Consider the following 56597-nt stretch of genomic DNA (forward strand, 5'->3'; position numbering starts at 1 on the left):
GATAGCTGATAGCTGATAGCTGATAGCTGATAGCTGATAGCTGATAGCTGATAGCTGATAGCTGATAGCTGATAGCTGATAGCTGATAGCTGATAGCTGATAGCTGATAGCTGATAGCTGATAGCTTATGGCTTGTTCTTTAACTTTTTCTGGGTGCGTTTTTTCTCTGCTTTTTTAACGTGTTTACTGATCCACTTGGTCATTTTTGCCATTAATGCAGGTGGGAAATTATGACCCATGCCTGTGACTATTTTTAGTTTCGCTTTACGTATTTGCATCGCGGTTAATTTACCCGCGGCAACGGGCATAACTGGGTCTACATTGCCGTGAATGACTAAAGTAGGCGCTTTTATTTTCGGCATTAAATGTTGCCTGCAATCACTTGCGGCAATGGCTGCTAATTGGCGATTGAAACCCCGAGGGTTATACGCACGATCTACCCCTGAAATGGCTTGTTTGCGTAATACTTGCTCATCTTGGGGATAAGCGGGACTGCCGATTCGTTGATTAAGTTTAATATTATACTGAATGGCGCTATTGCGGTTAGGGGACCTAGGGCGATGTTTTACTAGTTGTAGAAATAATTTTAGCCCAGATAATGATAGTTTCAGTTTGCCAGAGCTAGACATGATTGAGGTTAGGCTCAGGACCTTTTTTTTATATTTTGCGGCAATAATTTGTGCAATCATGCCCCCCATAGATGCGCCAACTAGATGGGCTTTTTTTATGTTCAGTGCATCCATTAACTCAATCACATCAGTTGCCATATCATCAAGAGTATACATATTGCTGGATGTCAGTGGCAGACGTTTACTTAACCAAATTTTTAGTAAGCTCGGATCGCCATACTGTTCTAATTGGCTCGAAAGGCCAGTATCGCGATTATCAAACCTGATCACTCTAAAGCCACTATTAACCAAGCCAAAATAGAGTTCTTCAGGCCACACGATGAGCTGCGCCCCTAAGCCCATAATAAGTATAATCGCGGGGGCTGATTTATCTCCTTGGTCTTGGTAGCTAATAGTAATACCACTTTTAATTTTAATCGTGCGCATATTACGTTATGTTGATAGCTTATTTATGGGCTTATATAGACAAGTATAGGCAAAGCCCAGTGATCCTTGATAAATACAAGTATGAATTTTTTATATCTAACAGCTCAAGCCTTTAAATAATTAGCCCTCAGTGTGTTTTCGCATTTCTTCTAGTAAGCTCTCATTGCCCATCATATCGTTTAATACTGACTTCACAGTACTATCAGATGTATTTTGATAGAGTGATAGGATGTGTTGGGCAATCTGTTTACTATATTCATTTTGCGAATCTTGGGCTTGGTAATACTGTGCCAGCAGCCCCTGACCAGCTAAGCGGCGTATATAGTCATTAGAGTCTTGTTTTAATAACGAGGTAAAACGCTCTGCGAGGCGATAGTCAAGTACAGGTGATTGAGTGGTCACTTCTATCGCTTGAATTTTAAACTTATCATCAGTACTATTTTCAGCCAAATCTAAAATGTTATCGACTACTTCAAAATCATATTCAGGCATTTTTGATTTATTCAAAATATACATATTCATTTGTAGTTGGCTTAATGCTGCCAGCCTATCAATATCGGCAAGATTAGGGTTAAGAATTTGTTCCCGCAATTGCGCAGTAACCTTTTTGGCATATTCAGGCTCTGATTTGATACGCAGCTCATAATCTTGTGGCAAGTCTGCATAAAAACCGTATAACGGGTTTTCTTCGCGCATTTTTTCTACTTCTTCTTGCTCTTTCTCTACTAACACGGCTAATACTAACTCTTTAAATTCATCCGTATTTTGTACTTTGTTAGCTGTAGGGTTTTGTAAATTCAAGTTTGCTACTTGTCGCTGTAAAGCGCTTATCTTGTTGTGAAGTTCTGTAATAGAAGGCGGACTATCGTGGCTATTTTTTGGTAAGTCTTTTACTGATTTTTGTAAAATTTCGGTATCAAACTGGTGAGCAACAAGGGGGGCTGATTTGAAAAATGCACCATAACATGAGATTGCAACAGCAATTGAAGCAAGGGCAATAGCAAAAGATCCTTTACTAATTGGCATGTAGGAGACTCCATATTAAAAAGCAATAATCTACCGCTTTTGGGTATTAAAGTCTGTTAAAAGATGTAGAGAAAAAGCCCTGAAAGAGAGTTGCAAATAGTTTTAAATAGATGATTAGCGTAAAGGTACGCCCATAAACTATGGGCGTACCTTTATTAAATTAACGCTTAATGTTTTGCTGCATAGGCTTCGGCTTGTTGCCAAACTCGTAGCGTGTTGCCACTAAGTATTTTTTTAATATCAGTATCGCTGTAACCTCTATTCATTAAACCTTGCACAAGGTTTGGATAGGTTGATACATCCTTTAAACCAATAGGTAATGAGTCACCCACACCGTCATAATCAGAGCCAATACCAACATAATCGATACCAATTAGCTCAACAACGTGATCAATATGATCAAGTACTTGCTCTAAGCTTGCAAATGGGAATGGGTTTTTAGCACGATAAGCGGCATCAAAATCTTTGCTTAATTTAGTGCCTTGTTTTTTCGCTGAATCTTTGGTGTTATTGAGTTGATCGTACCAATTACGTGAGCTTGAAGTGACAAAACTTGAGCCAAAGTTGATTTGAATAACACCACCATTCTTTTTAAGCGCTAATAGCATTTTATCATCCATATTACGCTCAAAACCTGGTGTATATTTACGCAATGATGAGTGTGAAGCAATAACCGGTGTTTTAGATAATGCCATTACTTGATAAAACGCATCATCTGAAATGTGTGATACATCGATTAGCATGCCAATGTTATTCATCTCTTTTACTAACTCTTTACCAAATGGGCTTAAGCCTTTCCATTTACGGCGAATATCATACGACGAGTCAGAAATATGATTGCTTTGTGAATGAGCTAGCGTTATATAGCGCACGCCGCGGTCAAAAAAGTGTTGTAGGTTTTTTAGCTCACCTTCAATCGGAGAGCCATTTTCCATGCCCATCGCCAGCGATATTTTACCTTGCTTAAAGTGTTCTTTAATATCTGTGGTCGAATCTGCAATTGCAAATCTATCAGGTGCACGCTGTGCAATTGCTTCCATACCATCAATTAACTGGTTTGCCAGTTGGTAGCTTTTACCTTTGCCTTCAAACTCTAAATGAGCAGGAATATATATCGACATAAAAGGGGCATTTAAACCGCCTTTAACTGCACGTGGGTAATCAAAATCACCGCCGTCAGTCGCTTGTGTTACATCGGCCCAATTTCGGTGTATACGATACGGTACGTCAATATGGGTATCGATCAATATTGTATCTGTAGCGAGTTTAATTGCCTTGTCGGATGCGGTAATACTTGTAGCTTGTAGGGTATGGCAGGACAAAGCAAGTGAAACGGCAATAACTACTGAGCTTAGTTTTATCATTTTTAATGGCTCTTTGAGTGAAAAAGCCATTGTCTATTTTTGTAACTCTGGTTACAAGTTTACTCGCTAAATTGCACTTCACTTTGAAGGGCTTTAAATTCGCCTTTAGAAATAATGGTCACCGACTCATGTAACTCTGAAAAGAACACCATAGCCTCGCCATTGTGTAGCTGTTTTTTTACCTGACTAACTTTTGCCTCAATACTGTATTCAACATCACCGTAATCGGTGCCTTCGCGCAGCACATAGCTCTCGATTAAATTGTATAGGGTGTCTTTATCTAACTGCTCATGGGGGATGATCATAACGGCTCTTTTTTAACGATCTGGGTAAAGTAGTGTGGCACGACCTGTTCTAACCAATAAATGGGCCTGAATGGGTTTTTACCACTTATAAAGCCAACATGGCCGCCTTTTTCTGAGATGCGCAGCGTAACATGCTCACTCACATCTTGCCTACTGGGCACGGCTTTTATTGACAACATTGGGTCGTCTTTGGCGTGTACAAGTAAGGTAGGCGTTGTTATATGTTTTAAAAAAGGCATGGCGCTAGCTTGCTGGTAGTAATCTTCAGCACCCACAAAACCGTGTAATGGTGCGGTAAGCTTATCGTCAAATTGCCATAAATCGTTAATACCCATAAGTTGTTCAGGCGTTAAGTTAATTTGTTGCTTGATTTGAGGGAGCTTTCGCTTCATTGATTTTTTCATGCGATCAAGTAAGTACTTTTGATAAATTTTAGCCAAGCTTTTACGAATTACTTGGCATGAAGGCGATAAATCATAAGGGGCCGAAATAACCGCCGCTCCATCGAGTAAGCATTGCTCACCTTGTTCGCCTAAATATTTAGCCAGTACATTGCCACCGAGCGAAAAACCCACAGCAACCATTAAACGCTGAGGAAACTGTTGTTTAAGTTGTTTGATAAAAAAGTCGAGATCACCTGTTTCACCACTGTGATAAGCACGTGGCAAACGGTTAACTTGCGTAGAGCAGTTACGAAAATGCATTAAGACAACACTAAAACCCTGCTTTTTTAGTGCTTTCATCATACCTTTAGCATAAAAGCTATTGATATTGCCTTCGAGGCCGTGCAGCACAATAGCAAGTGGTGCGTTATCGTCTTTAGGAAGTGACCAAGCAAGCTCTAAAAAATCACCGTCGGGAGTATCAAGCTGCTCTAATTGGTAGCGCGTGGTATGAAATGGGCGAAAAAACCGCGGCATAATTGTTTGCACATGGCGGTTGGTCATCCACCAAGCAGGCTTGAATTCTGTAGACATAATTTAAAACTGTTTAGCTAATTGAATCGCTAGTGTAACAAATTTTTAGCAATAAAAAGCCCCTAATCAAATAACTTGATAGGGGCTTTGTGCGTCGTGCTTAATGCTGTTCTGGAATATCTGCATCGTGTATTTTTTTCATAAAGAAATACACAAAGAAAAGGCATAAGCTAATAACTATTCCTAAAAAACCAAATGATAAAAATAGTACTGGGTCGCTAAAAAAATCTCTAAAGAATACGTCCATAACCTGCCTCCTGATGTCTATGGGTTAATCATAGGCCGACTTAGCGGGGGTTGATATGATCCAGATCAAGCTATTTTCCTGATTATAAAAACAGCGGTAAATAAGTTGATATGGATCATGTTTTGAAGGCTGTTAACGCATTAAAAAAGTAGCTAAGGGCCTTTACACTGCTGGTTTTTAAAATAACAAAAAGTTAGATCAATCTAAGTGTGCTTATAAAAATTGTCGGGATAAATCCGCGACCTACATTAACTTTTAAGCTCAGGTATTCATCGTGTGGGTCGTCATTTATGTTTAACTTAGTCTGTAAGCTTTTTAACAACCAGCATGTGTAAATCTGTTTTAGCTAAGAAGTGAATACCTTGGCTTGAGATTAAGTCACCCTCGTTTAGGGATGTAGTTTCTGCATCCGTACCGATTGTTAAGTTATCAGCAACAGCAGCGCCTGAAATAATATAAGCAAAGTTTTCTTGTGCGATTTGCATTGATTCACTTGCTTGTAAATGCACTATTTCCATAACCGTATGACTGTTAAAAGTAGTATGTTGGTTGTTATCACCGCCATAAATACGGGTGACGCCTGATTTGCTGGGGGTGTATGCTTTGTAGTCGGCTGGTTGGCCGTTTTGCTCCGGTAAGGCCCATACCTGTAGCATGCGGTTTTGTTTGTTGTCAGGGTTGATTTCGTTGTGGTTAAAGCCTTCACCACCGGCTCTTTGTACTTGCACATCACCTGCTATTAAATCTTTACCGTGTTCCATCGATCCTTCATGGCTCACTCTGCCTTCAATAATAATTGAAATAACATCGATTTCACTATGTGGGTGCATACCAGAGCTGCCTAATGGATTGTATCGAGCATCAGCAAGGTACACCATGTTACCAAAGCCTTCGAAAGTTTCTGGTTTTTTACGCGCCCCAAAAACCCTGCTATCGGTCACTAAGCGATGCTCTGTAATGCCTGCAAAGCCGCCTAACTTTAATGAATCTCTAGATAATACTTTCATACTTAATACCTTACTGGTGCGTTGAGTTGATGTAATCATTTTAGAGAGATATGATTGTTTGATAAATATGTAGAAATGCAAATTGCTTTTTCAAATTCAACAACAATAGGTGTTTAAGTGTCTGACATTGATTTAAACGACATGATGCTATTTATAGCTGTAATAGATGCTGGTAGCTTTACGTTAGCCGCCGAGCGAGTCAATATTCCTAAAGCCAACTTGAGCCGTAAAATAGCAAGGCTAGAAAGTAATTTAGGGGTTACCTTATTAGAGCGTACAACACGCACACAGCACATTACAGAAGTGGGTATGCGTTATTTAGAACATTGCCGACGTATTCAGCAGGAGCTTGAGCTTGCTAAAGTGTCAGTGGCAAAATCACTTGATACAGTCAGTGGTAAGTTAAAAGTGGGGGCATCTGTAGGAATAGGGCATGAAGTACTAAAAGAGAGCTTAGCGCAGTTTATACAACTGTATCCTAACGTAAATTTACAGCTGGAATTAATAAACCGTCGCGTAGATTTAATTGAAGAAGGGTTTGATCTCGTGATCAGAATCGGGGATTTAGATGACTCCCGCTTGGTTGCAAAACGTTTGGGTAAAATCAGTCGTAAACTATATTCAAGCCCGCAGTATTTACAATCGCAGGGTGATATTAAGTCAGTACAGCAGTTAAGTGAATGTGATTTCCTATTGATGAACAGCGCGCAAAATAGTACTAAGTTGACGTTGTCTGCTGATAAGCAGCATTATGAATGTAAATTAGAGCCTAAAGCCATCGTTGATGATTTCACATTATTAAAGCAACTCGTTATTGATGGTTTAGGTGTGGCTGTACTACCTGATTATATGTGCCAAGAAGCGTTAATAAAGTCTGAGTTGGTTTCAGTACTCCCTAATTGGGGGATGGAGACTGTTGATATATTTGCCCTCTACCCAAAGCATCGTTTAGATATCCCTAAAGTACGCGCATTTTTAGAGTTTATTCAAACATTATTTGCGCAAAGGTTAAGTGTATAAATTAATTAAGGCGGCACGTCGCTAAATCAAAAATTAATGCAGAGACATTTATACCCAAGCCACCTCAAGATGCAGAATTCAGCGTTTCACAGGGGCTTAATATCAAGGCGTTACTTAGCAAGAATGGCAATCCCTTTTAAGAAGTAACAACGATGAGAGTAAGTGCCTGTGAAACGCCCAACGGGTTGGTTTAAAAGCGATTTATACTGCGTTATTGATTTTAACAATAGAACCACTATTACTTGCAATCAATGCCTTGCCTAAATCGCTTTTAATTCCAACTGAAACTCGCATCTTGAGGTGGCTTGGGTATACTTGCCATTGAGTTGTGACGATACGGGCACTACAACAACCACTGCTCACTCGGGTTTTGGTAAGCGCTCTGCTTGCTAATTTCGCCTAAGTTAAAGTATTTCTTATGATACTTTTACTGCTCCATATAAAACTGCTTAAATGCATCGTAAACAGCAAGGTGTAAAGTCTCGTTATAATCAAGTTGTTCAAAGTAGGTGAAGTTAACTTGCGAAGACGTAGGAAGCTCTTTTTTTAATTTGTTGTAAACTTGTTTGGCACCTTCTTCCATAACCTTACCTTCTTTACCTACCGCCACATAAACAGCTTTGGGTGAATGAGTAGGGCTTACGGGGTTATTTAATAATTTTGCGTCGTTAAACCACATGCTTGGACTGATAATTATATAGCGCGAAAAAAGTTGAGGGTGCTTTAGTAGTATTTCAGTCGCGAGTAGCCCGCCTAAAGATTGGCCAATTAACGTGTTTTCTTGGTTGCTACGATAGGTTTTATTCACTAATGGCTGTAATTCTTTTCCTATGAATTGAATAAATTTTGCAGAGCCACCATGAGTTGGTAGATCGCGTATGTCTAAAGGGTGTGTGCTTTGTGGAGTGTAATCATGCTTTCTATCAATATTGGCTATGCCTACAACAATACTTTTTGGCAACATTTTTAGCGAAGAAAATGAGCCAAATTGAACCAAACCAGCAATATGTATAAAGTCTTCTTCTTTTGAGCCATCTAACAAGTAAATGACAGGGTAAGTTTGTTCGCCATTATGTTTATAGCCTTCTGGTAGATAAACATTTATCTCTCTTTTTTGGCCTAAAATGGAAGATTGAAATGATAGTGTGTCACCAAGTATAAAAGGAGTTTTAGTGATCTCGTTGCAAAAAGCATTAAAGTTGATGATAAGTGCTAGCAGTATGAAGGGAATTGTTTTTTTATACTTCATAAGTAATCCTTTTAGTTTTTAATATACGGTTTTTAAGCTGTTCAATATACACACTAAAAACATTCATCGTACAGTTAATTAACTCATGAGAGAGTGATAAAAAAATCATAGAACGTTTTATACCAATCTGGATAGATATGGGGTCTATTTAATTCGTTAAATTGTTCAAATATTTATGCAGATTGGTATTAATTACCGTTTTGGGTTTTAGGCTGCAAAAGGCAAAGCCTACCGCAATTGAGAGTAGTCATGAGCTGGGTCGTGTTTAGCCTGTTGCTTATCAATTTTTAAAGTTTCCTGAATACAACCAAGCAAGGTGATGATTCTACTTGGCTGTGGAATTAACGTTTAAAGCTCAAGTGTTTGCCAAATACATCTCAATATTATGCGGCGCTGCCTGTTTTGCTAAATCCATGCAATTAACCGCATCAATCAATATTTGCTGCTGTTGTTTTTCAAGCTTTAGTTCGGCGCTGAGTAGTTCTTTGCGAATACAAGCGTAGCCGCTGATGGTGGCTTGATTCGCTTTTAGGTGGGCGCGGGCGGTGCGCAGCGGGTACATTACGTTTTGATCAAAATCGCTAATGGTGGCCACTAAAATATCGAGTTGGTTGCTATTAATTTTTAATCCTAGCGAATCTAAATAATACAGCAATAAACACAGGTTGACGTTTTTACCTTGCTGGTTTTGTAGTGCCAGCAAAGTTTGTTGGTTGTCACCTTTGCTATAAAGGCCACATGCAAATTGCCAAAAGTCATCGCTGTTAAGCAAGTTCATCGGCAAACGCTTGTTCTTTTTCTTCCATTTCTTCGAGCGCCATTAATAGCGCTTCTTCAACGTCGTTTAACTTAGGTGTAAGGGTGGCTTGTTTAGCTAGTAGCTCTTTTAGCTTCGCCTTATTGTCATCACTGTAAAGTTCGTTATCGCCGAGTGCTTCTTCAACTTCAGCGAGTTCTGCGGTGTATTTGTCGAGTTGCTTTTCGAGCTTTTCGATCTGCTTTTTAAGTGGCTGCGTGGCTTTTCTAAACTCCGCTTCTAAGCGCTTTTGCTCTTTACGGTTAACACCTGAGTTGGCTTTTGGCTCATCGTCAGGTTGTGTTGCTTTAGCTGCTTCTTTATTGGCATTGAGTAACCATTGGTAATAGTCATCGAGTTCGTAACCAAATTGCGTTACTTCGCCGTTATCTACTAGGTAAAACTCGTCAGCGGTATTTTTAAGCATATGACGGTCATGCGATACCGTCACCATAGCGCCTTCAAATCCTTGCAATGCCATGACCAATGCATGACGCATTTCTAAATCAAGGTGGTTGGTTGGCTCATCCAGTAATAATAGATTAGGTTTTTGATACACCAACATAGCGAGTACTAAACGGGCTTTTTCGCCACCAGAAAACGGTGCTACAGGCTCAAGCGCTTTATCACCAATAAAAGCAAAACCGCCTAAAAAGTCACGCAGTGATTGCTCGGTGGCTTTAGGGTTTAAGCGCTGTAAATGGGTAATTGCGCTGGCTTTTAGATCTAACGATTCCAACTGATGCTGGGCAAAGTAGCCAATATTTAAACCCTGATGCTGAAACACTTCACCAGCTTGTGGCTGTAAATCGCCAGAGAGTAATTTGATCAGTGTAGATTTACCCGCGCCATTACGGCCAAGTAGGGCAATGCGACTGCCCGGTACTAAGTTAAGCTTAATACTATTTAAAATGGTGACATCGCCATAACCTGCTTGGGCTTTATCAAGCGTCATTAATGGGTTTGGTAGCGCGGTTGGTTCAGCAAACTCAAAATCAAAAGGCGAGTCAGCATGTGCTGGGGCGAGCTTTTCCATACGCTCAAGGGCTTTAACACGGCTCTGCGCTTGCTTGGCTTTACTGGCCTTTGCTTTAAAGCGGGTAATAAATTGTTCAAGGTGAGCTATTTGATCTTGTTGCTTTTCGAACATTGCTTGCTGTTGTAATAGGCGTTCAGCTTTTTGACGCTCAAACTGCGAGTAGTTGCCTTTGTATACATTGATTTTTTGTTTGTCGATATGCCAAATCTGATCAACGACAGCATCTAAAAATTCGCGGTCATGTGATATCAATACCAGCGTGCCGGTATACGCGCGTAAAAAGCGCTCCAGCCAATACACTGCATCTAAATCTAAGTGGTTTGTTGGTTCATCTAGTAGTAATAAGTCGGCATCACGAATAAGCGCCTGTGCAAGGTTTAAGCGCATACGCCAACCACCAGAGAAGTCACTAACAGGGTTTTCAATCTGGTTATTGGCAAAGCCTAAGCCATGCAGTAGTTCGCCTGCTTTGGCTTCGATGCTATAGCCTTTAATATGTTCAAGTTGGATATGAACTTTGGCTTGGGTATCACCATCATCATTTTGTTCTGCTTCACGCAGGGCAATGCGCAAGGTGTAATACTCTGGGTGGCCTTGTAATACATAGTCAATTGCGCTGATATCAAGCGCAGGTGTTTCTTGTTTTACTGATGCGATAGACCAATCTTTTGGAATACTGCAATTACCGGCGTCAAGCTGCAGCTCAGATTTTAATAAACTAAATAGCGTTGATTTACCGCAACCATTTGCGCCAACTAGGCCAACTTTATGTTCTGGAAATAACGTCGCTGATGCGTCTTTGAGCAGTGCTTTACCGCCACGTAATAGTTCTATTTCTGAAATTTGGATCATGAATACGTTACTTTACTGTGCCCTGATTGAATTGCTTATATCATAGCACGGATCGACTTATGGTTATCAATCGTATCACCTCGGTAGATATTAGGATAAAATGATGGCAGTTAAAACTGTGGAGAAGTGCTGTGAAACAGAAAAAACGATTTATTGCTGGTGCAACATGTCCTGAATGTAAAACCATGGATATGATGATGCTTTATAAAGAGCATGATGTAGAAAAAGTTGAGTGTGTGCAGTGTGGTCACAAGATGACTCAGCCAGAGCAGGCAGTTCAGGCATCAACACGCCAATTTGAACAAGTTATTGGCGTGTTTAAGCCAGGTGATTGATCACCTCAGCGCTTTTAATAGTGCGGTGGTGGTGGCTCTGGGGTATCAGACATCATCATTGACGATGATTGTGATTCTTTGATTTTTTCAGCCAGTAGCTCTGTTTGGCGTTTCATTTTTGCCAATAGCTGCTGGTGAACTTTTATTTCATCATTTAAAATTTCAATCGTTTCATCTTGAAAGGCGACTTTAGCCTCAAGTTCCATTAAGCGATGTTCAATTGTGTTCATTTTGTTCTCGTATAGTAAAACGCTCAGCGATTCCGCTTGAACTCTCGGTTAACAACGCCGTGCCGTTGTCAGTAAAAGCAACATCCAAAACCACCGCCGACTTAGGTTTACTGCCTTCGCGTGGGGTTACATGCCAACTCTGAATTTTTTCACCGTCTGATAATTGCCATAAATCAACCAAGCGATTTGGCGAGCCTGTTACCAGCAGTGTGCCTTGTTCATTAAAGCGAGCTGTAGTGAAAATTTTCTGTCGAGCAATATACGCCAGTTTACTAACAAGATCACCTGTTGTCAGCTGCCATACACGTGCTTGTGCCATACTGTCGGCGGTAAATGCATAGCGCCCTTGCGGATCGAGTGTGACATGGGTAACACGGTTGGGGTGATTAAAACGATGAATAACTTGCCCGGTACGGGTATCCCAAAAATAGGCAACGTAATCATTCGAGCCACTCAACGCAAAACGGCCATTAGGAGCAAGATCAACCACATTAATTTTTTCTTGGTGACCAAGGAACTCAATGCGCCTGCCGGTCTCTAAGTTGAGGTAAACAACAACATTGTCGCTGCGGCCATATAAAACACTGCGCCCTTGGTTGCTGATAGCAATATCGCGAATGGTGGCCGTTTTGATTTTGTAATAACCGGTATTGGCGCCAGTGGCGATATCCCACACTGCGAAGGTGGTTTTTTCTGCGGTAACAGCGTGGCTATTATCGTATGAAATAGCCACTGTATGCACTAGGCTATCTTGGTCCTGCTGTTGAAACCACTGGTATTTGAGTACCTGCTGTTGATTATCCCATAGGGCGACCCCATGGTGTATAGATGAAATCAGGCTATATGTACCATCGTGAGAAATGGCAGAGGCAAACGCACCTTTAGCGGCATGCTCGTAGCTGGCCGTTGCTTGGTTTTTTTGCTCTGAGCAAGCGATTAATAAAATACAACTCAGAAGATACAAAAAAGTACGAAATATCGACATATTACAGGTATTTCCCCTTAACTCTTAGTGATTGAGAGGTTAGACTAGGTACGTTAAAAGCCTAGGCAGTTTATCTAATCACCAATATGATGACAGGTGGTCTGCGTATGGTAATTAGATAAGCAGCCTATCATGTAGGCCGTTAATCTTTAACTAGTAATAATACAATAAATGACATCTGCAAAGTTTGTCGGAGATTTAAAATGAAAAAGACGATTAAATTGTCATTGATTGCAGCGTCAGTTTTAGCGCTTACTGCTTGTAATCAAGAAGCAAAACAAGAACAAGCACCAGTAACGCTTGATACAGAAGCACAACAACAAGCATACGGTATTGGTGCGTCAGTTGGTAACTTTTTAAATAAAGATCTTGCTGATAAAACTGAGTTAGGCATTGAGCTTGATCAAGCACTATTAATTCGCGGCTTTAAAGACGCGCTTGCTGGTGAAGCAAAAATTGACGAAGAAAAAATTCGTGAAGTATTAACTGCGCTAGATACATCAGTACGTACTAAGCAAGAAGCTCATGCGAAAGTAGAAGCTGAAAAGAGCCAAGCGGCAGGCATTAAATTCTTAGCTGACAATGCAGCGAAAGCTGGTGTGACAGTTACTGAGTCTGGTTTACAGTACGAAGTACTAACAGCCGGCGAAGGCGAAAAGCCAGTTGCAACAGATGTTGTTAAAGTGCATTACAAAGGTACTTTATTAGACGGTACTGAGTTTGATAGTTCTTATTCACGTAATGAACCAACTACGTTCCCTCTAAATCGCGTAATTCCAGGTTGGACTGAAGGTTTGCAACTTATGCCAGTAGGCGCTAAGTACAAATTTACTATCCCAGCTGACCTTGCATATGGCGATCGTGACCTAGGTAAAATCCCAGCTAACTCAACACTTGTTTTTGAAGTAGAACTACTTGAAATTCAAGATGAAGAGCAAGCTGCCGCTGCTGAGTAATTTTTAGCACGCAATAAAAAAGGGACCAATTGGTCCCTTTTTTATTGCGATTAAACTGGGTATGTTAATCAGTATGATTAGAATATAAGTTATCGATTAGTTCATCTTCTAACTCAAAGCGTAGCTCTAACGCTTCGCCTAATTTTGACAAGTCTTTATCAAAATCATTTAGTAGATCATTTTTATTCACTTCAGCATATTTATCGTTAAAGTCTAGCGCCGTATCTGTTGTTTCTGAAATACGCGGGTAAAGTTCACTCGCTAGCTGTTGGCTTTTTGGGCCTTTTTGTTCACATGCTTTGGCGATGTTATCGTAAATTTCAAAATGACCAGCAGACAAGTAGTCCATCAGAATTTGGCAAAAGCTTTGAATTTGTAATTGATCTGGCAAAGCCTGATCTTTTTTATCGTAAGGTGAAAAGCCAGCAATTCGACAATACAGAACCAGTAGCTCTTGGCGTTCAGCTAGCCATTTATCGATAACAGTGTGACTACCACCCCATTTTTTTTGAGCTTTCTCTAAACGCGTCAGCATTATCATTCTCCTTAGCTGGGTTGGTTTTCTTTATTCTTTACATAACAATGAAATATGAAGCAAAAATCAACACATTTTTTATTTATTCAGTAACTAAATCTAAACAGAATTGTATATAAGCAGTTTTTCATACTAGATTGCAAGCTATTTGGCTTATTTCAGGCAAGAAAAAACCACCATAAATGGTGGTTTAATTCTTTTTTCCATGACTTGTTTAAACAAGCTTTCTTTTTATTATGGGAAGATTTTTATTATTGTTTTTATGTAATTTTTATTGTTGTTATTGTTAACGCGGAACAAGTTATACCAAGCTTTTATTGATGTTGCAAACTTATTAATAAAAATAATTAAATGTTATTGTTTGTTGCGTGTTTTTTGCGCGCCGAATAAAAGTGTTGATCTGTATCTATCTGAGTGCGTTTTACTATCATTGCGATAGAGAGCCGCTCAATATGGTGATACAATCTGCGCAATATCTACAAGCTTTAGGATCCTTAACGCTATGAGCGAATTAAAAAACGACCGTTATTTACGTGCACTACAAAAGCAACCAGTTGATGTAACTCCGGTATGGATGATGCGCCAAGCAGGGCGTTATTTACCAGAATACCGCGCTACACGTGCACAAGCGGGCGATTTTATGAGCCTGTGTAGAAATGCAGAACTTGCTTGCGAAGTAACGTTACAGCCACTGCGTCGTTATCCGTTAGATGCGGCTATATTATTCAGCGATATCTTAACGATCCCTGATGCGATGGGGTTAGGTTTGTACTTTGAAACTGGCGAAGGTCCTAAATTTGAGCGCCCAATTTCATCATTAGCAGACGTTAAAAAAATTCCAAAGCTAGACCCGACCGACGAGCTAGGCTACGTAATGAATGCCGTTAGCACTATTCGTCGTGAATTAAAGGGTGAAGTTCCACTTATTGGTTTCTCTGGCTCGCCATGGACACTTGCAACCTACATGGTTGAAGGCGGTAGCAGTAAAGTATTTGGTAAAATTAAAAAAATGGCGTTTGCTGAGCCACAAACATTGCACTTATTGCTTGATAAGCTTGCTGATTCTGTAATTGATTACCTAAACGCGCAAGTTAAAGCGGGTGCACAATCATTAATGGTATTTGATTCATGGGGTGGTGTATTAAGCCCGCGTGATTACAACGAGTTCTCATTGCAATATATGCACAAAATTGTTGATGGTTTAATTCGTGAATACGATGGCCGTAAAGTGCCTGTAACGCTGTTTACTAAAAACGGTGGTCAATGGATTGAAGCAATCGCTGCAACAGGCTGTGACGCTATCGGCCTTGATTGGACGATTAATATCAGTGATGCAAAGCGTCGTGTTGGCGATAAAGTGGCACTACAGGGCAACATGGACCCATCTATGCTGCATGGTACACCAGAGCGTATCCGCCAAGAAGTGGGCACCATATTAGAAGATTTTGGTACAGGTAATGGCCACGTATTTAACTTAGGCCACGGTATTACACCGGATGTAGATCCTGAGAACGCAGGTGTATTTATTAATGCAGTACATGAGCTAAGTGCGCAATATCATAAGTAATAGCAAACGTAACAGCAGCTGTTATTGATAATCAAAAAAGCCCGCTTAGTAATAAGCGGGCTTTTTGTTGCTTAGCTGTTTAAGCAATTATTTAAACTGTTTACTTAAACTATTTATTTAAACAAGCGATTTAAGCCATTTAATGCCGCAACACGGTAGGCTTCAGCCATCGTTGGGTAATTAAACGTGGTATTTACGAAGTAGTCGATGGTGTTGCCACCGTTTTTTTGTTCCATAATTGCTTGGCCGATATGAACAATCTCAGAGGCACGCTCACCAAAGCAATGCACACCGAGTACTTCTTTCGTTTCGGTATGGAATAAAATCTTTAAACTACCCACTTCAGTACCCGCAATTTGCGCCCGTGCCAAATGTTTGAATTGCGCACGGCCTACTTCATACGGAATTTTAGCTGCGGTTAGCTCTTGCTCTGTTTTACCTACAGAGCTCATTTCAGGAATGGTATAAATACCCGCTGGAATATCAATAATCAGTTTTTCATCACAGTTACCACAGGCAATTGCATCAGCAGCAATGCGGCCTTGATCAAACGCAGCACTAGCAAGGCTTGGGTAACCAATAACATCGCCAACTGCATAAATATTGTCAATGTCAGTTTGATAGGTCTCGTTTACTTTTAATTGACCGCGGCTATCAGCTTTTAAGCCAACCGCTTCGAGGTTTAATGTATCAGTGTTACCAGTACGACCATTGGCAAATAAAATACAGTCAGCTTTAACACGCTTACCTGATTTTAAATGCATGATCACGCAATCATCACGGGTTTCAATACGATCAAATTCTTCGTTATGGCGAATAACAATACCACTGTTCCAAAAGTGGTAGCTTAGTGCATCTGAAATTTCAGCATCCATAAAAGCAAGCAAGCGATCACGGGTATTTACTAAATCAACCTTTGCGCCGAGGCCTTTAAAGATAGAGGCATACTCACAGCCAATCACACCGGCGCCATAAATAAGAACACGATGAGGGTCATGCTCAAGCCCTAAAATCGTATCACTTTCGTAAATACGAGAATGGGTAAAGTCGACTTCTGGTGGGCGATAAGGACGTGAACCTGTCGCAATAACAATTGTTTTGGCTGTTAGTCGCTCAGTGGAACCATCAAGGCGTTTAATTTCAATGGTGTGCTTGTCAACAAAGCTCGCATCACCTTGAAACATATGAATACGGTTACGATCGTAAAAGCTACTGCGTAAATTAGACTGCTTAGAAATAACCGAACTGGCATGGCGCAAAATATCGGGGAATGTTAAACGAGTAGGGCGCTCTCCTACATTAAATAACGGGTTTGCTTTGTACTCAATATAGCGGCTCACAGAGTGGCGCAGGGCTTTTGATGGAATGGTCCCCCAATGCACACAACCGCCACCAACGGCTTCTTGGCGTTCAATAACGGCCACTTTTTTGTTACTTTTAGACAGGTTCATGGCGGTACCTTCACCGCCAGGACCTGTGCCTATAATGATCGCATCATATTGAAATGATGGTTGTTCTTGCTTTACTTGTTGTTTGGCCACAGCCACTCCTACATTAACTAAAAGAGGCTTTTAATAACCTCGCATTCAGTGCTAGCCAAGCCTGCTTTTGGGTTTCCCAAGCGGCTTCAAGCTCATGGTATTGTGTAATTAAAGCTGATTTTTCGCATTGTTGCAGCATGTTATTCTTTTTAACTTCTAATACCTGTTTTTTCAGGGCACAAAAGTGTTGTAGCTTTTTCAGCAATAAATCATATTCTTGCTGCAATAATGTAAGCTTATCTTGCGCTAAAGGCAATTTTGCCAAGCGATTTTGAGTTTTATTCATTAATGTTTCGGCTTTTGCTTTCTCAATACGCTCAATTGGTGTCCGTTTTAGCTTTTTAGCCAAGCCAATAGCTGCAAATGAGCGGATCATCCATTTTGTTGGATCATAATGAAACCATCTAATACCGTTGCGGTAATCGCTCGCAAAAATATGATGGAAGTTATGGTAGCCTTCACCATACGTAAATAATGCTAAAAAGCCATTATCACGTGCGGTGTTTTTTTCAGTATAAGGGCGAGAGCCCCAAATGTGCGCGACCGAGTTGATAAAAAAAGTAAAATGTTGGCTTAACACCAAGCGTAGCAAGCCAGCCAAGAGCAGCATACCTATTACATCGCCAACCAATAAACCCAGCACCAGTGGAATACCAATATTAGTGGCTAATACGAGTTTTAAATAATGACGGTGTTGCCACATTACAATTTTGTTGCGCTGCAAGTCTCGACAGTTACTGTAATCACCATAGCTATCGCCTTGGTAATCGCGCAGCATCCAACCAATATGGCTATACCAAAAACCGTTGGTTGCAGCGTAAGGATCTTTAACTGGGTCATCAACTTGACCATGATGTACACGATGGTCGCTACTCCAGTGCAGGGCGCTATTTTGCAATGCAAATGCACCACCGATAGCAAAAATCATCTCAACAGCAGGGTGAGCATCGTAAGCTTTATGTGCCCAAAGGCGGTGATAGCCCGCGGTGATCGACATCCCGGCGTAAAACATACACGCCACAAATGCGATCCAGTGCGCACTGGTAAATCCATAGCTTATACCATACCAAGGAACAAGCGTTGCGGCAGCCAAAAAAGTAAGGCTAAAGAACAGGACGTTAGTCCAAATAATCGGTGGTTTATTCATCTTTATAAATCTGAGCGTACACTTGTAAGCTAAAATAATATTTCATTCTCTCGCCGTCAAGTATTAGACTGGGGAATTGAGATAAAAATCACCATAATTTGATTTAAAATAAATCAGGAGTAGTGTATGTCGGGTGTTCGTGCGCAACAGAAGCAAAAAACACGACAAGCTTTAATTCAGGCGGCATTTAACCAATTAAGTGCCGAACATAGCTTTTCGAATTTAAGTTTACGCGAAGTTGCCCGCGAAGCTGGTATAGCCCCCACCTCATTTTATCGCCATTTTAAAGATATGAATGAACTTGGCTTAACCATGGTTGACGAAGCCGGTTTAACATTGCGCCAACTTATGCGTCAAGCACGCCGACGTATTGCCAGCGGCAATAATAGTATTATCAGCACCTCAGTCATTACCTTTATGGAGTTTATCGACAACTCCAGTAACCAGTTTAGACTACTATTGCGAGAACGCTCAGGAACATCCAAAGCATTTAGGGCCGCAGTTGCTCGCGAAATTAAACATTTTATTCTAGAGCTTGCGCATTATCTTGAAAGCGAAACCCCCTGCGATGCAACTCAAGCTTATATTCAAGCAGAGGCCATGGTAACACTGGTATTTAATGCCGGCGCTGAAGCACTAGACATAGACGCACAGCAGCGCGAAGAGCTTGTAGAGCGAGTCATCTGGCAGTTACGCTATATTACCCGAGGCGCGAGTAACTATGTGCGCGAAAACACAAAACCAAATGAATAATCAGTCTAAATGATTGTAGATTTTTTGTTCCGATTTCTTTATTATTGCAAGCAAAGTTTACACTTAGAAAATTAAAGCTCAACAATAGAGAAAGCGAGGATGCATATGCTCACCAAGGACACGGTGAACTTTAAACATAACCCTATTTATGATCAGCTTAATGAATTTAAAGACGAGCCTGCTAGCTCGCCTGTGATATTTGGTTATGTTGGTCGTTCTCAGTTTGTTTTATTGACCAAAAAGCTACAGCGACTCATTCAAGACAATCAATATGGGGTAGTTGATAAATACCAAGCTGCCTTATTGCGTGACGATCCGCGTAGCCAATTTTGGGTAAACGACAAAGGCTGGAAAAAAGTAAGCTACAACGCCTATAAAAACGCCTCACACTCTCTCGCTATTTATCCAAAAGAACAACCACAAACCAGTAAATTTTCTGCATCGGGTGTGGCAAGTACACCGCCAAATTCGTCAGTACAAACAGGTTGGAGTAATAACCCCCAACAAGCCGACTTTTTAGTAAATAGCGCAGTGATTAATAACCAGTACGGTGAAGGGCAAGCAAGGTATATAGCGCAATCAATGCAGCAAAATACTCGCAGCGTAAATACGCCGAGTACCAACACCCACTTGCCAGCAGTATGTATATACAAGCCAATTTTACAAAGCACCGTATTGTTAAAAGCATCTCACCAAGTTAGGCAAAATTTTTCAAACCATCTTTTACAAGCAAGTGAAACAGTAGAACAACTCGCCGAGCAATATACCGGCTATAAAAATGCCAATTTGATTTACGACTACAACTTAGGCTTTAGTAATCGCAAACCAGCCAAACCCGGCACCAGTTTACGCGTACCAAACGGTTGGAAGCTCAATATTGAAGGTTCATGCAGTAACAGTCGCAGCGTGGTTATTCAATGGCAAGGACCAACCAACGGGCAAGTAACCCTGCAACTAGCAAAAAAACGCCCAGACGAAGTATCCTTTTGGCAGCACTATTTTGAGGTTAAACCAGGGGCTTATAATGTCACTGCAACTGCCAATGGCGCGGTAGATAGCACCACATTCACCGTTGAGCAGCCTACGTTAGGTTACGAAATTGAGCTACTAGATGAGACAGGCGAGCCGCAAGCGAATATGGGCTACAAAATTCGCTTACGTAACGGCCATGTTATCACCGGCCAGCTCGATCAAAATGGCTACGCCAATGTCTCAGGCCCTGATTTTGAAAACGCCAAAGTCAGCTTTTTTGAACTCGCCGATCACGATTGGGCAGTAGGCAACATTACCTAAACGTAGACTTGCTCTGGCGATATTTATATTTAGGGATAAGGATATTTCAATGACACAGCAACATACCGTCGCACAAGGCGAAACACTGCTACGTATAGCACGCCAATATGGTTATAAAACCTCAACCGCGCTTTATAACCATTCAAGCAATGCTGAGTTTAGAGCGCTGCGCCCTGATCCAAACTTAATTTACCCGGGCGATAAAATTACCATACCGTCTAAAAAAGAAAAGTTTATGCCGTTGCGCACCAGTAGCGTAAACACTTTTGTAGTACAAAACGAAAAAGAATATTTTCGACTGCAAATAATACATGAAGATGGCGATGATATTACCGGCAAACGTATTGTACTCAACATCGGCAGCCAAACCATTGACACTGTTTTACCTAGCGATGGTTTAATAGAAGTTGAGCTAAACGAAAACGACACCCTCACCGCTCAAGTCGATTTATACCTCAAGGAAGATCAAAGCTCACCAAGTGAAAGTTTTACTGCACAAGTGGGTCATTTAGACCCCATCGATACCCTTTCAGGCGTACAAGCGCGTTGTAATTCATTAGGGTTTGACTGCGGCAAAGTAGATGGCATTAATGGCCCAAAAACCAAAGCCGGGGTGAAGGAATTTCAACAAGCGCAACAACTACAGGTAGACGGCATTGCAGGGCCAGTTACTAAAAGCCGTCTTGTTTATGTTTATGGAGCCTAAGTTATGAGCCAAGCAATGCCCATGGCAGTCAATAAAGTTAACACACTGGTTATAAAAACAAATGTTGGTGCGTTACAAAAAAATATTATAGTTAAAGTGGTTGGTGATGTAGATATAAGAGCGCAGTTGTTTAGCCAAGGTAGTGCGGTTAACTTGGAGCAACAGGGTAATCAACAATACCACTTTAAAAACCTGTCACAACAAGCGCTTTATACCTTAAAAGTAATTATAGCGGGCGAAGCAGAGTTAACCCTTATTAACGAACAAAGCTTTGCAGATTATTTTGACCTGTTAAAGGTTCAGTCATTCAATATTGGTGAAAAAGGCGGGCCGCAATTACTCGAACATAAAATATTACCAAAAGGCCATATTGAAATAACTTTACTTGCAGAGCCCCCTAGCTTTGGGGTGTTCTTTGATGGCACAGGGAATAACCGCCTTAATGACATACAAGATTCAACCGATGCGAATGAACCAACTAATGTGGTTAAGTTGTTTGAGTTATATCCAAGAGGAGATGAGTTTGTTGATGCGTATTATGTAGAAGGTATTGGCACGAAAGCCCACGAAAGCGATTCAACCTTAGACATGGGTTTAGCGTTTAGTTTTGATGAGCGAATTAAAAGGTCTTTACTCGAAATGGAAGCATATTTGATTCGTAATTTATTTAAAACTATTAAAGTTTGCTTTATTGATGTATTTGGTTTTAGCCGCGGTGCAGCGCAAGCGCGAGCATTTGTTAATCAAGTGAATGCGATATATAAAAATGATCCACAGTATTGGGGCGGTATTAAGCCGGTTATTCGCTTTGTTGGTTTATTCGACAGCGTTGCATCTATTGGTGGTGATGGTGATAGCAACCACAGTGAGTTTTATGCCAATGATGAGCTTGATTACCCCGTTAATTTAAACCTAGCCAGTAGTAGTGCAGGTTTTGTAATGCATTTGGCGGCGTTTGATGAAAAGCGTGATAAATTTCCACTTAGTTCATTACGTACTCGTAATAAGCAGCTCCTTAAAAACCAGCAGGAAATTGAATTACCCGGTGTACATTCAGATATTGGCGGCGGTTATGGCCCCGTCGAAACAACTATATTATACCCGTGGCGATATATTGCAGGGCAAGCCGGAGAGCCAGAGCACGATAAAGAATTGGCGCAGCTTAAAAAGTCACTTGAGCAAAAATATTATTGGCCAACAATTAATATTGAGTTTAAAGCAAACAGGCCAAGAGTAAACAGGCAACCAAAACGCATTCGCAATAAACCAGAAGATACAATTTACACCGGTTATAAACCGTATTGGCGGCGTAATTTAAATAATACCTTACCTCACTATAGCCTATCGCTAATGCATGAAATGGCAGTTAACCAAGGGGTGCCACTTCAAAGCTTAACGGAACTTGCAAACCGCAAACAAGCTGACGGCCAAGCTATACCTTATATTTTACCTAACGAGCTTAAAACACTGGTTGATAGTGCCCGCAGCTTTGGCCCACAAAGTGATGCCTGGCAGGCTTTATATAAAGATTACATCCACCACAGTGTTAAATATTCAGCAACGATTGATGCGATTGCTCATGGCCCAGAAGAAGACGCTGAATTTACCACTAAAAACCAACAGCGTGAGCTTTTTTATAACCAGCCAGAGCAAGCTGAAGCAAGTGTACAATGGCAATCACAATTAATAAATGGATATAGATTATGGACAACCTCATAAAATCACTCATCACACTCGCTTTAACATTATTCGCCGTAGGGTGCTCGTCAACAGGTAAAATTGATTACATGGTCGCAGGTGTCGGCACCGAAAATGGCAATGCAATTTGGGGGCGCTCTGTGGTATTTGATGATGAATGGGGAATACCGTCAGGGGCGATTGGGTGCTGCTATGGTGAAACAAGGGCGACAGTAAGTGTATACGATAAAAAATTCCCAGAAAAAGTCGCGGTTGAATGGTTAGATAAGTCAGAAAATAGAATTTACTTTGGTGAAGTGGTAATAGACAAAAAAGGTTATAAATTAGCTAAAAATTTACCTTCATACACAGCGCATACAGGTAAGGTTTTTAAAGATGTAAAACCATATTTAATAGTCGGTATGGGTGAATCAGGTGAGATAAAGGTTTGGGTTTCGAATACGCCATCCGCTGGATTTACAGGTCGTGTATTACACGAACTTGGTTCAGGACAAGCCCAGTGGCGTGAGAATAAGTAACTAAGCCATTCCTCAAGGGCAGCTTGAACTTAAATGGAAATATATTATGAGTAACCTCATAAAATTACTCACCACACTCACTTTTACATTATTTGTAATGGGTTGCTCGTCAACAGGTAAAATTGATTACATGGTCGCAGGTGTAGGCACCGAAAATGGCAATGCAATTTGGGGGCGCTCTGTGGTATTTGATGGTGAATGGGGAATACCGTCAGGGGCGATTGGGTGCTGCTATGGTGAAACAAGAGCGACAGTAAGTGTATACGATAAAAAATTCCCAGAAAAAGTCGCTGTTGAATGGTTAGATAAGTCAGAAAATAGAATTTACTTTGGTGAAGTAGTAATAGACAAAAAAGGTTATAAATTAGCTAAAAATTTACCTTCATACACAGCGCATACAGGTAAGGTTTTTAAAGATGTAAAACCATATTTAATAGTAGGAATGGGTGAATCTGGTGAGATAAAGGTTTGGATTTCAAATACACCATCCGCTGGATTTACAGGTCGTGTATTACACGAGCTTGGCTCTGGGCAAGCCCAGTGGCGTGAGAATAAGTAGTAAAGTCACTACCCTAAACTTATGTTCTATAAAGTATTCGCAGAGAAAGCCCGTAGCTCTGACCCAGAAGAAGACGCTGAATTCACCACTAAAAACCAACAGCGCGAGCTTTTTTACAATCAGCCAGAACAAGCTGAAGAAAGTGAGCAATGGCAATTACAATTAATAAATGGATATAGATTATGGACAACCTCATAAAATCACTCATCGCACTCGCTTTAACATTATTTGCAGTAGGGTGTTCGTCGACAGGAACAATTGATTACATGGTTGCAGGCGGTGCGACACAAAAGGGTAATGAAATCTGGGTGCAATCAATCACTTTTGATAATAGTTGGGGTATTCCTATGGGGAGTCTTGGTTGTTGCTGGCAAAGTGCCGGTAAAACAAGTGGCGTTTACGATCAAAAATTCCCAGAAAAAGTCGCGGTTGAATGGTTAGATAAGTCAGAAAATAGAATTTACTTTGGTGAAGTGGCAATAGACAAAAAAGGTTATCAATTAGCTAAAAAATTACCTTCATACACAGCGCATACAGGTAAGGTTTTTAAAGATGTAAAACCATATTTAATTATTGGTATGGGTGAGACAGGTGAAATCAAAGTTTGGTTATCTAATACCCGTTCAGCGGGATTTACAGGTCGTGTATTACACGAGCTTGGCTCAGGGCAAGCACAGTGGCGTGAGAATAAGTAACTAAGCGACTCCCCAAGGAACACTTGAACTTAAATGGAAATATATTATGAGTAACCTCATAAAATTACTCACCACACTCACTTTTACATTATTTGTAATGGGTTGCTCGTCAACAGGAACAATTGATTACATGGTTGCAGGCGGTGCGACACAAAAGGGTAATGAAATCTGGGTGCAATCAATCACTTTTGATAATAGTTGGGGTATTCCTATGGGGAGTCTAGGTTGTTGCTGGCAAAGTGCCGGTAAAACAAGTGGCGTTTACGATCAAAAATTCCCAGAAATAGTCGCGGTTGAATGGTTAGATAAGTCAGAAAATAGAATTTACTTTGGTGAAGTGGCAATAGATAAAAATGGCTATAAATTAGCTAAAAATTTACCTGCTTATACATGGGTAAGTACAGGAGAAGTAGAAGAAAATATCAGGCCTTATTTAATTGTTGGCATGGGCGAAACTGGCGAAATAAAAGTGTGGCTGTCAAATACAAGCTCAGGAATGAATAGAACAGGCCGTGTATTACACGAACTTGGCTCTGGGCAAGCGCAGTGGCGTGAGAATAACTAGTAAAGCGATTTCCATCTGTAGATTTGGCTCATAAAGTGATGCCTGGCAGGCTTTATACAAAGATTACATCCACCACAGTGTTAAATATTCAGCAACGATTGATGCGATTGCTCATGGCCCAGAAGAAGACGCTGAATTCACCACTAAAAACCAACAGCTCGCGCTTTTTTACAATCAGCCAGAACAAGCTGAAAAGAGTGAGCAATGGCAGTCACAATTAATTAATGGATACCCATTATGGACAAAATCTTAAAATTACTTCTTATTAGTCTGTTTTCTGTATTACTAGGCGGCTGTGCAACAACAGGTGAAATAGATTATATGGTTGTATCGGGTTCAACGGATGAAGGTAATGATATATTCGTGACTTTAATTAAGTTTGATGACCAGTGGGATGTACCCGCAGGAACTATGTCTTGTTGTCGAGCCACAGCGGGGGCTATGGTTGGAGTATATGATAGGGTATTCCCAGAAAAAGTCGCGGTTGAATGGTTAGATAAGTCAGAAAATAGAATTTACTTTGGTGAAGTGGCAATAGACAAAAAAGGTTATCAATTAGCTAAAAAATTACCTTCATACACAGCGCATACAGGTAAGGTTTTTAAAGATGTAAAACCATATTTAATTATTGGTATGGGTGAGACAGGTGAAATCAAAGTTTGGTTATCTAATACCCGTTCAGCGGGATTTACAGGTCGTGTATTACACGAGCTTGGCTCAGGGCAAGCACAGTGGCGTGAGAATAAGTAACTAAGCGACTCCCCAAGGAACACTTGAACTTAAATGGAAATATATTATGAGTAACCTCATAAAATTACTCACCACACTCACTTTTACATTATTTGTAATGGGTTGCTCGTCAACAGGAACAATTGATTACATGGTTGCAGGTGTAGGCACCGAAAATGGCAATGCAATTTGGGGGCGCTCTGTAGTATTTGATGATGAGTGGGGAATACCGTCAGGGGCAATTGGGTGCTGCTATGGTGAAACAAGAGCGACGGTAAGTGTTTACGATCAAAAATTCCCAGAAAAAGTAGCCGTTGAATGGTTAGATAAGTCAGAAAATAGAATTTACTTTGGTGAAGTGGCAATAGATAAAAATGGTTATAAATTAGCTAAAAATTTACCTGCTTATACATGGATAAGTACAGGGGAAGTAGAAGAAAATATCAGGCCTTATTTAATTGTCGGCATGGGTAAAACTGGCGAAATAAAAGTGTGGCTGTCAAATACAAGCTCAGGAATGAATAGAACAGGCCGCGTATTACACGAGCTAGGCTCAGGGCAAGCACAGTGGCGAGAGAATAAATGACAGGTTTTAAACTGGATTATAAAACCCCCAAAGGCAATACCGTAAAAGGTATTCGCCCTTTTGGTAACGTCGATATAAACGCTGATGGCTCTGTTGATGAATCACCTAAACTATGTTTTAAAGAATTTAGAACGGCTGGTAATTCAGGAATAAGCGTTGCCGACTTTAGCACTGTTGATGGTTTGTTATTAGACGATACATACAGTCACGGCTTTGGCTTAGAGGTGGAGTTACCTAAATCGGTAACCAGTAACGCGCCATGGTCTAAAGCAATGAATAGTAAACGCTATAACAAACTCGAACCGCACTTAAACGATCACCAAAAAGGTTTTTATCATTCAAATGAGATGACGACTGATGAGGTTAAGGAATGGTTTGAATTACATTCGAAAAGCTTAGATGAAGTCAGTGTCGAGGCTATTAATGCTCGAAAATTAAGTGATTAAAAAATCGCGTAATAAAAATGCTCATTTATATGGGCATTTTATTTAGGTTTTTATAAAAGGATTTTTAAGGGGCTACCGACGATCAAGCTAGTTTAGTCGTTAACTGATAGTTGATTACATTATCAGCGAACAGGTTTAAATTAAAATAGAAAACTTATCTAAGCAGGATCGCCCATAAAGCAAAGCATATTATGGGCGCTTTAAGTTAGCTTTGAATTTTATATCTGGTAATTGTGTTTAATTTGGATTTTATTTTCTTTAATAGTGGTTTTCCATTCGTTTTAAAGGTGATGTTATGCTTGCGTGACGTGTTGGGAAGTGTTAAAAATATAGCTAATTAAACACACATTTAGTAAAAGTAGATGCAAAATACACACTTAATTACACTAAAACTAAACCTCTTACTGCTAACGTATGTGAGCGGGGATTAGTGTATTTGCATTGAATAATACATTAAAAAAACCCCGCATCATGCGGGGTTTTTTTATCTCGCAACGTGGGTCGTTGAACACTGAGGGCAGATTATGCAAGATCAAGATAAAGTATGGATTTTTGACACCACCTTACGCGATGGTGAGCAGGCGCTTAAGGCAAGTCTTACTGAAGAAGACAAAATTCAACTGGCGCACACCATTAGCCGCTTAAATGTAGATGTGATGGAAGTGGGTTTTCCGGTTTCAAGCCCTGCGGACTTTCGTTCAGTGCAACGCATTGCAACAGAAATAAAAGGCCCGATTATTTGTGGTTTAGCCCGCTCTGTTGCCAAAGACATTGAAGCCTGTGGCGAAGCACTTCGCACAGCACAACAAAGTCGCATTCATACTTTTATTGCTACCAGCCCTTTGCATTTAGAGCACAAATTACGCATGAGTTTAGATGATGCGACGGCTATGGCGGTTAAATCAATCAAGCTTGCCCGTAATTATACGGATGATGTGGAATTTTCCTGTGAAGACGCAGGCCGTACACCGCATTGGGATTTATGCCGCATTGTAGAGCAAGCAATTAATGCTGGTGCATCAACCATCAACTTGCCTGATACCGTAGGGTATGTAACGCCAGATGAATATGCTGCCATGATCCGCCACTTGTTAAATAACGTGCCTAATATTGATAAAGCCCGTTTAAGTGTGCACTGTCATAATGACCTAGGTTTAGCGGTTGCTAACTCAATTGCCGCAGTGCAAGCCGGTGCGCGCCAAATCGAATGTACGATTAATGGCATTGGTGAACGTGCGGGTAACTGCTCGCTTGAAGAAGTGGCGATGATTATGCAGATGCGTAAAGATCACCTAAAAGTGCATACAGATATTCGCAGTGAAGAAATTTACCGCGCATCACGTCAGGTGGCAAAAATTTGTAATATGCCAGTACAGCCTAATAAAGCGATTGTGGGCGAAAATGCTTTTGCGCATAGCTCTGGCATCCACCAAGACGGTGTATTAAAAGCGCAAAATACCTATGAGATTATGTCGCCAGAAAGCGTAGGTGTACCAAACAACCAATTAAATATGACTTCACGCTCAGGTCGCCACGTTATAGAGCATCGCTTAGAAGAGTTGGGTTATCAAAAAACCGATTACGACATGAACAGTCTATATGACAGCTTTGTGGCACTTGCCGATCAAAAAGGCACCGTGTACGACTATGATCTTGAAGCGATGATTTACTTTAATCAAATCAGCGATAAAGACGAAAAGTACCAATTGGAATTTGTTAACTCTACCTCTAACTCACAATCAGTGGCGAGCTCAACTATTGGCATGACAATCGCAGGCGAATCTAAGCAAGAAGCAGCTACGGGTAATGGCCCTGTTGAGGCCTCATTTTTAGCGATTGAGCGCTTAACGGGCATGGCAGTGGAAATGATTGAATACAATTTAGAAGCAACCGGCGAAGGTGCAAGCTCACTAGGGCAAGTAAATATTATCGCAAAATACGATGGTCGTCCTTACCACGGCGCCGGTATAGCAGCGGATGTAGTTGAAGCGTCTGTACGCGCTATGATCCGCGTTTATAACTTAATTTATCGTGCACAAAAAGTGTCTGATTTAAAACAACAAAGGAAAGCAGGATGAGTCAAACGAATTATAGCATCGCAGTATTAGCTGGCGACGGTATCGGCCCAGAAGTGATGGCAGCAGCAGAGCAAGTGCTTGATGCCGTAAGCAGTAAGTTTGGCTTTACCTTAACTCGTCATCCTCATGCTATTGGCGGTGCTGCTATTGATGAATTTGGTAAAGCATTACCAGAGACAACGCTCGCTGCCTGCGAAAATGCAGACGCTATTTTATTTGGTTCAGTCGGTGGCCCTAAATGGGAGCATTTACCGGCGGATGAGCAGCCAGAGCGCGCATCGCTTTTACCACTGCGTAAACATTTTGGCTTGTTTTGTAATTTACGCCCCGCGCAGTTATTACCTGCGTTGAGTGCAGCGTCACCACTACGAGCCGATATTAGCGAGCAAGGTTTTGATATTTTATGTGTGCGTGAGCTTACAGGGGGTATTTATTTTGGCGAAAAAGGCCGCAGTGGCGAAGGCGAAAATGAAGCCGCATTTGATACGCAAACCTATTCACGCAAAGAAATTGAACGAATTGCGCGTTTTGCGTTTGAAGCAGCAAAATTGCGTAACAATCATGTCACGTCGGTAGATAAAGCCAACGTACTTGCATCAAGCGTGTTATGGCGTGAAGTTGTCACCGAAGTCAGTAAAGACTATCCAGAAGTAAACCTTGATTACATTTACGTTGATAATGCTGCTATGCAGTTAGTTAAGCAGCCAAGTCAGTTTGACGTATTGCTATGCGACAATTTATTTGGTGATATTTTGTCAGACGAATGCGCAATGATCACAGGTTCTATGGGGCTATTACCTTCAGCGAGCTTGAATCAATCGGGTTTTGGTATGTATGAACCGGCTGGTGGCTCAGCACCAGATATTGCAGGTAAAGGGATTGCTAATCCAATAGCGCAAATTTTAAGTGCCGCTTTAATGCTACGTTACTCGCTAGGCCAAGATGAAGCTGCGCGCAGTATTGAAAAAGCAGTTGCCGAAGCTGTAGAAGCCGGTGTCGGCACGCCCGATATCTACCCGAACGCAGGTTATACAACGCAAGACGTTGCCGCTGCGATTGTGGCTCGAATTTAAATTAATTATGCTCGTGGCAACCGTCACGTCGCGAGCTAAACCGAATTAGGGAATGAGCAAGTGGCCCAAACGTTATACGATAAAATCTGGCAAGCACATGTTGTTGCTAGTATTAATGAGCAAACCGACTTACTTTATATTGACCGCCATTTAGTGCACGAAGTCACGTCGCCGCAAGCATTTGCAGGCCTACGTGAAAAAAATCGTAAAGTACGTTGCCCTGAAAAAACCATCGCGACGATGGATCATAATGTATCGACCAAAAGTCGCTCATTAGATGCCGCAAGCGAAGTATCAAAAAATCAATTAATGGCGCTCGATGCCAACTGTAAAGAATTTGGCATTACGCTTTATGATTTAAACTCAATTAACCAAGGCATAGTACATGTCATGGGGCCTGAGCAAGGGATCACCTTACCAGGCACAACCATAGTCTGTGGCGATAGCCATACTTCAACGCACGGTGCATTTGGTGCACTTGCTCACGGTATTGGCACCTCTGAGGTTGAGCATGTACTCGCGACACAAACCCTCCAACAGAAAAAAGCCAAATCGCTGAGAATCCAAATTAACGGCGTGTTGCGCCCAACTGTGACGGCAAAAGACTTGATCATGGCGGTTATTGGTAAATTAGGCACTGCCGGTGGTACGGGTTATGTAGCAGAGTTTTGTGGCGAAGGCATTGAAGCACTGTCAATGGAAGCGCGTATGACGTTGTGTAATATGAGCATTGAAATGGGTGCTAAAGCGGGTTTAATCGCGTCAGACCAAATTACTTATGATTACTTAAAAGGTCGCCCATTTGCACCAAAAGAAGCTGAGTTTGATGCAGCCGTTGCGTACTGGGAAACCTTAAAAACAGATGAAGGCGCACAGTTTGATTTAGACGTTGAGCTAGAGGCAAGTACTATTCAACCGCAAATTACTTGGGGCACAAGCCCTGAACAAGTAATTGGTGTTGATGAGTGCATTCCTGATCCAGATAAAGAGCCTGATTTAATCAAAGCCGATGCCATCCGCAGCGCCCTTAAATACATGGATTTAAAAGCAGGCGATAAATTGTCATCAGCCACGGTAGACACTGTATTTATTGGTTCATGTACCAATAGCCGCATTGAAGATTTACGCGCCGCCGCGCAGATTGTTGAAGGTAAACAAGTGGCCGCTGGTGTTGAAGCGTTAATTGTACCGGGCTCTGGCCTTGTTAAAAAGCAAGCTGAAGATGAAGGCCTAGCTGATATTTTTAAAGCCGCGGGTTTTGAGTGGCGCGAGCCAGGTTGTTCAATGTGTTTAGCGATGAACGATGACCGTTTAGGTGCAGGCAAACGCTGTGCATCTACCTCAAACCGTAACTTCGAAGGCCGTCAAGGCCGTGGTGGTCGTACGCACTTAGTGAGTCCTGCAATGGCCGCAGCGGCAGCGATTCATGGTCGCTTTGTTGATATTAGAGGAGAAGCCTAATGAGCATTTATTTTAGTGGCTTAATGGCCCCGCTTGATAAAAACAACGTCGATACTGACCAAATTATTCCAAAGCAGTTTTTAACGTCAACCAGTCGTGATGGCTTTGATGCTGCCTTGTTTTATGATTGGCGTTATTTAGATAATGACGAGCCAAACCCTGAGTTTATTTTAAATCGTGCGTGTTATCAAGGCGCACAAATATTGCTCACCCGGGATAACTTTGGCTGTGGTTCATCACGCGAACACGCGCCATGGGCACTTAAGCAATATGGTTTTGAAGTGATTTTGGCCGAAAGCTTTGCCGATATATTCTTTAATAATTGCGGCAATAACCAAATGCTCGCCATTGCATTGCCAGCGCAAACATTGGAAGACTTATTTGTACTGAGTGAGCAACATGACGATATTCATATCGACATCGACCTTGAAAATCAAACGCTGACGAGCAATAAGTTTGCTCCAATCAGTTTTGATATTCGCAAAGACGTAAAAGAACGTTTATTAAGCGGTTTAGACTTTATCGGCGTAACAGAAACCCTAAACCCACAAATAGACGTCTTTGAAGCGAAGCTTAACGCCGAGCGGCCTTGGCAGTAACTAGTTTAAAATTAATACGATTGTAAAACGCGGCTAAGGCCGCGTTTTGTCTTATCACTTGCTAACTAGTATCTAGCCCCCACTCACCGTGATTACTTCCTTTGTTTTTAGTAACACGCTAAGCTGCTCTTTTATACTTTTAGGAACTTGCTATGAAATTATTAACTGTGGCTACTTTATTGCTGGCTTCTACGGCAGCTTTTGCACGCCCAGCGCCGTTGGTGTCTATTCCAAGTCATGATGGCTTTTTTGATAATATTGCTGCCCATTGTGGCAAAGCGTATGAAGGAACGGTAACGGTTGATAATGCCGCGGGCCCTAGTTCGTTTGCGGGCAAGAAGTTAGTAATGCATGTGCGTCGTTGTGACGAGCGTGAGCTGCAAGTTCCGTTTCATGTAGGTGATGATGCGTCACGTACGTGGATCATTACAAAAACAGGTAGTGGCTTGAGCTTAAAACATGATCACCGCCATAAAGATGGCACTGATGATATATCAACTATGTATGGTGGTCATACGGTTGATGCGGGTTTTGAGAGCGTGCAGTCTTTCCCAGCTGATCAATACTCAAAAGAGCTGTTTGTAAATCAAGGCATTCCACAGTCGATTGGTAATACGTGGCAGATGTATATCTACCCTGAAAAGTTTACTTACCGTTTAATTCGCCAAGGCCGCGAGTTCCGTGTTGATTTTGATTTAACCAAACCAATCACACCACCGGCTGCGCCTTGGGGTTATAAAGACTAAAGATTAATCTTTATTTGGCTCAGTTTCACACTGTAGTAATACCGTTAAAGGTGGCTGATAGGCACGTGGTTTTGTGGGCATTTGTTCATACTCTTGCACGCCGCCAGTCACTTTTAACATAAAGGTGTTGTCACGACATAGGCGGTTAGCATGTCGAAGCAAAAATACGCTTTGGTTTTTAAAATGCGGGTAATCGTCTGACTGGATAGTGAGTTGGTAGTTATTGTCGTCTAACTTAGTCTGGTGATAATGGACTTTTTCATCAAAGTCGTAGAGTTTTTCGGTATTGTTCTTTTTTGCGTTTGCGGGATTGCTCCCCAGCAAAAGTGTAAGCGTGGCTGTTATTGCTAAAGCAGTGACTGTTTTTCCTCTCATAAATCTTTACTCCATTATTGTATTGCACCTATGATTTAAGTCTAACACCCATAATAGGAAAATGTGATGTTCAAGCAAATTAAGCAGCTTTTTTCGACATTTAACGATCAGCCCGCTCAGATACAAGAGCACGATCTTAAAACTGCGGTAGCGGCATTATTGATTGAGGTAATGCGCGCAGATAGCGAGCAGCAAGATGATGAGTTACAAACTTTAAGTGCAACTTTAAAAAAGTATTTTAATTTGAATGATGCAGAAGTTAATGAGCTCATGCAAAGTGCTGGTAAGAGCTTAGATGAAGCGATTGATTATTTTCAGTTTTCTAAACAAATAAATAGTCAATGTAGTGCCGGGCAGCGAATTGACATTATCGAGTTACTATGGCGTTTAGCGTACGCTGATGGGCAATTAGATCCACAAGAAGAGTACGTTATACGCCGTGTTGCAAACTTACTATATGTAAATCATACCGACTTTATCGCCGCCAAACTGGCAGCGACAAAGCAGTAAGTAACCTGAGTTCATGATAATCTATATCTTAAAATTCAGATTAAGCTAGGCTGTTTATACGTTGTAGATGAGCAGTAATAAATTGGCTTAACACAAGTGAGCATGCGGCTAATGCTGCACCAAAGTAAAAAACGAGTGCTTGGTCGTATAGCCAAACTAGGCCAAAAGCGGCGGGAATGATCACTGCGGCAATATGGTTAATAGTAAAGCTAACAGAGGCTGTGGCGGCAATGTCTTCAGGTTGTGCGATTTTTTGAAAGTATGTTTTTAAAGCGATCGCCATGGCAAAAAATAGATGATCAATCACATAAAGGCCAGCTGCGAATAACGGTGATTCAACCAGTGCATAGCCAATAAAGACTAAAATTAAACCGCTGTACTCAATAGTTAAGGTTTTCTGCTCGCCTATTTTACTGATCATTTGCCCTATTTTTGGGGCAATAAAAATATTAATAACATGATTTAGCATATATAAGGCGGTGATTTGGGCAACATCGAAACCAAATTTTTCGACCATTAAAAAGCCTGCAAATACCATAAATATTTGCCTGCGTGCACCAGAGAAAAACAGCAATAAATAGTACAGGCTGTACTTCTTTCGCAAAATAATTTTTTTATGTTGAACGGAATGAATTTTAAAGCTCGGGAACGCTAAAACTAATGCCACTGTTAGCACAAAGCCTACACCACCGAGTACAAAATAAAGCCATTTATAGTCGGCCGCAAAATATGTAACACTCAACCAGATTGTGCCATAAGTCAGCAGTGACGCCATTGACTTGATTGACAGTAACTTGCCTAATTTGAGTGGTGCTTCTTCTTTATTAAACCATTGCAAGCTTAAAGATTGATTAATGGTTTCAAAGTAGTGAAAGCCTATCGACATCAACACTGTCGTGATATACAAGCCATAAATAGTAGGGAAGAACCCTGTGATAGCGACCCCAATTGAGAGTAAGCATAGGCTTATAAGTGCAAATGTTTGTTCTTTTAGCACAAGCAATACAAACACCGCTGTAAACGCTAAAAATCCAGGTATTTCACGTAAAGATTGCAGCATCCCCATATTCGCGCCAGTAAAATTAGCCGCCTCGATAGCAAAGTTATTAAGTAGTGCCATCCAGCCTGCAAAAGTTACTGCCATTATTACAGTCGCTAATGCTAAAAAGTTAAATGGCGATTGCCAGGTTTTATCTCCAGTGTGGTCTTTCATTTTTTTCCTTAAGCAGATTTGTTGATATCGCAGCGCTAGTGTAAGGTGTTTTTAAGATGACCAAAATTGCATAATATGACACAAAGTTTATCTGATCAGACAAATTGCTGGGTGAGTATTAAATCACGCTTTAAACGTACTAAGCTTGATAGGCCTATTTTCCCAAGGCCAGGTCCAATGCCACCTTGGCAGCATGTGCAAACTCATCAGCATACGTGGGGACAGCTAGCGTATGCCAGTAGAGGTGTAATGACGGTGGCAACGTCGCAAGGGCGCTTTGTGGTGCCGCCTAATCAGGCTGTATGGTTACCACCGCATTTGCCTCACGAGACTTTTTGCCGTTACGGTGGTCAATTTAGTAGTGTTTATATTGATGTACCTTACGTCGCACGTTTAGGTTTGAGCGCTAAAGTGTTACATATTGACGACTTGTTAAAAGCAATGATTTTAATGATTTGTAGCTGGCCAGAAGATTATAATCTAGACGTGCAGACTAAGCGGTTTATTGATGTATTTATTGATCGTTTGGAGTGCGCGCCAACCAGTCAATTTTTTATACCAACAGCGCAAGATAACCGTTTGACGCCAATTTTAAGTGAATTACATGCAAATCCTGGATGTCATAAAACGCTTGAGCAATGGGGTCTTGAAGTCGGTGCATCGAGTCGTACACTAAATCGCTTATTTAATAAAAGTTTTTCTATGAATTTTAGCCAGTGGAAGCAAAAACTTAGAGCGTTGCGTGCGGTCGAAATGCTAGAAAGTGGTCACTCTCAACAATATATTGCGCAGCAGCTAGGGTTTGAATCTAGCTCGGCGTTTAATACTGCTTTTAAAAAAATATTAGCAACAACGCCGGGGCAGTATTTTAAAAATAGATAGACCGCTAATTATTTAACCTCGAAAACGAAGTTATTTATTAAGTTTGCTCGCTACGCTCACAAGTTGTTGTGCAAGGCTAGCCACTTTATCGGCTGTAACGGGGTCACTGATTTGTCCACTTTCATCAAGCACAGTGTGTATAGCAGGTACTGCTAGTTGGTCAGCTAATACCAAGCTACCAATGCCTGATAAAATATCACGCACATGATTTAAGCCACGTAATCCACCCAAACCCCCCGGCGATGATGCATATAAAGCAGTTACTTTATTACGAAAAGCAGGAACCGCACCTTGCTCTGTTCGCGACGCCCAATCAATCGCATTTTTAAGTACGGCAGTAATTGAGCCATTGTATTCTGGGCTAGCGAGTAAAATACCATCAGCTGCGCGTAACTTGTCTTTTAATAACTGTGCGCCAACGGGTGTGCCTTGTGCTTCAATGTCTTCATCAAACATGGGTAAATCTAAATCGGCAAGTTTAATAACTTCAACCTCTGCACCGCTTTCTAATGCAAAACGTGCTGCTTCATTAATTAATTTTTGGTTAAAGCTGTCTTTACGTAAGCTGCCTGCAAGGGCAATAATTTTTGGTGCAGTCATGGTGGTCGCCTTAAATGTAGTGATTGGGTTTGTCTGTTAGCTACTTTAACAAATATTTACTTGCAGAAAAGCCAAATAAACGCAAAACTTATGTGCATATACGCACAACTAAATGATGAGTTTGAAAGTGGCGATTCAATTTGATGATTGGCAAGATGTAAAAGTGGCCTTTGAAGTAGCCCGATTAGGAACTTTAACCGCGGCAGCAGAAGTACTTAATGTGCACCATAGTACGGTATTAAGACGTATAAACAATTTAGAAAAAAACTTAAACGCAAGGCTGTTTCATCGCCATGCCCGTGGTTATAAAGTGACGGAAATAGGCGCTAAATTATTTACCACGGCACAATCTATTAATGGCGAACTGGAGCGTTTACATAACGATATAATTGCAGCCGACAGTACATTACGCGGCAGTTTGCTGCTTACTACGGTCAGTGGTTTTATAGATGTACTGAGTGATGTATGCGAGCAGTTTCAAAGTTTGCACCCGCAGGTACAACTTGAAGTGATTTTAGATCAAAAGCGCTTGCGACTTGATCATGGCCAAGCTCATATTGCTGTGCGCGCTGGCCCAAGACCTGATGAAGGTGATTATATTGCGCAGCATTTAGCGCATTTATCATCGGGGCTTTATGCATCACAACGTTATATTGATAAATATGGGATACCTAAAACGGTGAAACAACTGCCGTTACATAACTTTGTGTCAGGTGTAGTCGGTTACAACGCAAGAGTGCCTTATTTTGCATGGGTTGATGAGAATATTCCAGCTGGGCAAGTTAAGCTACGAGTGTCAGAAACATCAGAGGCAACCCGTGCTATTGTAAAAGGATTAGGTATTGGTGGTTTGCAACATAATGTGGCGGCGCAGTATCCAGATTTAGTGCAAATTCTACCTAATGAACTTAGTTGGCCAACAGATCTATGGCTTGTGACGCATCATTTGGTACATAGAACAGCGAAGGTGCAGGCATTCAGCCAGCTTTTAAAAGCCTATTTTAAAAAGTAATGTGTAAATTAAATGGATTTTTTTACTTCAATACCAAGGCGTTTAGCGAGCCGTACTAAGTTAGCGCGATCAACTTTTAGTGTTCGTGCCACACTGGCCCAATTATAGTTATGTTGTTCAAGTTGTTGGCTTATTAAGTGATGCGTAAATGTATCTGTTGCTTGTTTGAGCGAGAGGTTGTGATTATTAATTTTATCGCTACTCTCTACTATGAGTGTCATCGGTGGAGTGGAAGTTGCATTAAGATTAAGCTCACAATGGATAGGTTCGATAGTGATTATTGCTTGTTGCCACTGACTTTGTTTTGCTTTTAAGGCTGCACGGCTGATCACGTGCTCAAGTTCGCGGACGTTGCCTGGCCACTCATATTGAGTGAGTAACAATTGAGATTCAACGCTGAGTTTTAATTGTTTGATGGCGAGCTTACGAGCAGTTTTTTCAACAAAGTAGCCCGCGAGTAAAATAACATCGTTTTCGCGTTGTTTTAGTGGTGCAACATTGAGGGGGTAAACACTTAAACGATGATATAAGTCGGCTCTAAAGCGTCCTTGGGCGACTTCGTCTTTTAAGTCTCGGTTAGTGGCTGCAATAACGCGTACATCTACATATTTTATCTCATCTTCGCCAACAGTTTGGATCTCGCCGCTTTGCAATACGCGCAATAGCTTGCTTTGCATGGCAAGCGGGAGCTCACCAATTTCATCTAAAAATAACGTACCGCCATCGGCCAGTTGAAACTTACCTTGGCGCGCATTATGAGCGCCAGTAAATGCGCCTCTAGCATGCCCAAAAAATTCACTTTCGGCGAGGTTCTCTGGTAATGACGCACAATTTAAGTGTATTAGCGGCTGTTCACTACGTTTTGAATGCAAATGTATGTTGCGAGCAACAAGCTCTTTACCTACGCCAGTGTTACCTTGGATCAGCACGCTAAACTCAGAGCCTGCGACGAGCTTAATATCGTTTTTTAGGCTTTGTATCGCTGGGCTTTCGCCGATGATCTCGGTGCCATCGCGGGTGATAGCTTCGTGATTAAGCGCTTGTACTAAAGCGCTGCTATGTTGTGCGTGGTGCCGATACTGCTGTAGTTGCAGCGCGGTATGCAAATGCGCGGCGCACAATGTGCCAAGCTGAGCTAAGTAATCAAGGTTTAGTGTATCAAATGCGTGCGCATCAAGGCTGTCGAGTGTGATCACGCCTAGTAATTTACCTTCACTATCAAGCAAAGGCACACCTAAACAAGCATGCACAGGAATATCGCCCGTTTTAGCATACAACAAACCATCGTATGGGTCAGGGAGTGGGCAATCATGGGCAAATTGAAGTGGTTGACTCGCGCTACAAATGGCTTGTAAACGCGGGTGTTCATCAATAATAAAGCGCCTGCCGAGCGTGTCAGGCATGAGACCTTGAATAGCCACTGGCTTTAATACATCACCTTGGCGTGTAAGCAGTGCAATTGCATCGCTAGGCACGACCTCATTAATGCATTGGATCAGTAACTCAAAATGTGGGTTTTGGGTGCTGAGCGCGGCTAATTTAAGCGCGCTACTAATCAAGGTATTGTTATTAAGCATGTCAATTTGACTCATATGTGTTTATTTGCACTTTTAAGGGTGAGTCATAATGACATGGTTGTCAATGTGTTTAATTTTAAGTTTATGTATTTAATGAGAATTTAATGTTGGCTCGCTCTGTGCAGTAGCTTGTTATATGTAACGTAGTGAGGGTTTTTTATGTTGATACCAATATCGAATGATTATTATCCTGCTTCCACTGTTGGTGATTTTTATACTCGCTTACTAACGGGGGCAAATGTTGCTTTAGGTGTAAGTACAGTGTTTATGCTGGTGACGGTTTTATTGAGTTATCCGTATGCTCATTACTTGCCGATGACGTTACAAATAGTGGCGCATATATCAACAATTCTTGCTGCGACTGTTTTGAAAGTTAGTTATGTGCTGCGCTGTGTGGCGCTTAATGGATTAGGAAAGGAAGTACGCTAATGCAACCAATAAATCTGACGGAACCAGTGCCTGCACGCATTAAGTTTTATCAAGTAAACCAATGGCCATTATGGATGTTGGCATTTAGGCCTTACTTTTTAGCCGGTGGTCTACTGGCTTTTTTGTCGATCGGTTATTGGTTACTTATTTTAACGGGCCATGTTAGCTGGGGCTTAAGTATGCCCGCGACACTTTGGCATGCGCACGAGATGATGTTTGGCTTTGCCGGTGCGGTTGCTGTTGGTTTTTTATTAACAGCGGCTCAAACGTGGACCGGTGTGCCGAGTTTAAGTGGTTACAAATTAATGCTACTCACGGTGATTTGGCTCCTTGCTCGAGGTTCATTTTTTATTACTGGATTGGGGCTCGAGAACGCCAATTTATATGCGGTATTATTTTTCCAATTGATCTGGTGGCTAGGCGCAATTGCAGCGCTGGCAAATATGCTACTAAAAGCCAAAAGTAAAAATAACTACCAGTTTTTGCCAATACTAGGTGCATTGTGCGTGCTCAATAGTGTTTATTTATGGCTCGCCATTGAGCAAAAAATGCTGTTGGCTTTGGCTACTGTCGATACCGCCGTTTTGGTCATGACCTTATTGGTAGGCGTGGTGGCAGGGCGAGTACTGCCCTTTTTTACCGCTCGCGGCTTAGATTTAGCTGAACAAGTACGTATTCCACGTTTGGATAAAGTGCTGCTTTACAGCTCGTTATTTGCTGTCGCGTTTTATTTTATCAGCCAACTATTCATATCAAGTGTTAATCCCGGTTGGGTATTGGCCGTTGTTGCTGTATTGCATTTAAGCCGCTCATTGTTGTGGTGGAATAATAAAATGCTCAAGGTGCCACTGCTATGGTCGTTGCACTTCTCGTATTTAGCTCTTGGGTTTGGTTTAGCATTGGTTGCACTAAGTTTCTATAGCCCTGTTATTTTGTTTAAAGACGCACTACATATGATCACCATCGGTACGATTGGCATGATGATTCTTGCGATGATGACACGCGTATCTCATGGCCATACAGGCCGGCCTTTAATTATTCCACACACAATGGCTGTGGCGTTTGCTTTGGTGCTTGTTGCAGCGATTGTTCGTTCGTTATTACCCTTTGTTATTGGGCCGCATATTACGTGGCAGCTAAGTGCTGTTTTGTGGTTAGTGGCCTTTTTGTTGTTCTTGATCCATTGTATTCCTATTTTAACGCGGCGTCGTGTTGATGGGCGTCATGGTTAGTAATTTAGCTTTAGGAAGTAGTATGTTATCTGATAAAACCATTGAAATAGTTAAAAGCACAGTCCCTTTGTTAGCTGAGGCCGGTACTGTGGTTACTGAGCATTTTTATAAGCGACTGTTTAGCCATAACCCTGAACTGCAAGATATTTTTAATATGGCGAATCAACGCAGTGGTCGTCAGCAATTTGCGCTTTTTAATGCGCTGGCTGCATATGCCCAAAATATTGATAATTTAGGTGTTTTGAAAGAGTCGCTTGCGCGTATTAATCATAAGCATGCCAGTATGCATATTTTACCGGAGCATTACCCGATAGTTGGCGGTCACTTAATTGGCACATTAAAAGAGCTGATCCCAGAGCAGTTTACCCCAGAAGTTGAATATGCTTGGCGTGAAGCGTACGCATTACTTGCAGATATCTGTATTACCGAAGAAGCGGCTTTGTATGCCCATAGCAAAAATAACCATGGTGGTTGGTCTGGGACGCGTCGTTTTATCATTGCACATAAGCAGGTTGAATCGCAGTTAGTGACCAGCTTTATATTAAGACCATTAGATTCAAAAGCAGTGATCACTCATAAATCCGGGCAATATTTAGGGATTAAAGTACAACCCGATAATGCACAGTACAGTGAGATCCGCCAATATTCTATTTCACAGCAAAGTAATGGTAAAAGTTACCGTATTAGCGTGAAAAAAGAATTGCTTCCAGCACCGGGGATTGTGTCTAACTATTTACATTCATTGGAAGAAGGCAGCTTTGTTGATCTTTATCCGCCAGCGGGAGATTTCTTTCTACGTTCAGAAGATAAGCCTGCGGTATTAATCTCTGCGGGCGTTGGGCAAACACCTATGTTAGCAATGCTGCAAACATTACTAAGTGAGCAATCTAATCAGCCAGTGACGTATTTACATGCCTGTGAAAATAAACAACAGCACTCGTTTGATCAATTTATTCGTGAGCAGGGCGGAGCGCATGCTCGATTAACACACCATACTTGGTTAAACCAAGGTGGCGAGGAGCCTGACTTTTCAGGTTTAATGGATGTTGCACGTGTTGCTGAACAATTACCACTGGCAGAAGGCGACTTTTATATTTGTGGACCAAGTGGTTTCATGGCGGCAATTAAACAGCAGTTACTTACTCTAGGCGTGGATGCTGCACGCATTCATTATGAGGTATTTGGCCCACATCAAGATCTTTAACTGGCCTGAAATTAGGTCGGGTGCTTTATATATCCAAGTCACCTCAAGACGCTTGCATCTTGAGGTGACTTGGCTAGAAAATATAAAAGTACCCTTTATAAAGCTTAATATTGCGGATTTAATAAAGCGAGTTTACGCGTCAATATTTGACTTATTGCGAGTTAGCCCAATCAACCGTTTACCTATAACTTGGTGTTGCTGATTTTTTGGGCTAATTCTTGATGTTGCCATGCGCTAAATAGCTTTTGTTGTTTGCTCGAAATTTTTAATCCATACGTTTTTTGCATATAAAAATAAGCATCTGCGATACGTTTTCTCGAGTAAAGAGGGGGTTCAACTACGCGTTGTTTAAAGTCGACCTTTACTTGGCAACGGCCATATTGGCTAGCATCCCCCGCTATCATTCCAAATCGATAATTAGAGCGATCTGCATTTATTTCACCAATGGCTGGCGCGAGGTTATGTATATCGGCTTCCATCTTACGAAATTGAGCACTGGTTTTAACGCAATTTTTTCGCCCGCCATCTTGCCAGCATTGTAGTTGATGACCAAATTCCCATGCAGGTACAATGTGCTCCCACTCAATGCGTACAGCGCGTGCATTTGGTTTTCCTGAGCGGGTTATTGCATTACGCGGTACATAACCGCACTGAGTTGGATCGGGAACGAGCTTTTTACCTTGGCGTTTTATGTCGCAGCCACAATAAATGCTTTTAGCGTCGGTAGGTAATGTTTTGATTAAATGCCTTTTCGCTGTAGAAAAGCGAGTAAATTGCTCGGCATTAAGGTTAAAACTAAACAACGATGCCAATAAGGCAATAATAAAATACGGCATATCCAATCACTTAAGTGAACTACAGGAGGGCGTATTTTAGAGTTATTATTCAATAGCGTAAATCAGCTGAACGGACGAGCTTAAGTACTTAATAATTAAACTAATGTATATTTTTATAGATCAGAAAGTTTACATTGCTATTTTTATATGCAATTTAGTCGGCGATGGCGTGTGGTTATCGCCATCACCATTAAGAGAATTTTATGTGCGAGTTTGTTTACGTCGAGGCAACCTGAAGTTTTGTAGTAGTAAAATAAATCCAGTGATACAAAATAACACGCTACAGGCAGAAAAACTGATCAGTAATGGATTATTAAAGTCTTCTCGTTCGTCGTAATCCATAATATGTAGCATCCAAAAAAAGTCAAAAATACGCCAAATAGTACTGCGTACAGTAATAACGTTTCCATTATCTGCTGATAGATATAACGTTGTGCTAAAGGTGTCATCAAAAGTTACTTGCCAAATATTTTGTTTATAACCCACCTCACGAGGGCCTGTTGTTAGTATTACAGCATTATTAACTTTTGCTTCTATTAATAAATGAGCGTGGGCATTTGCAATAATTTGGGTTTTACTCGGTGGTAAAAATGGACGCCCAGTAAGGCCATTAAAGCTATGCTCACCTTCGCTGTTATTCACTGTAATTATTGGGGTGGTTAAAAAATGACTATAAGTTATTTGAGTTGGCTGTGGAACTTGCAAGACAATATTATCAAGTGAGGTAGGGTAATCGGCTTGATTAAATGGGTTATTAATTGAGCGTGCTGCAAGATGCTTACCGTGCACTTTTTCAAGAGGGATTGCGCTCATTACTAAACCACCTAACAACCAGGCTAAAATTTGAATTGCTAGTAAATACCCGAGCCATTTGTGAAATTTACGAGCGTGTTTAAAAATGCGTTTATTCATATTACTACCTGTTTGTTATTATTTTTCAGCGCGGTATTTTATAAGCTATACTCGGTTTGCCAATGTGGCAAATTGTCGCATGTAGATTTTAGCTTAGATAAAACGTTGAATTATGTATCTTGAGGTGACTTGGGGATAGATTATTTGGTATAAAAGCAAAAATAGGTTAAAGTTTGCATTGTTTTTAATGTGAGATAAAAGAGAAATAATGTCGGAAATTCAATTTTTAAATGTAGATCTTGAGCTTGAATCCAAACAAGATATTAGCCTGTTAGTTGCAGACTTAAAAAAGAGTGCTGTGGTTTTACATTATGATAAAGATGAGTACCGACAGCTTGCACGCATTGAATCTAAAGGAGAAGTAACCTCTCCTGATAAGGCGATTAATCACTTATGCGAGTTAATAGAGTCGTGTTCGCGTGCAGCATTAAAACAATGGTTATCGTGCTCAAAGCGTACTTTTGATCTTGGCTTTGAATCAGGTACCTCGCCAAAGTGCTTTAATCAAGCATTACAGGTTGATACCTTGTTACGCATATCTGCAATAGGTGCCGGTGTTGAAATTACTATTTATCCTGTTCAGAGCTAATTTTACGCTCAACAACTGCTGCGGTCATCCTCGATACGCAGCATAATTCACCTCGGCTGTTGGTTATTTTTACTTCCCATACTGATGTCCGCTTACCCAAATGCAGTGGCTTAGCTATTGCTGTTAACGTGCCATTACGTGATGCTTTCAAATGGTTCGCATTGATCTCTTGTCCAACGCAGTAAAAGTTTGTGAAATCGACCACAAAATTAGCGGCATAACTGGCGACGGTTTCAGCTAAAACAACATTAGCACCACCGTGCACTATTCCCATTGGGTTATGATGCTCAGGGATGGCTGGCATAGTTGCAACGAGGTAATCGTCACCAATTTCACTAATCTCAATGCCCATGGTTTTCATTAATGTGCCTTGTCCACTTATACCGTTATCAAGACTTTTGCATTGTTCAAGGGTGATAGGTTGATACCAAATACTCATATGTTCATATTCTCCAATGGGTTTAAATTTACTTTATACTTTTTAACATTCATATCGGTAACTTCATACTAATAAATTCAATCAATATTTATGGTTTTATTTAAGCCAATTTAAATTTGCGATTTTCATATAACTGTATATACTCACAGTTAAATGTACTGTATGGAAACCCAGTTGTATGCGCCCATTAACGAATCGCCAAGCTCAAATTCTCGAACTTATTAAAGCTTTTATCAAAGATACAGGCATGCCACCAACGCGTGCAGAAATTGCGCAGACGCTAGGTTTTAAAAGTGCAAATGCGGCAGAAGAGCATTTAAAAGCACTTGCTAAAAAAGGTGTGATTAAAATGAAACCTGGTGCAAGCCGAGGTATTCAACTGGTTGAAGAAGATGAGCCAGAGCAACTAGGTTTACCGCTTATTGGTAGGGTGGCCGCGGGTGAACCAATATTGGCTGAGCAACATGTTGAAAGCCATTGCCAAGTTGATCCGCTGTTATTTAAGCCAGCTGCTGACTTTTTACTGCGTGTACAGGGCATGAGTATGAAAGATATTGGCATTATGGATGGTGATTTATTAGCTGTACATCGTACTCAAGTGGCTGAAAATGGCCAAGTAGTGGTGGCACGTGTTGATGATGATGTAACCGTTAAGCGTATTGAAAAAGCTGGGAAAAAAGTTTTCTTACATGCTGAAAATGATGACTTCTGCGCAATTGAAGTTGATCTAGAGCATGAATCTTTCAATATAGAAGGTTTGGCTGTTGGTGTTATTCGTAACGCCGATTGGATGTAATAACTTTTTCATAGAGTGGCATCAAATAGATGAAGTTTGATGCTTTACATTTTTTAACCCCTAATATATTAGAACCCACACTTGTAAGTACCATTCAAAGCCTTATTACCCCTACTTATCCACTGCTTTTAGCTATTTAATATTACCTTCCTTTGGAAAATAACGCGCTGATTTTTAGTTGTTATTTTTGCAGTAAAATAAAATTTAATTGCCATTAAAACTTGCTAATTGTTCATTTTTTAACTAATTGGTTAATACACTGTATTAACAATTGCTCTTTAATGAGTGTGTTTATGCCTGTGGCATAAATAAATTGTTAACTTTCAGTTAAAATAACAATAAACGAATTGGCGCGATTTAATAGCAGTGCCGCCTTTTCGCTTTGCATTTTTGCAATAGCATTCAAAGGAGTCGTCACATGGGTAAACTGAGCTCTACCTTGTGGCTTATATTGTTTGTTCTACCGCAGCAAGTATTGGCAAATAGCCAATTTAATATGCGAAAGGGCGTAACAGATATAAGTAATGATGTTTATCAACTGCACATGACAATATTTATTATATGTTGTGTGATTGGTGTAATTGTGTTCGCGGTTATGTTTTGGGCACTAATCCATCACCGAAAATCAAAAGGGGCAAAACCTGCCCAATTCCATGAAAGTACAAAAGTAGAAATCCTCTGGACGGCAATACCATTTGTAATCTTAATCGCTATGGCGGTACCCGCTACTAAAACTCTAATTTCGATGGAAGATGCCAGCAAAGCTGATTTGACCATTAAAATTACGGGGTCGCAGTGGAAGTGGCATTATGAATACATGGGTGAAGACGTTGCTTTTTACTCTATTCTATCAACCCCTCAAGATCAAATTTCCAACCAAGCAGATAAAACAAACACCTATCTACTTGAAGTTGATAAGCCATTGGTATTACCAATTAATAAAAAAGTACGTTTTTTGATGACTTCAGACGATGTTATCCACTCTTGGTGGGTACCTGATTTTGCTGTTAAAAAAGATGCAAACCCTGGCTTTATCAATGAAACGTGGACCAAAATTAATGAAGAGGGAATTTATCGAGGTCAGTGTGCTGAGCTATGTGGTAAAGATCATGGTTTTATGCCTGTTGTTGTTGAGGCTAAGTCTGAGCAAGCGTTTACCGATTGGTTGCAACAAGCGAAGCAAGCCAAAAAAACGGCAGCAGCAGCAGATGCAGCCCTGCTTGACCAAACCCTCCCTAAAGAGGAGTTAATGGTGTTGGGAGAGCAAGTGTATATGGCTAGTTGCGCTGCATGCCATCAACCAACAGGAATGGGTTTACCAGGTGTATTTCCTGCGCTCAAAGGTAATCCTGTGGTGTTGGGGGATATTAATGATCATATTGATGTGGTGATTAATGGTCGCCCAGGTACTGCGATGCAAGCATTTGTTAAGCAGTTATCAATTAAGCAATTGGCAGCTGTCGTTACCTATAAACGTAATGCATGGGGTAATGATACTGGGGATATGATTCAACCGAGTCAAATACAAGCCGCGATTGATGCAACTTCGGAGGCTAAATAATGAGTAGCGTAACAGAGCAACAACATAATGAAGCTGGGCATCATGACGGCGGACATCATCACCCTGCAAAAGGGTTTAAGCGTTGGTTGTACACAACTAACCATAAAGACATTGGCAGCTTATATTTAATTTTCTCGTTGACCATGTTTTTAATTGGTGGCGCGATGGCGATGGTTATACGCGCTGAGTTGTTTCAGCCGGGACTACAATTAGTTGATCCTCACTTCTTTAATCAAATGACTACAGTACATGGCTTGATCATGGTATTTGGTGCTGTTATGCCTGCTTTCACAGGGCTGGCAAACTGGATGGTGCCCTTGATGATCGGTGCGCCAGATATGGCGTTACCTCGAATGAATAATTGGAGTTTTTGGATTTTACCATTCGCGTTTTTAATTCTATTAGCCTCATTATTTATGCCTGGTGGTGGCCCTGCATTTGGTTGGACATTTTATGCACCACTTTCTACTACATACAGTAACGATAACACCGCGTTTTTTGTGTTTGCTGTGCATATCATGGGAATTAGCTCAATCATGGGAGCAATCAATGTCATTGTGACCATTGTTAATATGCGAGCTCCAGGTATGACTTGGATGAAGCTACCGTTATTTGTATGGACTTGGCTAATAACGGCATTTTTACTTATTGCTGTAATGCCTGTATTGGCAGGTGCCGTGACTATGGTCCTGACGGATAAATACTTTGCGACCAGCTTTTTTGACGCGGCTGGGGGCGGTGATCCGGTGATGTTCCAACACATATTCTGGTTCTTCGGGCACCCTGAGGTGTACATCATGATATTACCGGCCTTCGGTATTATCTCAACAATAGTGCCTACCTTTTCGCGTAAGCGGCTATTTGGCTATGCCTCCATGGTTTACGCGACGTCCTCAATTGCGTTGTTGAGCTTTATTGTTTGGGCGCACCATATGTTTACGACGGGTATGCCGGTCGCTGGGGAGCTATTTTTTATGTATGCGACCATGCTGATTTCGGTGCCAACGGGCGTTAAGGTATTTAACTGGGTAGCCACTATGTGGCGGGGTTCGATTAGCTTTGAAGTACCCATGTTATTTAGCATCGCCTTTATTGTGCTGTTTACGATTGGTGGTTTCTCAGGGTTAATGTTGGCAATCACTCCTGCAGATTTTCAATATCACGACACTTACTTTGTGGTGGCACATTTTCACTATGTATTAGTGACAGGTGCGGTCTTCTCAATCATGGCGGGGGCATATTATTGGCTGCCAAAATGGACGGGTAATATGTTTAATATCACTTTGGCTAAATGGCACTTTTGGTTGTCGTTAGTGAGTGTGAATGTGCTGTTCTTTCCAATGCACTTTGTTGGTCTTGCAGGTATGCCACGTCGGATCCCTGATTATGCGCTGCAATTTGCCGATTTTAACGCGATTATTAGTATTGGCGGCTTTGCTTTTGGCCTTTCACAATTGCTGTTTGTTGTTGTGGTGTATAAATGCGCACGCGGTGGCGACAAAGTTCCGGCAAAAGTATGGGATGGTGCTGAAGGTCTTGAGTGGGAGGTTGCTTCTCCAGCGCCTTATCACACATTTGAAACCCCACCGGAGATTAAGTAATGAGTCATGCACCGTTACTTAAACGCTTAGTTTTAATATGCCTAGGCATGTTTGCTTTTGCGTTTGCAATGGTGCCGTTGTACGACGTTTTTTGTGATGTTACAGGGCTTAATGGTAAGCCCTCGCTAGAGCAAGCAAAGCAAAGCACGCATATAAATGAAAAGCGTGAAATAGATGTGAGCTTTACTACGCATGCACAAAGTGGCGCGCCGTTTAAGGTGAAATCACATGAATATAGTGTGGTTGTTAAACCTGGTGCTATGCGTGAGGTGTTATTCAAAGCAAAAAATATCAGTAATGAAGATAAAGTAATGCAAGCTGTGCCGTCGGTATCGCCAGGTAAAGCAGCTAAGTATCTACATAAAATGGCCTGTTTTTGTTTTGATCAACAGCCCTTAAAAGCAGGGGAGGAGGTTGAGTTTAAATTACTTTTTTATGTTGATACGGAACTCCCTGATGATGTGGAAGAAATAACTTTATCTTATACCGTGTTTGATATTAGCAAGCAGTTAGTCGCCAGTAATTAGGCCGCCAAACTAATCGCTATTTAGGAGCAAGTAAAATGGATAAAAATCACGAAAAATACTATGTGCCCGCGCAAAGTCCGTGGCCAATAGTCGGTGCATTTGCAATGTTTTTTATTGCAGTGGGTGCCGCGCTTACTGTGATGCAGGCTAAGAGTGAAGGTGGCAATGGTCATTATATTCTCTATGTAGGCATTGGCGTGTTGTTGTTTATGTTATTTAGTTGGTTTAAAAATGTCATTGAAGAGTCTGATAAGGGTTTATATTCAGCGCAAATGGATCGCTCTTTTCGTCAAGGTATGAGTTGGTTTATTTTCTCTGAGGTGATGTTTTTTATGGCGTTTTTTGGTGCATTGTTTTATGCCCGTATCCTCTCTGTGCCTTGGTTGGGTGGAGCGGGTAATAATGCAATGACCAATGAGGTGCTATGGCCAACCTTCGAGGCTATGTGGCCATTAGTCACAACACCAGCAGGAGGTACAACACAAGCCATGGGTTGGCAGGGGTTGCCACTGATCAACACATTAATATTACTCACCTCATCGGTCACTTTGCATTTTGCACATGTCGCAATGGAGAATAATAAGCGCGGACCATTAAAGGTATTTTTGGCATTAACGGTTGCGCTAGGAGTTTGCTTTTTAGGCCTACAAGTTGAAGAGTATATTCATGCCTACCAAGATCTTGGGTTGACCTTAGATGCTGGTGTATACGGCAATACATTCTTTTTACTGACCGGTTTTCATGGCCTGCATGTGACCTTAGGTACGGTTTTATTATTGGTCATTCTAATTCGAATTATTAAAGGCCATTTTAGCCCGGATAAACATTTTGCTTTTCAAGCGGCTGCTTGGTATTGGCATTTTGTTGATGTGGTATGGCTGTGTTTATTTGTATTTGTATACGTGCTGTAATTTTGTGAATAGGCGATGCGTTACTGTGGATAAAACCGATCTTTAACGCTGCAATTACAATCACTAATACAACAACAGAAAATAATACACGACGGCCTAAATAGTGAGACATAGGCCGTCCATCCGCTTTACCTGAGACCATAATAAATAAAGCTCGGAACAAGTTAAAAAGTATAAATAGTAGCAACAGTACGATAATAATTTTAATAATCACTGGGTCACCTTTATGCAGTTAATTTTATGGCGTAAACAAAAGCTTAGCTCAATTATCATACTTTGCGTGGTGGTGATTGTGATTTTAGTGTGCTTACGTTTGGGGTATTGGCAGTTACAAAGAGCTGAAAACAAAGCACTACAGCTAACACAAATAGCCGAGCTACAAGAGCAGGGAGTTTTGAGTTGGAAGCAAATGCATCAGCTTCCAACTAAGTGGAATAAAACCGGGTTGCATGTAACTGTGACGGGCATGCTTGATACAGAGCAATACTGGCTGTTAGACAATCAAGTCTATCAAGGGCAAGTTGGCTACGATGTTGTTACTTTATTAAAATTGACCAACAGTGATGATAACTTATTAGTAAATTTAGGATGGGTTAAGGCCCCCATTAGCCGCGAACAGTTACCTCAGGTTCATTTACCAGCAACCCCTTTCACCATGATAGTGCAATTAAAGCAAGGCACGCTCAGTGGCTTTACGTTGCAAAAAGCAGCGCAACACATAGATTCAAACTGGCCTAAGCGCATACAAATTATTGACTTAGCATTATTTACACAGCAGACGGGTCGTAACATGGTTGAATTTATGGGGTATCGTCAAGGTGATGGCGATAACATCGCTGTGCCCCATTATAAAGCTGTGGTGATGAGCCCCGAAAAACATCAAGCATATGCTGTGCAGTGGTTTTTAATCGCTGTTGCTTGCCTAGTTATTGCAATATTCGCTAGTAAAAAGAAGGAATTATAATGAAAAATAATCCATTAATGATATTTATTGGTTGTTGTTTAGTGCCTTTAATAATGGCGTATTTAGCCTTAAAACTTGACTGGATCCCAAGCGCATCGAGTAATAAAGGCGAGTTTTTAACTCAAGAAATTAAACTGCAAGATTGGCAACAATCTGTGCATAAACAGTGGACTATAGCGCTTAATCACCCTGCACAATGTGAGCAAGCGTGCGCTGAGCAATTACACGCACTAAACAATCTTTATGTTGCCCTTGGTAAAAACCAAGGCAAAGTCGATATGGCAATACTTGGGCAGGCGCAACAGCAAACATTGCGCTGGCGTGAACTCCCTGCAGTCGATGTGCTCCAGCCAGCAAGTTTATATTTAATTGATCATATGGGGTTGGTCGTTTTGCAGTACCCGTATCATGTAGAACCTCAGCAAAACCGTTTAACTCAAAAAGGATTGTTAAAAGATTTAAAAAAATTGCTTAACTACTCGCGTTCAAGCTAATTTAAGGAGTGCTAACTATGTATAAAAATTATAAAAACTTGGTATTAGCTACGTTTATGTTGTCGATTTTAGTTATTGGGCTTGGCGCTTATACTCGTTTAAGTGATGCGGGTTTAGGTTGCCCTGATTGGCCAGGGTGTTATGGATTTTTAACCGTGCCCAAGCATGCAGCTGACCTTGCTCATGTAGAGCAAAGTTACCCTGATATGATGTTTGAAACCGCGAAAGCGTGGAAGGAAATGATCCACCGCTATTTTGCAGGTACCCTTGGCTTATTAATTTTAGCGCTATTTATATTGGCTTTTTCAAAGCGTCAACATCCGACCACGCCTGTTAAGTTACCGTTGTTACTACTTGCGTTAGTGGTTTTTCAGGCCGCGCTAGGCATGTGGACTGTTACCATGAACTTGCAGCCTGTCATTGTAATGGGCCACCTTTTGGGCGGCTTTAGTATTTTGTCTTTAGTTACACTGTTGTATTTACGACTTACTGCACAGCCTATTAGTGGAGGCGATGCCCCTGCAAGGCGTCATTTTAAGCTGAGCTTGGTTGCGTTAGTGGTACTGGTAATTCAAATTGCGCTAGGCGGCTGGTTAGCTGCTAATTATGCTGCCCCACATTGTAACGGTTTACCGCTGTGTAGTTATGGCCAACCATTTTCGCTTAGTAGTGTATTTCAATTACCGTTAGAGCAAAGTACTTATGAATATGGCGTGCTTTCACAGCAAGCAAGAATGTCGATTCATTTACTGCATAGAATATGGGCATTGGTTACGTGTGTAGTGTTAGCACTGATCATGTGGCGCATTTATAGCCATGCACTATCTAAAAAGATAAAACATTGTACTGTGGCGGTCTTAATTGCACTGCTATGTCAGATTTGTTTAGGATTAGCGGTTGTGCATTGGCATTTTCCTTTAGGTATCGCACTGGCACATAACCTCATGGCTGCCATACTCTTATTAACGGTAGTTCGTTTATGTTTTTACTTAAAAGTACGTACTTAGGGGCAGTTATGACACAACTAATAGCAATAACAAAGTTAGCACCTAGTCAAATTAGCGCGTTAATTAATGATTATCTCGCAATTTGTAAATTCAAAGTAGTCGCCATGTTGGTACTAACAGCATGGGTGGGGTTAGCGCTTGCACCAGATGTTGGTCGAGGGATGGGGGTACAGCTAATCAGCTTGTTAGGGATCGGGTTATTATCAGCAGCGGCAGCTGTTATTAATCACGTGGTTGATAGCGAAATAGATAGTAAAATGGCGCGCACACGTCATCGTCCAGTTGCTAAGGGGCGGTTATCTAAGTTTCATGCATTGAGTTTTGCAACAGTGATTGGCGTTAGTGGTTTTATTATGTTGATGCTATGGGCTAATCCGTTAACTGCAATATTGACCTTATTTGCATTGGTTGGTTATGCATTTATTTATACTTCATTTTTAAAACGAGCAACCCCACAAAATATAGTTATTGGTGGACTCGCTGGTGCAATGCCACCATTACTAGGCTGGGTCTCTGAAACTGGGCAAATGGCAGCTGCTCCTTGGTTGCTGGTAATGATTATTTTCACCTGGACGCCTCCACATTTTTGGGCTTTGGCAATTGCCCGAAAAAGTGATTATGAACGAGCAAAAATACCCATGTTACCTGTTACTCACGGTATTGATTTTTGTAAAACATGTGTAGTCGCTTATTCAATTTTATTAGCACTGGTATGTGTACTGCCTTACTTAATTGGCATGTCAGGTGCTATTTATTTAATAGCCTCAACGGTACTTAATGGGATTTTTATTTATAAAGCAGTAAAACTTAAAATGGCAGGAAGTGACGACACTGCGATGGATTTATTCCGTTTTTCAATCGTTCATTTAATGGTACTCTTTGTGGTCTTATTTGTAGACAAATGGCTTGTTATATGAAGTTTAATACGAATGTATTATTAGTTTTAAGTTTGTTTTTTTTGGTTGCTTGTAGTGAAAATAAAGTAGCTACGGTTGACGCACTTGTTTACGAGCAAAGTAAGCCGCTTAATGATTTTATCTTGCAAGATCAAAATAGTGAACCGGTGACTAAGCAAGCTTTTTTAAATCAGTGGAACTTGGTTTTTTTAGGCTATACGAGCTGTCCAGATATTTGTCCGCTTACCTTAGCTAAACTTAATAATGTTCATAAGGCATTAAAAGACAAGTATCCGCTGCAAGTTTGGTTTTTATCCGTTGATCCACAACGAGATACACCCGACAAGCGCAAAGCGTATATTGACTATTTTAATCCAGATTTCTTAGCTGTTTCAGGCCCACATAAAGACTTATTCCCATTAGTGCGAGAACTGGGGCTAATATACGCAATCAGCGATAGTGATGAGCAAGAGTATGCTGTCGATCACAGTGCATCAGTTGCAATGGTTGATTCAACTGGAGCTGTTAGGGCTATTTTTAAACCTGAATTTAAAGCAGGCAGCACGCCTTTGATTAATGCAAAAAAACTAATAATTGAGTTTTCAGTAATTGCAGATCAATATCAATAATTAATTGCTAATTAAAAACTACATGTATTCATGAAGGAGCACGATGTGCTCCTTTTTTTATCTGAATTTTTCATCATGAAATATATTTATTCTTTTTTCAGTGCTTTTGTGGCTTTTTTACTAACTCGGTCTAAGCTTTTGTTATGAATTGGTAAAACAAGGAAAGTAATAAAATTATGTTAAAGCTTCCTGCAGAATTGACTATCACCCAAGTTGAGGTTTTACATCAAGATATATTACGCGAATTAAATAGCAATGATGATGTATGTTTGGATATTAGTGATGTCTCTAGTGCGGATACTGCAACTATTCAGTTGTTATGTGCTTTGCAAAAACATTTACTTTCTGTACATCATAAAATTATTTGGGTAGGGCAGAGCGATCCATTAAAAAGTACCATTAATAGTTTGGGTCTGAGTGAATATCTAATACTCGAAAGTACAGATTAAGAGGTCAATATGAAAAGAATTTTAGCGGTGGATGATTCCGCATCAATGCGCCAAATGGTGGGATTCACCTTAAAAAAGGCAGGGTTTGATGTTACTGAAGCAAAAGATGGTAGTGAAGCATTAAGCATCGCTAAGCAGCAAGGTTTTGATGCTGTTATATCAGATGTCAATATGCCAATAATGGATGGTATTACTTTGATCCGTGAGTTACGGACTCTGCCAAACTATAAATTCACGCCGTTATTAATGTTAACAACTGAATCCGGTATGGATAAAAAAGTTGAAGGGAAGGCGGCAGGAGCCACAGGTTGGATTGTAAAGCCTTTTAACCCTGAGCAATTATTGGCTGTCATCAAGAAAGTGATTCGCTAATTTAGGGAGCGGGCATGAGTATAGATTTAAGTCAATTTTTTGAAGTCTTTTTTGAGGAAAGTTTCGAAGGCTTGGATGCAATGGAGGCTGAGTTGCTAAACTTGGTTCCCGGAGAGGAAGACTTAGAAACGATCAATACAATTTTTCGTGCTGCGCATTCAATTAAAGGCGGCAGTGGCACATTTGGTTTTAACTCGGTATCTGACTTCACTCATGTACTCGAAACTTTATTAGATCAAATACGAGAAGGCAAAAGAGAGTTAACAACAGAGCACGTTGACCTGTTACTAAAATCGGTGGATTGTTTACGCGCTTTGCTCAGTGCTTTGCAATCAGAGCAAGAACCAGATCTTGAAGAAGCTAATGCCTTAAGGCTTAAATTTGAGGCTATTTTAGGGCTAGGGCAATCCGAACACGATAATTCTAACTCAGAATGTGCAGATGAACAGCAGGCAGAAGTAAACACATACCAAATAGATTTTAAGCCCTACCATCATTTATTTAAAACAGGTAATGAGCCTTTATACATGATCAGCGAGCTAGCTGAGTTAGGTGAGCTCGAAACCCATGTATCTCATAATGAAATCCCTGATATTACAGATTTAACGGCCGATGATTGCTTTCTTTCCTGGCGCTTCTTTTTAAATACCGAAAAAGAAGAGCGTGTTATTAGAGAGATATTTGAATGGGTGGAAGATGATTGTGATTTAACAATTACGCTGTGTGGCGGGCTTTTCTCAGAAGATGATACGGCGCAAGGAGCCGAAGAGAATAACCCAGACAGTAAAATAGAACTTGCTTCATCAGCACCTATTAATACGCAAGAGGTTAAAAAAGCGGTGGTAAGCAAGGCACCACCTCCAGCAACTGAATCAACTTCTATACGCGTTGGTATTGATAAAGTGGATTCACTGATCAACATGGTTGGTGAGTTAGTAATAACCCAAGCGATGCTAACGCAACTCGGGGAGCAGGAAATTACTGAAGCGACGATTGCTTCTTTGCAAGAGGGATTAGCGCAGTTAGCGCATAACACTCGTGATTTACAAGAAAATGTAATGCGAATACGGATGCTCCCCATAAGCTTTGTGTTCAGTCGTTTCCCTCGTTTAGTAAGAGATATTTCACAAAAGTTAAATAAACAAGTTGAGTTGAAATTACTAGGTGAGCAGACAGAGCTTGATAAAACGGTAATGGAAAAAATCTCCGACCCAATGGTGCATCTAGTTCGTAATTCGCTTGATCATGGCCTTGAAACTGTCGATCAGCGTCTTGCAGTAGGTAAAGACCCCGTAGGTATTGTCACGCTCAATGCATTTCATCAAGGCGGTAATATCGTTATTGAAATTATGGATGATGGGCAAGGCCTTAATACCACTAAAATCAAAGAAAAAGCTATTGCAAATGGACTGATAGCATTAGGCGACGAGCTTAGCGATGACGAAATCAACGAATTAATTTTTATGCCGGGATTCTCAACTGCTGATGCGGTAAGTGATATTTCAGGACGCGGCGTTGGAATGGACGTAGTTAGGCGTAATATTCAATCGCTTAATGGTTCTGTAGAAGTGTCGTCCGCGACGGGTATTGGCTCGACTTTTACGATTCGTTTACCACTGACGCTGGCTATTTTAGATGGTCAGTTAGTTAAAGTTGCAAAACACACATACATTATTCCTTTAATTTCAATTGTTGAGTCATTGCAAATTGATATCACCAAAGTAAGTCGAGTGGGTAAAGATCTTGATGTTTTAAGGCTGCGTGATGAATACATCCCTATTTTACGTTTGTACAATATTTTTAATCATCAAGGTGCTATTGAGACCTTAGATAAAACCTTGT

Annotated in this window: 63 protein-coding genes (1 of these 63 running past the window's edge); 41 read left to right on the forward strand and 22 right to left on the reverse strand. The window is 41.0% G+C overall.

All coding sequences use genetic code 11. The features are described from left to right. Positions 1 to 125: 125 nt before the first annotated feature. The 6 genes from HH219_RS17845 to HH219_RS17870 form a co-directional block, all read right to left on the reverse strand. Positions 126 to 1055, reverse strand: coding sequence for an alpha/beta hydrolase (locus HH219_RS17845; protein ID WP_054206056.1), 930 nt, complete (start codon positions 1053 to 1055; stop codon positions 126 to 128). 120 nt (positions 1056 to 1175) lie between these two features. Further along, complete coding sequence (locus HH219_RS17850; RefSeq protein WP_169328221.1) at positions 1176 to 2081, reverse strand: hypothetical protein; 906 nt, start codon at positions 2079 to 2081, stop codon at positions 1176 to 1178. A 167-nt stretch (positions 2082 to 2248) separates the two neighbouring features. Further along, positions 2249 to 3445, reverse strand: coding sequence for a dipeptidase (locus tag HH219_RS17855; RefSeq protein ID WP_169328222.1), 1197 nt, complete (start codon positions 3443 to 3445; stop codon positions 2249 to 2251). Positions 3446 to 3504: 59 nt separating this feature from the next. Next, a complete protein-coding gene (locus HH219_RS17860) occupies positions 3505 to 3750 on the reverse strand; it encodes a YheU family protein (RefSeq protein ID WP_169328223.1) in 246 nt (81 codons plus the stop codon). Continuing rightward, positions 3747 to 4727: a hydrolase gene (locus tag HH219_RS17865; RefSeq protein ID WP_054455378.1), complete on the reverse strand. Its 981-nt coding sequence runs from the start codon at positions 4725 to 4727 to the stop codon at positions 3747 to 3749. Before HH219_RS17865 ends, HH219_RS17860 begins: the two co-directional genes overlap by 4 nt. Positions 4728 to 5273: 546 nt before the next feature. Further along, the gene (locus HH219_RS17870; protein ID WP_169328224.1) at positions 5274 to 5981 is read right to left on the reverse strand and encodes a pirin family protein; all 708 of its coding nucleotides are present in this window, start codon (positions 5979 to 5981) and stop codon (positions 5274 to 5276) included. 117 nt (positions 5982 to 6098) lie between these two features. Here HH219_RS17870 and HH219_RS17875 point away from each other — a divergent pair, with 117 nt between their 5' ends. Beyond that, positions 6099 to 7001 carry a LysR family transcriptional regulator gene (locus HH219_RS17875; RefSeq protein ID WP_349251628.1) on the forward strand — a complete coding sequence of 301 codons (903 nt, stop codon included), beginning with the start codon at positions 6099 to 6101 and terminating at the stop codon, positions 6999 to 7001. A gap of 427 nt (positions 7002 to 7428) precedes the next feature. On the opposite strand, the gene HH219_RS17880 is transcribed toward HH219_RS17875, so the two are convergent. The 3 genes from HH219_RS17880 to HH219_RS17890 form a co-directional block, all read right to left on the reverse strand. Continuing rightward, the gene (locus HH219_RS17880) at positions 7429 to 8250 is read right to left on the reverse strand and encodes an alpha/beta hydrolase-fold protein (protein ID WP_064435853.1); all 822 of its coding nucleotides are present in this window, start codon (positions 8248 to 8250) and stop codon (positions 7429 to 7431) included. Positions 8251 to 8605: 355 nt separating this feature from the next. Then, positions 8606 to 9028 (reverse strand): TIGR02444 family protein, encoded by a 423-nt coding sequence (locus HH219_RS17885; RefSeq protein WP_169328225.1) that lies wholly within the window; start codon positions 9026 to 9028, stop codon positions 8606 to 8608. Next, entirely contained in the window at positions 9015 to 10937 is a 1923-nt protein-coding gene (locus HH219_RS17890) for an ATP-binding cassette domain-containing protein (protein WP_169328226.1), read from the reverse strand. Before HH219_RS17890 ends, HH219_RS17885 begins: the two co-directional genes overlap by 14 nt. 131 nt (positions 10938 to 11068) lie before the next feature. Here HH219_RS17890 and HH219_RS17895 point away from each other — a divergent pair, with 131 nt between their 5' ends. Further along, on the forward strand, positions 11069 to 11272 hold the full coding sequence (locus tag HH219_RS17895; RefSeq protein WP_054206064.1) for a YheV family putative zinc ribbon protein: 204 nt from the start codon (positions 11069 to 11071) through the stop codon (positions 11270 to 11272). A gap of 14 nt (positions 11273 to 11286) precedes the next feature. Here HH219_RS17895 and HH219_RS17900 read toward each other — a convergent pair whose 3' ends face one another. Next, positions 11287 to 11502, reverse strand: coding sequence for a SlyX family protein (locus HH219_RS17900; protein ID WP_054206065.1), 216 nt, complete (start codon positions 11500 to 11502; stop codon positions 11287 to 11289). Further along, positions 11489 to 12487 carry a hypothetical protein gene (locus HH219_RS17905; RefSeq protein ID WP_054206066.1) on the reverse strand — a complete coding sequence of 333 codons (999 nt, stop codon included), beginning with the start codon at positions 12485 to 12487 and terminating at the stop codon, positions 11489 to 11491. Before HH219_RS17905 ends, HH219_RS17900 begins: the two co-directional genes overlap by 14 nt. Positions 12488 to 12690: 203 nt before the next feature. Here HH219_RS17905 and fkpA point away from each other — a divergent pair, with 203 nt between their 5' ends. Continuing rightward, complete coding sequence (fkpA, locus tag HH219_RS17910; RefSeq protein WP_054206067.1) at positions 12691 to 13443, forward strand: FKBP-type peptidyl-prolyl cis-trans isomerase; 753 nt, start codon at positions 12691 to 12693, stop codon at positions 13441 to 13443. 64 nt (positions 13444 to 13507) lie between these two features. Here fkpA and HH219_RS17915 read toward each other — a convergent pair whose 3' ends face one another. After that, complete coding sequence (locus tag HH219_RS17915) at positions 13508 to 13978, reverse strand: Rsd/AlgQ family anti-sigma factor (RefSeq protein ID WP_054206068.1); 471 nt, start codon at positions 13976 to 13978, stop codon at positions 13508 to 13510. Positions 13979 to 14480: 502 nt separating this feature from the next. Here HH219_RS17915 and hemE point away from each other — a divergent pair. Beyond that, a complete protein-coding gene (gene hemE / locus HH219_RS17920; RefSeq protein WP_054206069.1) occupies positions 14481 to 15545 on the forward strand; it encodes a uroporphyrinogen decarboxylase in 1065 nt (354 codons plus the stop codon). Positions 15546 to 15658: 113 nt separating this feature from the next. Here the strand turns inward: hemE and sthA are convergent, their stop codons facing one another. Next, complete coding sequence (gene sthA / locus HH219_RS17925) at positions 15659 to 17086, reverse strand: Si-specific NAD(P)(+) transhydrogenase (RefSeq protein WP_054206070.1); 1428 nt, start codon at positions 17084 to 17086, stop codon at positions 15659 to 15661. A gap of 13 nt (positions 17087 to 17099) precedes the next feature. Further along, positions 17100 to 18233 (reverse strand): fatty acid desaturase, encoded by a 1134-nt coding sequence (locus HH219_RS17930; protein WP_169328227.1) that lies wholly within the window; start codon positions 18231 to 18233, stop codon positions 17100 to 17102. A gap of 126 nt (positions 18234 to 18359) precedes the next feature. Between HH219_RS17930 and fabR the strand changes: the two genes are divergently transcribed. From fabR to HH219_RS18015, 17 genes are all read left to right on the forward strand, one after another. Beyond that, positions 18360 to 18986: an HTH-type transcriptional repressor FabR gene (fabR, locus tag HH219_RS17935; RefSeq protein ID WP_169328228.1), complete on the forward strand. Its 627-nt coding sequence runs from the start codon at positions 18360 to 18362 to the stop codon at positions 18984 to 18986. 105 nt (positions 18987 to 19091) lie between these two features. Beyond that, positions 19092 to 20279, forward strand: a complete 1188-nt coding sequence (locus HH219_RS17940) for a hypothetical protein (protein ID WP_249118549.1) — start codon at positions 19092 to 19094, stop codon at positions 20277 to 20279. A 49-nt stretch (positions 20280 to 20328) separates the two neighbouring features. Further along, a complete protein-coding gene (locus HH219_RS17945) occupies positions 20329 to 20985 on the forward strand; it encodes a peptidoglycan-binding protein (protein WP_169328230.1) in 657 nt (218 codons plus the stop codon). 3 nt (positions 20986 to 20988) lie between these two features. Further along, entirely contained in the window at positions 20989 to 22704 is a 1716-nt protein-coding gene (locus tag HH219_RS17950; RefSeq protein WP_169328231.1) for a DUF2235 domain-containing protein, read from the forward strand. Then, on the forward strand, positions 22689 to 23201 hold the full coding sequence (locus tag HH219_RS17955; protein ID WP_169328232.1) for a DUF2931 family protein: 513 nt from the start codon (positions 22689 to 22691) through the stop codon (positions 23199 to 23201). Before HH219_RS17950 ends, HH219_RS17955 begins: the two co-directional genes overlap by 16 nt. Before the next feature lie 46 nt (positions 23202 to 23247). Then, the gene (locus HH219_RS17960; RefSeq protein WP_169328233.1) at positions 23248 to 23760 is read left to right on the forward strand and encodes a DUF2931 family protein; all 513 of its coding nucleotides are present in this window, start codon (positions 23248 to 23250) and stop codon (positions 23758 to 23760) included. 21 nt (positions 23761 to 23781) lie between these two features. Then, the gene (locus tag HH219_RS17965; RefSeq protein ID WP_169328234.1) at positions 23782 to 23958 is read left to right on the forward strand and encodes a hypothetical protein; all 177 of its coding nucleotides are present in this window, start codon (positions 23782 to 23784) and stop codon (positions 23956 to 23958) included. Next, complete coding sequence (locus HH219_RS17970) at positions 23943 to 24455, forward strand: DUF2931 family protein (protein WP_169328235.1); 513 nt, start codon at positions 23943 to 23945, stop codon at positions 24453 to 24455. The genes HH219_RS17965 and HH219_RS17970 overlap by 16 nt, the downstream gene beginning before the upstream one ends. 46 nt (positions 24456 to 24501) lie before the next feature. Continuing rightward, on the forward strand, positions 24502 to 25020 hold the full coding sequence (locus tag HH219_RS17975; RefSeq protein ID WP_169328236.1) for a DUF2931 family protein: 519 nt from the start codon (positions 24502 to 24504) through the stop codon (positions 25018 to 25020). Positions 25021 to 25257: 237 nt separating this feature from the next. After that, positions 25258 to 25770 (forward strand): DUF2931 family protein, encoded by a 513-nt coding sequence (locus HH219_RS17980; protein ID WP_169328237.1) that lies wholly within the window; start codon positions 25258 to 25260, stop codon positions 25768 to 25770. 46 nt (positions 25771 to 25816) lie between these two features. Beyond that, positions 25817 to 26335 (forward strand): DUF2931 family protein, encoded by a 519-nt coding sequence (locus tag HH219_RS17985; RefSeq protein WP_169328238.1) that lies wholly within the window; start codon positions 25817 to 25819, stop codon positions 26333 to 26335. Next, complete coding sequence (locus tag HH219_RS17990) at positions 26332 to 26781, forward strand: hypothetical protein (protein ID WP_169328239.1); 450 nt, start codon at positions 26332 to 26334, stop codon at positions 26779 to 26781. Before HH219_RS17985 ends, HH219_RS17990 begins: the two co-directional genes overlap by 4 nt. 524 nt (positions 26782 to 27305) lie before the next feature. Continuing rightward, complete coding sequence (gene leuA / locus HH219_RS17995) at positions 27306 to 28859, forward strand: 2-isopropylmalate synthase (RefSeq protein ID WP_169328240.1); 1554 nt, start codon at positions 27306 to 27308, stop codon at positions 28857 to 28859. Next, positions 28856 to 29932: a 3-isopropylmalate dehydrogenase gene (gene leuB / locus HH219_RS18000; RefSeq protein WP_054206074.1), complete on the forward strand. Its 1077-nt coding sequence runs from the start codon at positions 28856 to 28858 to the stop codon at positions 29930 to 29932. The genes leuA and leuB overlap by 4 nt, the downstream gene beginning before the upstream one ends. A 60-nt stretch (positions 29933 to 29992) precedes the next feature. Then, positions 29993 to 31393: a 3-isopropylmalate dehydratase large subunit gene (leuC, locus tag HH219_RS18005; protein WP_169328241.1), complete on the forward strand. Its 1401-nt coding sequence runs from the start codon at positions 29993 to 29995 to the stop codon at positions 31391 to 31393. Further along, positions 31393 to 31992 (forward strand): 3-isopropylmalate dehydratase small subunit, encoded by a 600-nt coding sequence (gene leuD / locus HH219_RS18010; protein WP_169328242.1) that lies wholly within the window; start codon positions 31393 to 31395, stop codon positions 31990 to 31992. Before leuC ends, leuD begins: the two co-directional genes overlap by 1 nt. 152 nt (positions 31993 to 32144) lie before the next feature. Further along, the gene (locus tag HH219_RS18015; protein WP_169328243.1) at positions 32145 to 32738 is read left to right on the forward strand and encodes a hypothetical protein; all 594 of its coding nucleotides are present in this window, start codon (positions 32145 to 32147) and stop codon (positions 32736 to 32738) included. Between the two features lie 3 nt (positions 32739 to 32741). Here HH219_RS18015 and HH219_RS18020 read toward each other — a convergent pair whose 3' ends face one another. Further along, entirely contained in the window at positions 32742 to 33113 is a 372-nt protein-coding gene (locus HH219_RS18020) for a hypothetical protein (protein WP_169328244.1), read from the reverse strand. 66 nt (positions 33114 to 33179) lie between these two features. Between HH219_RS18020 and HH219_RS18025 the strand changes: the two genes are divergently transcribed. Continuing rightward, on the forward strand, positions 33180 to 33623 hold the full coding sequence (locus HH219_RS18025; protein WP_169328245.1) for a TerB family tellurite resistance protein: 444 nt from the start codon (positions 33180 to 33182) through the stop codon (positions 33621 to 33623). Positions 33624 to 33663: 40 nt separating this feature from the next. Here HH219_RS18025 and HH219_RS18030 read toward each other — a convergent pair whose 3' ends face one another. Beyond that, positions 33664 to 34836: an MFS transporter gene (locus HH219_RS18030; RefSeq protein WP_169328246.1), complete on the reverse strand. Its 1173-nt coding sequence runs from the start codon at positions 34834 to 34836 to the stop codon at positions 33664 to 33666. A gap of 75 nt (positions 34837 to 34911) precedes the next feature. On the opposite strand from HH219_RS18030, the gene HH219_RS18035 reads away from it, so the two are divergent. Then, positions 34912 to 35718: a helix-turn-helix transcriptional regulator gene (locus HH219_RS18035; RefSeq protein WP_169328247.1), complete on the forward strand. Its 807-nt coding sequence runs from the start codon at positions 34912 to 34914 to the stop codon at positions 35716 to 35718. Positions 35719 to 35748: 30 nt separating this feature from the next. Here HH219_RS18035 and HH219_RS18040 read toward each other — a convergent pair whose 3' ends face one another. After that, positions 35749 to 36318 carry an NAD(P)H-dependent oxidoreductase gene (locus HH219_RS18040; RefSeq protein WP_054455391.1) on the reverse strand — a complete coding sequence of 190 codons (570 nt, stop codon included), beginning with the start codon at positions 36316 to 36318 and terminating at the stop codon, positions 35749 to 35751. 127 nt (positions 36319 to 36445) lie between these two features. Here HH219_RS18040 and HH219_RS18045 point away from each other — a divergent pair, with 127 nt between their 5' ends. Continuing rightward, positions 36446 to 37330, forward strand: coding sequence for a LysR family transcriptional regulator (locus tag HH219_RS18045; RefSeq protein ID WP_054206136.1), 885 nt, complete (start codon positions 36446 to 36448; stop codon positions 37328 to 37330). 8 nt (positions 37331 to 37338) lie between these two features. On the opposite strand, the gene norR is transcribed toward HH219_RS18045, so the two are convergent. Next, positions 37339 to 38922: a nitric oxide reductase transcriptional regulator NorR gene (gene norR, locus HH219_RS18050; RefSeq protein ID WP_249118550.1), complete on the reverse strand. Its 1584-nt coding sequence runs from the start codon at positions 38920 to 38922 to the stop codon at positions 37339 to 37341. A gap of 144 nt (positions 38923 to 39066) precedes the next feature. Between norR and HH219_RS18055 the strand changes: the two genes are divergently transcribed. The 3 genes from HH219_RS18055 to hmpA are packed head-to-tail and all read left to right on the forward strand — an operon-like array spanning position 39067 to position 41772. Continuing rightward, positions 39067 to 39336: a hypothetical protein gene (locus HH219_RS18055; protein ID WP_169328248.1), complete on the forward strand. Its 270-nt coding sequence runs from the start codon at positions 39067 to 39069 to the stop codon at positions 39334 to 39336. Beyond that, a complete protein-coding gene (locus tag HH219_RS18060; protein ID WP_169328249.1) occupies positions 39336 to 40568 on the forward strand; it encodes an NnrS family protein in 1233 nt (410 codons plus the stop codon). Before HH219_RS18055 ends, HH219_RS18060 begins: the two co-directional genes overlap by 1 nt. Before the next feature lie 22 nt (positions 40569 to 40590). After that, the gene (gene hmpA / locus HH219_RS18065; RefSeq protein WP_169328250.1) at positions 40591 to 41772 is read left to right on the forward strand and encodes an NO-inducible flavohemoprotein; all 1182 of its coding nucleotides are present in this window, start codon (positions 40591 to 40593) and stop codon (positions 41770 to 41772) included. 182 nt (positions 41773 to 41954) lie between these two features. On the opposite strand, the gene HH219_RS18070 is transcribed toward hmpA, so the two are convergent. Both HH219_RS18070 and HH219_RS18075 read right to left on the reverse strand, forming a co-directional pair. Then, a complete protein-coding gene (locus HH219_RS18070) occupies positions 41955 to 42608 on the reverse strand; it encodes an endonuclease (protein WP_054206086.1) in 654 nt (217 codons plus the stop codon). A gap of 201 nt (positions 42609 to 42809) precedes the next feature. Then, the gene (locus tag HH219_RS18075) at positions 42810 to 43520 is read right to left on the reverse strand and encodes a hypothetical protein (RefSeq protein ID WP_169328251.1); all 711 of its coding nucleotides are present in this window, start codon (positions 43518 to 43520) and stop codon (positions 42810 to 42812) included. Positions 43521 to 43728: 208 nt separating this feature from the next. On the opposite strand from HH219_RS18075, the gene HH219_RS18080 reads away from it, so the two are divergent. Continuing rightward, positions 43729 to 44109, forward strand: coding sequence for a hypothetical protein (locus HH219_RS18080; RefSeq protein ID WP_054455401.1), 381 nt, complete (start codon positions 43729 to 43731; stop codon positions 44107 to 44109). Here the strand turns inward: HH219_RS18080 and HH219_RS18085 are convergent. Next, positions 44087 to 44548 (reverse strand): PaaI family thioesterase, encoded by a 462-nt coding sequence (locus HH219_RS18085; RefSeq protein ID WP_169328252.1) that lies wholly within the window; start codon positions 44546 to 44548, stop codon positions 44087 to 44089. The two genes, HH219_RS18080 and HH219_RS18085, sit on opposite strands and share 23 nt — an antisense overlap. A gap of 178 nt (positions 44549 to 44726) precedes the next feature. On the opposite strand from HH219_RS18085, the gene lexA reads away from it, so the two are divergent. From lexA to HH219_RS18110, 5 genes are all read left to right on the forward strand, one after another. After that, on the forward strand, positions 44727 to 45344 hold the full coding sequence (lexA, locus tag HH219_RS18090) for a transcriptional repressor LexA (RefSeq protein WP_054206090.1): 618 nt from the start codon (positions 44727 to 44729) through the stop codon (positions 45342 to 45344). 418 nt (positions 45345 to 45762) lie between these two features. Then, a complete protein-coding gene (gene coxB / locus HH219_RS18095; RefSeq protein ID WP_169328253.1) occupies positions 45763 to 46905 on the forward strand; it encodes a cytochrome c oxidase subunit II in 1143 nt (380 codons plus the stop codon). Then, positions 46905 to 48506: a cytochrome c oxidase subunit I gene (gene ctaD / locus HH219_RS18100; RefSeq protein ID WP_054206092.1), complete on the forward strand. Its 1602-nt coding sequence runs from the start codon at positions 46905 to 46907 to the stop codon at positions 48504 to 48506. The genes coxB and ctaD overlap by 1 nt, the downstream gene beginning before the upstream one ends. Next, a complete protein-coding gene (locus tag HH219_RS18105) occupies positions 48506 to 49033 on the forward strand; it encodes a cytochrome c oxidase assembly protein (protein WP_054206093.1) in 528 nt (175 codons plus the stop codon). The genes ctaD and HH219_RS18105 overlap by 1 nt, the downstream gene beginning before the upstream one ends. Before the next feature lie 35 nt (positions 49034 to 49068). After that, positions 49069 to 49944 (forward strand): cytochrome c oxidase subunit 3, encoded by an 876-nt coding sequence (locus tag HH219_RS18110; RefSeq protein WP_169328254.1) that lies wholly within the window; start codon positions 49069 to 49071, stop codon positions 49942 to 49944. Here the strand turns inward: HH219_RS18110 and HH219_RS22425 are convergent. After that, positions 49844 to 50158 carry a DUF2909 family protein gene (locus HH219_RS22425; RefSeq protein ID WP_082379065.1) on the reverse strand — a complete coding sequence of 105 codons (315 nt, stop codon included), beginning with the start codon at positions 50156 to 50158 and terminating at the stop codon, positions 49844 to 49846. The two genes, HH219_RS18110 and HH219_RS22425, sit on opposite strands and share 101 nt — an antisense overlap. A 12-nt stretch (positions 50159 to 50170) precedes the next feature. On the opposite strand from HH219_RS22425, the gene HH219_RS18120 reads away from it, so the two are divergent. The 8 genes from HH219_RS18120 to HH219_RS18155 form a co-directional block, all read left to right on the forward strand. Next, the gene (locus HH219_RS18120) at positions 50171 to 50908 is read left to right on the forward strand and encodes an SURF1 family protein (protein ID WP_169328255.1); all 738 of its coding nucleotides are present in this window, start codon (positions 50171 to 50173) and stop codon (positions 50906 to 50908) included. Next, complete coding sequence (locus tag HH219_RS18125) at positions 50908 to 51402, forward strand: transmembrane cytochrome oxidase associated protein (protein ID WP_169328256.1); 495 nt, start codon at positions 50908 to 50910, stop codon at positions 51400 to 51402. Before HH219_RS18120 ends, HH219_RS18125 begins: the two co-directional genes overlap by 1 nt. Positions 51403 to 51419: 17 nt before the next feature. Continuing rightward, on the forward strand, positions 51420 to 52409 hold the full coding sequence (locus HH219_RS18130) for a COX15/CtaA family protein (RefSeq protein WP_054206097.1): 990 nt from the start codon (positions 51420 to 51422) through the stop codon (positions 52407 to 52409). Positions 52410 to 52417: 8 nt separating this feature from the next. Further along, on the forward strand, positions 52418 to 53326 hold the full coding sequence (cyoE, locus tag HH219_RS18135; RefSeq protein WP_054206138.1) for a heme o synthase: 909 nt from the start codon (positions 52418 to 52420) through the stop codon (positions 53324 to 53326). Continuing rightward, the gene (locus tag HH219_RS18140) at positions 53323 to 53934 is read left to right on the forward strand and encodes an SCO family protein (RefSeq protein WP_249118551.1); all 612 of its coding nucleotides are present in this window, start codon (positions 53323 to 53325) and stop codon (positions 53932 to 53934) included. The genes cyoE and HH219_RS18140 overlap by 4 nt, the downstream gene beginning before the upstream one ends. A 176-nt stretch (positions 53935 to 54110) precedes the next feature. Then, positions 54111 to 54383, forward strand: a complete 273-nt coding sequence (locus HH219_RS18145; RefSeq protein ID WP_054206099.1) for an STAS domain-containing protein — start codon at positions 54111 to 54113, stop codon at positions 54381 to 54383. A 9-nt stretch (positions 54384 to 54392) separates the two neighbouring features. Beyond that, positions 54393 to 54755, forward strand: a complete 363-nt coding sequence (locus HH219_RS18150) for a response regulator (RefSeq protein WP_054206100.1) — start codon at positions 54393 to 54395, stop codon at positions 54753 to 54755. Between the two features lie 14 nt (positions 54756 to 54769). Continuing rightward, on the forward strand, positions 54770 to 56597 hold the 5' portion of the coding sequence (locus tag HH219_RS18155) for a chemotaxis protein CheA (RefSeq protein ID WP_169328258.1). 254 nt of this gene lie beyond the right edge of the window; only the first 1828 of its 2082 coding nucleotides appear in the window; the start codon lies at positions 54770 to 54772; the stop codon falls past the right edge of the window.

It is taken from the genome of Pseudoalteromonas sp. NEC-BIFX-2020_015 (genome assembly GCF_012952265.1).
In the GTDB taxonomy this organism is placed as follows: Bacteria; Pseudomonadota; Gammaproteobacteria; order Enterobacterales; family Alteromonadaceae; genus Pseudoalteromonas; species Pseudoalteromonas neustonica.

What these genes read in the sequence shown, in the direction of transcription:
- HH219_RS17845 (WP_054206056.1), bottom strand. Translation starts at nt 1,055, where the DNA reads ATGCGCACGATTAAAATTAAAAGTGGTATTACTATTAGCTACCAAGAC.
- HH219_RS17850 (WP_169328221.1), bottom strand. Translation starts at nt 2,081, where the DNA reads ATGCCAATTAGTAAAGGATCTTTTGCTATTGCCCTTGCTTCAATTGCT.
- HH219_RS17855 (WP_169328222.1), bottom strand. Translation starts at nt 3,445, where the DNA reads ATGATAAAACTAAGCTCAGTAGTTATTGCCGTTTCACTTGCTTTGTCC.
- HH219_RS17860 (WP_169328223.1), bottom strand. Translation starts at nt 3,750, where the DNA reads ATGATCATCCCCCATGAGCAGTTAGATAAAGACACCCTATACAATTTA.
- HH219_RS17865 (WP_054455378.1), bottom strand. Translation starts at nt 4,727, where the DNA reads ATGTCTACAGAATTCAAGCCTGCTTGGTGGATGACCAACCGCCATGTG.
- HH219_RS17870 (WP_169328224.1), bottom strand. Translation starts at nt 5,981, where the DNA reads ATGAAAGTATTATCTAGAGATTCATTAAAGTTAGGCGGCTTTGCAGGC.
- HH219_RS17880 (WP_064435853.1), bottom strand. Translation starts at nt 8,250, where the DNA reads ATGAAGTATAAAAAAACAATTCCCTTCATACTGCTAGCACTTATCATC.
- HH219_RS17885 (WP_169328225.1), bottom strand. Translation starts at nt 9,028, where the DNA reads ATGAACTTGCTTAACAGCGATGACTTTTGGCAATTTGCATGTGGCCTT.
- HH219_RS17890 (WP_169328226.1), bottom strand. Translation starts at nt 10,937, where the DNA reads ATGATCCAAATTTCAGAAATAGAACTATTACGTGGCGGTAAAGCACTG.
- HH219_RS17900 (WP_054206065.1), bottom strand. Translation starts at nt 11,502, where the DNA reads ATGAACACAATTGAACATCGCTTAATGGAACTTGAGGCTAAAGTCGCC.
- HH219_RS17905 (WP_054206066.1), bottom strand. Translation starts at nt 12,487, where the DNA reads ATGTCGATATTTCGTACTTTTTTGTATCTTCTGAGTTGTATTTTATTA.
- fkpA (WP_054206067.1), top strand. Translation starts at nt 12,691, where the DNA reads ATGAAAAAGACGATTAAATTGTCATTGATTGCAGCGTCAGTTTTAGCG.
- HH219_RS17915 (WP_054206068.1), bottom strand. Translation starts at nt 13,978, where the DNA reads ATGCTGACGCGTTTAGAGAAAGCTCAAAAAAAATGGGGTGGTAGTCAC.
- hemE (WP_054206069.1), top strand. Translation starts at nt 14,481, where the DNA reads ATGAGCGAATTAAAAAACGACCGTTATTTACGTGCACTACAAAAGCAA.
- HH219_RS17930 (WP_169328227.1), bottom strand. Translation starts at nt 18,233, where the DNA reads ATGAATAAACCACCGATTATTTGGACTAACGTCCTGTTCTTTAGCCTT.
- fabR (WP_169328228.1), top strand. Translation starts at nt 18,360, where the DNA reads ATGTCGGGTGTTCGTGCGCAACAGAAGCAAAAAACACGACAAGCTTTA.
- HH219_RS17940 (WP_249118549.1), top strand. Translation starts at nt 19,092, where the DNA reads ATGCTCACCAAGGACACGGTGAACTTTAAACATAACCCTATTTATGAT.
- HH219_RS17945 (WP_169328230.1), top strand. Translation starts at nt 20,329, where the DNA reads ATGACACAGCAACATACCGTCGCACAAGGCGAAACACTGCTACGTATA.
- HH219_RS17950 (WP_169328231.1), top strand. Translation starts at nt 20,989, where the DNA reads ATGAGCCAAGCAATGCCCATGGCAGTCAATAAAGTTAACACACTGGTT.
- HH219_RS17955 (WP_169328232.1), top strand. Translation starts at nt 22,689, where the DNA reads ATGGACAACCTCATAAAATCACTCATCACACTCGCTTTAACATTATTC.
- HH219_RS17960 (WP_169328233.1), top strand. Translation starts at nt 23,248, where the DNA reads ATGAGTAACCTCATAAAATTACTCACCACACTCACTTTTACATTATTT.
- HH219_RS17965 (WP_169328234.1), top strand. Translation starts at nt 23,782, where the DNA reads ATGTTCTATAAAGTATTCGCAGAGAAAGCCCGTAGCTCTGACCCAGAA.
- HH219_RS17970 (WP_169328235.1), top strand. Translation starts at nt 23,943, where the DNA reads ATGGACAACCTCATAAAATCACTCATCGCACTCGCTTTAACATTATTT.
- HH219_RS17975 (WP_169328236.1), top strand. Translation starts at nt 24,502, where the DNA reads ATGAGTAACCTCATAAAATTACTCACCACACTCACTTTTACATTATTT.
- HH219_RS17980 (WP_169328237.1), top strand. Translation starts at nt 25,258, where the DNA reads ATGGACAAAATCTTAAAATTACTTCTTATTAGTCTGTTTTCTGTATTA.
- HH219_RS17985 (WP_169328238.1), top strand. Translation starts at nt 25,817, where the DNA reads ATGAGTAACCTCATAAAATTACTCACCACACTCACTTTTACATTATTT.
- HH219_RS17990 (WP_169328239.1), top strand. Translation starts at nt 26,332, where the DNA reads ATGACAGGTTTTAAACTGGATTATAAAACCCCCAAAGGCAATACCGTA.
- leuA (WP_169328240.1), top strand. Translation starts at nt 27,306, where the DNA reads ATGCAAGATCAAGATAAAGTATGGATTTTTGACACCACCTTACGCGAT.
- leuB (WP_054206074.1), top strand. Translation starts at nt 28,856, where the DNA reads ATGAGTCAAACGAATTATAGCATCGCAGTATTAGCTGGCGACGGTATC.
- leuD (WP_169328242.1), top strand. Translation starts at nt 31,393, where the DNA reads ATGAGCATTTATTTTAGTGGCTTAATGGCCCCGCTTGATAAAAACAAC.
- HH219_RS18015 (WP_169328243.1), top strand. Translation starts at nt 32,145, where the DNA reads ATGAAATTATTAACTGTGGCTACTTTATTGCTGGCTTCTACGGCAGCT.
- HH219_RS18020 (WP_169328244.1), bottom strand. Translation starts at nt 33,113, where the DNA reads ATGAGAGGAAAAACAGTCACTGCTTTAGCAATAACAGCCACGCTTACA.
- HH219_RS18025 (WP_169328245.1), top strand. Translation starts at nt 33,180, where the DNA reads ATGTTCAAGCAAATTAAGCAGCTTTTTTCGACATTTAACGATCAGCCC.
- HH219_RS18030 (WP_169328246.1), bottom strand. Translation starts at nt 34,836, where the DNA reads ATGAAAGACCACACTGGAGATAAAACCTGGCAATCGCCATTTAACTTT.
- HH219_RS18035 (WP_169328247.1), top strand. Translation starts at nt 34,912, where the DNA reads ATGACACAAAGTTTATCTGATCAGACAAATTGCTGGGTGAGTATTAAA.
- HH219_RS18040 (WP_054455391.1), bottom strand. Translation starts at nt 36,318, where the DNA reads ATGACTGCACCAAAAATTATTGCCCTTGCAGGCAGCTTACGTAAAGAC.
- norR (WP_249118550.1), bottom strand. Translation starts at nt 38,922, where the DNA reads ATGAGTCAAATTGACATGCTTAATAACAATACCTTGATTAGTAGCGCG.
- HH219_RS18055 (WP_169328248.1), top strand. Translation starts at nt 39,067, where the DNA reads ATGTTGATACCAATATCGAATGATTATTATCCTGCTTCCACTGTTGGT.
- HH219_RS18060 (WP_169328249.1), top strand. Translation starts at nt 39,336, where the DNA reads ATGCAACCAATAAATCTGACGGAACCAGTGCCTGCACGCATTAAGTTT.
- hmpA (WP_169328250.1), top strand. Translation starts at nt 40,591, where the DNA reads ATGTTATCTGATAAAACCATTGAAATAGTTAAAAGCACAGTCCCTTTG.
- HH219_RS18070 (WP_054206086.1), bottom strand. Translation starts at nt 42,608, where the DNA reads ATGCCGTATTTTATTATTGCCTTATTGGCATCGTTGTTTAGTTTTAAC.
- HH219_RS18075 (WP_169328251.1), bottom strand. Translation starts at nt 43,520, where the DNA reads ATGAATAAACGCATTTTTAAACACGCTCGTAAATTTCACAAATGGCTC.
- HH219_RS18080 (WP_054455401.1), top strand. Translation starts at nt 43,729, where the DNA reads ATGTCGGAAATTCAATTTTTAAATGTAGATCTTGAGCTTGAATCCAAA.
- HH219_RS18085 (WP_169328252.1), bottom strand. Translation starts at nt 44,548, where the DNA reads ATGAGTATTTGGTATCAACCTATCACCCTTGAACAATGCAAAAGTCTT.
- lexA (WP_054206090.1), top strand. Translation starts at nt 44,727, where the DNA reads ATGCGCCCATTAACGAATCGCCAAGCTCAAATTCTCGAACTTATTAAA.
- coxB (WP_169328253.1), top strand. Translation starts at nt 45,763, where the DNA reads ATGGGTAAACTGAGCTCTACCTTGTGGCTTATATTGTTTGTTCTACCG.
- ctaD (WP_054206092.1), top strand. Translation starts at nt 46,905, where the DNA reads ATGAGTAGCGTAACAGAGCAACAACATAATGAAGCTGGGCATCATGAC.
- HH219_RS18105 (WP_054206093.1), top strand. Translation starts at nt 48,506, where the DNA reads ATGAGTCATGCACCGTTACTTAAACGCTTAGTTTTAATATGCCTAGGC.
- HH219_RS18110 (WP_169328254.1), top strand. Translation starts at nt 49,069, where the DNA reads ATGGATAAAAATCACGAAAAATACTATGTGCCCGCGCAAAGTCCGTGG.
- HH219_RS18120 (WP_169328255.1), top strand. Translation starts at nt 50,171, where the DNA reads ATGCAGTTAATTTTATGGCGTAAACAAAAGCTTAGCTCAATTATCATA.
- HH219_RS18125 (WP_169328256.1), top strand. Translation starts at nt 50,908, where the DNA reads ATGAAAAATAATCCATTAATGATATTTATTGGTTGTTGTTTAGTGCCT.
- HH219_RS18130 (WP_054206097.1), top strand. Translation starts at nt 51,420, where the DNA reads ATGTATAAAAATTATAAAAACTTGGTATTAGCTACGTTTATGTTGTCG.
- cyoE (WP_054206138.1), top strand. Translation starts at nt 52,418, where the DNA reads ATGACACAACTAATAGCAATAACAAAGTTAGCACCTAGTCAAATTAGC.
- HH219_RS18140 (WP_249118551.1), top strand. Translation starts at nt 53,323, where the DNA reads ATGAAGTTTAATACGAATGTATTATTAGTTTTAAGTTTGTTTTTTTTG.
- HH219_RS18145 (WP_054206099.1), top strand. Translation starts at nt 54,111, where the DNA reads ATGTTAAAGCTTCCTGCAGAATTGACTATCACCCAAGTTGAGGTTTTA.
- HH219_RS18150 (WP_054206100.1), top strand. Translation starts at nt 54,393, where the DNA reads ATGAAAAGAATTTTAGCGGTGGATGATTCCGCATCAATGCGCCAAATG.